At 52.2% G+C, this 56,198-nt stretch carries 54 protein-coding genes, 1 tRNA gene and 7 pseudogenes (2 of these 62 cut by a window edge); 21 read left to right on the forward strand and 41 right to left on the reverse strand.

What is annotated here, in order from left to right; genetic code table 11:
- Positions 1-492, forward strand: the 3' portion of a protein-coding gene (locus tag CWM52_RS06960; protein WP_100683439.1) for an ATP-binding cassette domain-containing protein. The gene continues 321 nt to the left of window position 1, outside the view; only the last 492 of its 813 coding nucleotides appear in the window; its start codon lies beyond the left edge, outside the window; it ends in the stop codon at positions 490-492.
- Between the two features lie 4 nt (positions 493-496).
- A complete protein-coding gene (locus CWM52_RS06965) occupies positions 497-1,744 on the forward strand; it encodes a sugar ABC transporter permease (RefSeq protein ID WP_100683440.1) in 1,248 nt (415 codons plus the stop codon).
- 51 nt (positions 1,745-1,795) lie between these two features.
- On the opposite strand, the gene CWM52_RS06970 is transcribed toward CWM52_RS06965, so the two are convergent.
- From CWM52_RS06970 to trmB, 3 genes are read right to left on the reverse strand one after another with little or no spacing between them, the layout of a single operon-like run.
- Positions 1,796-2,515 carry a DUF2884 domain-containing protein gene (locus CWM52_RS06970; RefSeq protein WP_100683441.1) on the reverse strand — a complete coding sequence of 240 codons (720 nt, stop codon included), beginning with the start codon at positions 2,513-2,515 and terminating at the stop codon, positions 1,796-1,798.
- A 50-nt stretch (positions 2,516-2,565) separates the two neighbouring features.
- Positions 2,566-2,892, reverse strand: a complete 327-nt coding sequence (locus CWM52_RS06975) for a YggL family protein (RefSeq protein WP_100683442.1) — start codon at positions 2,890-2,892, stop codon at positions 2,566-2,568.
- Positions 2,892-3,611 carry a tRNA (guanosine(46)-N7)-methyltransferase TrmB gene (gene trmB / locus CWM52_RS06980; RefSeq protein WP_100683443.1) on the reverse strand — a complete coding sequence of 240 codons (720 nt, stop codon included), beginning with the start codon at positions 3,609-3,611 and terminating at the stop codon, positions 2,892-2,894. Before trmB ends, CWM52_RS06975 begins: the two co-directional genes overlap by 1 nt.
- Before the next feature lie 136 nt (positions 3,612-3,747).
- Here trmB and mutY point away from each other — a divergent pair, with 136 nt between their 5' ends.
- From mutY to CWM52_RS07000, 4 genes are all read left to right on the forward strand, one after another.
- Positions 3,748-4,806: an A/G-specific adenine glycosylase gene (gene mutY / locus CWM52_RS06985; RefSeq protein WP_100683444.1), complete on the forward strand. Its 1,059-nt coding sequence runs from the start codon at positions 3,748-3,750 to the stop codon at positions 4,804-4,806.
- Between the two features lie 27 nt (positions 4,807-4,833).
- Entirely contained in the window at positions 4,834-5,109 is a 276-nt protein-coding gene (locus CWM52_RS06990) for an oxidative damage protection protein (RefSeq protein WP_004867532.1), read from the forward strand.
- A 50-nt stretch (positions 5,110-5,159) separates the two neighbouring features.
- Positions 5,160-6,242 (forward strand): membrane-bound lytic murein transglycosylase MltC, encoded by a 1,083-nt coding sequence (gene mltC, locus CWM52_RS06995; protein WP_100683445.1) that lies wholly within the window; start codon positions 5,160-5,162, stop codon positions 6,240-6,242.
- 240 nt (positions 6,243-6,482) lie between these two features.
- Positions 6,483-7,739, forward strand: a complete 1,257-nt coding sequence (locus CWM52_RS07000) for a nucleoside permease (RefSeq protein WP_100683446.1) — start codon at positions 6,483-6,485, stop codon at positions 7,737-7,739.
- Between the two features lie 89 nt (positions 7,740-7,828).
- On the opposite strand, the gene citG is transcribed toward CWM52_RS07000, so the two are convergent.
- From citG to CWM52_RS07040, 8 genes are read right to left on the reverse strand one after another with little or no spacing between them, the layout of a single operon-like run.
- Complete coding sequence (gene citG / locus CWM52_RS07005; protein ID WP_100683447.1) at positions 7,829-8,632, reverse strand: triphosphoribosyl-dephospho-CoA synthase CitG; 804 nt, start codon at positions 8,630-8,632, stop codon at positions 7,829-7,831.
- Positions 8,610-9,149: a citrate lyase holo-[acyl-carrier protein] synthase gene (gene citX / locus CWM52_RS07010; protein ID WP_100683448.1), complete on the reverse strand. Its 540-nt coding sequence runs from the start codon at positions 9,147-9,149 to the stop codon at positions 8,610-8,612. The genes citG and citX overlap by 23 nt, the downstream gene beginning before the upstream one ends.
- 4 nt (positions 9,150-9,153) lie before the next feature.
- Positions 9,154-10,671, reverse strand: a complete 1,518-nt coding sequence (citF, locus tag CWM52_RS07015; protein ID WP_100683449.1) for a citrate lyase subunit alpha — start codon at positions 10,669-10,671, stop codon at positions 9,154-9,156.
- Between the two features lie 10 nt (positions 10,672-10,681).
- On the reverse strand, positions 10,682-11,557 hold the full coding sequence (gene citE, locus CWM52_RS07020; protein WP_004867558.1) for a citrate (pro-3S)-lyase subunit beta: 876 nt from the start codon (positions 11,555-11,557) through the stop codon (positions 10,682-10,684).
- Positions 11,557-11,847 carry a citrate lyase acyl carrier protein gene (gene citD / locus CWM52_RS07025; protein ID WP_100683450.1) on the reverse strand — a complete coding sequence of 97 codons (291 nt, stop codon included), beginning with the start codon at positions 11,845-11,847 and terminating at the stop codon, positions 11,557-11,559. Before citD ends, citE begins: the two co-directional genes overlap by 1 nt.
- Positions 11,848-11,863: 16 nt before the next feature.
- On the reverse strand, positions 11,864-12,883 hold the full coding sequence (gene citC / locus CWM52_RS07030; RefSeq protein WP_100683451.1) for a [citrate (pro-3S)-lyase] ligase: 1,020 nt from the start codon (positions 12,881-12,883) through the stop codon (positions 11,864-11,866).
- A 13-nt stretch (positions 12,884-12,896) separates the two neighbouring features.
- The gene (locus CWM52_RS07035; protein WP_100683452.1) at positions 12,897-13,760 is read right to left on the reverse strand and encodes a fumarylacetoacetate hydrolase family protein; all 864 of its coding nucleotides are present in this window, start codon (positions 13,758-13,760) and stop codon (positions 12,897-12,899) included.
- A 17-nt stretch (positions 13,761-13,777) separates the two neighbouring features.
- A complete protein-coding gene (locus CWM52_RS07040) occupies positions 13,778-15,139 on the reverse strand; it encodes a 2-hydroxycarboxylate transporter family protein (RefSeq protein WP_100683453.1) in 1,362 nt (453 codons plus the stop codon).
- Between the two features lie 347 nt (positions 15,140-15,486).
- Here CWM52_RS07040 and CWM52_RS07045 point away from each other — a divergent pair, with 347 nt between their 5' ends.
- Together CWM52_RS07045 and CWM52_RS07050 are read left to right on the forward strand one after the other, a co-directional pair.
- Positions 15,487-17,124, forward strand: coding sequence for an ATP-binding protein (locus CWM52_RS07045; RefSeq protein WP_100683454.1), 1,638 nt, complete (start codon positions 15,487-15,489; stop codon positions 17,122-17,124).
- Positions 17,114-17,806: a response regulator gene (locus CWM52_RS07050; RefSeq protein ID WP_100683455.1), complete on the forward strand. Its 693-nt coding sequence runs from the start codon at positions 17,114-17,116 to the stop codon at positions 17,804-17,806. Before CWM52_RS07045 ends, CWM52_RS07050 begins: the two co-directional genes overlap by 11 nt.
- A gap of 43 nt (positions 17,807-17,849) precedes the next feature.
- Here the strand turns inward: CWM52_RS07050 and CWM52_RS07055 are convergent, their stop codons facing one another.
- A complete protein-coding gene (locus CWM52_RS07055; protein ID WP_100683456.1) occupies positions 17,850-20,006 on the reverse strand; it encodes an ornithine decarboxylase in 2,157 nt (718 codons plus the stop codon).
- 436 nt (positions 20,007-20,442) lie between these two features.
- Here CWM52_RS07055 and CWM52_RS07065 point away from each other — a divergent pair, with 436 nt between their 5' ends.
- The 3 genes from CWM52_RS07065 (at position 20,443) to CWM52_RS07075 (ending at position 22,567) form a co-directional block, all read left to right on the forward strand.
- On the forward strand, positions 20,443-21,156 hold the full coding sequence (locus CWM52_RS07065; protein ID WP_100683457.1) for a DUF554 domain-containing protein: 714 nt from the start codon (positions 20,443-20,445) through the stop codon (positions 21,154-21,156).
- 105 nt (positions 21,157-21,261) lie between these two features.
- Positions 21,262-21,337: transfer RNA gene (locus CWM52_RS07070), tRNA-Phe, on the forward strand.
- Between the two features lie 447 nt (positions 21,338-21,784).
- Positions 21,785-22,567 carry a type IV toxin-antitoxin system AbiEi family antitoxin domain-containing protein gene (locus tag CWM52_RS07075; RefSeq protein ID WP_206057683.1) on the forward strand — a complete coding sequence of 261 codons (783 nt, stop codon included), beginning with the start codon at positions 21,785-21,787 and terminating at the stop codon, positions 22,565-22,567.
- Between the two features lie 17 nt (positions 22,568-22,584).
- On the opposite strand, the pseudogene CWM52_RS07080 reads toward CWM52_RS07075, so the two are convergent.
- Positions 22,585-22,788: pseudogene (locus CWM52_RS07080) on the reverse strand (IS30 family transposase); the annotation flags it as partial.
- Between the two features lie 37 nt (positions 22,789-22,825).
- Here CWM52_RS07080 and CWM52_RS07085 point away from each other — a divergent pair.
- Positions 22,826-22,972: pseudogene (locus CWM52_RS07085) on the forward strand (integrase core domain-containing protein); the annotation flags it as partial.
- Here CWM52_RS07085 and CWM52_RS07090 read toward each other — a convergent pair.
- From CWM52_RS07090 to CWM52_RS07135, 10 genes and pseudogenes are all read right to left on the reverse strand, one after another.
- Positions 22,964-23,313, reverse strand: a pseudogene (locus CWM52_RS07090) (integrase core domain-containing protein); the annotation flags it as partial. The pseudogenes CWM52_RS07085 and CWM52_RS07090 overlap by 9 nt on opposite strands.
- Before the next feature lie 162 nt (positions 23,314-23,475).
- Positions 23,476-24,783 carry a cation:proton antiporter gene (locus tag CWM52_RS07095; protein WP_100683459.1) on the reverse strand — a complete coding sequence of 436 codons (1,308 nt, stop codon included), beginning with the start codon at positions 24,781-24,783 and terminating at the stop codon, positions 23,476-23,478.
- A 13-nt stretch (positions 24,784-24,796) separates the two neighbouring features.
- A complete protein-coding gene (locus CWM52_RS07100; protein WP_100683460.1) occupies positions 24,797-26,257 on the reverse strand; it encodes an amidase in 1,461 nt (486 codons plus the stop codon).
- Positions 26,258-26,269: 12 nt separating this feature from the next.
- Positions 26,270-27,970: a tryptophan 7-halogenase gene (locus CWM52_RS07105; protein WP_100683461.1), complete on the reverse strand. Its 1,701-nt coding sequence runs from the start codon at positions 27,968-27,970 to the stop codon at positions 26,270-26,272.
- Positions 27,971-28,019: 49 nt separating this feature from the next.
- Positions 28,020-28,655 (reverse strand): peroxiredoxin-like family protein, encoded by a 636-nt coding sequence (locus CWM52_RS07110; RefSeq protein ID WP_100683462.1) that lies wholly within the window; start codon positions 28,653-28,655, stop codon positions 28,020-28,022.
- 11 nt (positions 28,656-28,666) lie between these two features.
- Positions 28,667-29,434, reverse strand: coding sequence for a DNA alkylation repair protein (locus CWM52_RS26075; protein ID WP_133121730.1), 768 nt, complete (start codon positions 29,432-29,434; stop codon positions 28,667-28,669).
- A complete protein-coding gene (locus CWM52_RS07120; protein WP_100683464.1) occupies positions 29,434-30,978 on the reverse strand; it encodes an FAD-binding oxidoreductase in 1,545 nt (514 codons plus the stop codon). The genes CWM52_RS26075 and CWM52_RS07120 overlap by 1 nt, the downstream gene beginning before the upstream one ends.
- Positions 30,975-31,829: a class I SAM-dependent methyltransferase gene (locus tag CWM52_RS07125; RefSeq protein ID WP_100683465.1), complete on the reverse strand. Its 855-nt coding sequence runs from the start codon at positions 31,827-31,829 to the stop codon at positions 30,975-30,977. The genes CWM52_RS07120 and CWM52_RS07125 overlap by 4 nt, the downstream gene beginning before the upstream one ends.
- A 15-nt stretch (positions 31,830-31,844) precedes the next feature.
- Positions 31,845-32,690, reverse strand: coding sequence for a GNAT family N-acetyltransferase (locus tag CWM52_RS07130; protein ID WP_100683466.1), 846 nt, complete (start codon positions 32,688-32,690; stop codon positions 31,845-31,847).
- A 28-nt stretch (positions 32,691-32,718) separates the two neighbouring features.
- Positions 32,719-33,204 (reverse strand): MarR family winged helix-turn-helix transcriptional regulator, encoded by a 486-nt coding sequence (locus tag CWM52_RS07135; protein WP_131048558.1) that lies wholly within the window; start codon positions 33,202-33,204, stop codon positions 32,719-32,721.
- Between the two features lie 242 nt (positions 33,205-33,446).
- Between CWM52_RS07135 and CWM52_RS27075 the strand changes: the two are divergent.
- Positions 33,447-33,833: pseudogene (locus CWM52_RS27075) on the forward strand (transposase domain-containing protein); the annotation flags it as partial.
- On the opposite strand, the gene CWM52_RS07145 reads toward CWM52_RS27075, so the two are convergent.
- Positions 33,825-34,736 carry a LysR family transcriptional regulator gene (locus tag CWM52_RS07145; protein ID WP_100683468.1) on the reverse strand — a complete coding sequence of 304 codons (912 nt, stop codon included), beginning with the start codon at positions 34,734-34,736 and terminating at the stop codon, positions 33,825-33,827. The pseudogene CWM52_RS27075 and the gene CWM52_RS07145 sit on opposite strands and share 9 nt — an antisense overlap.
- A 100-nt stretch (positions 34,737-34,836) precedes the next feature.
- On the opposite strand from CWM52_RS07145, the gene CWM52_RS07150 reads away from it, so the two are divergent.
- Positions 34,837-35,835, forward strand: coding sequence for an aldo/keto reductase (locus tag CWM52_RS07150; protein ID WP_100683469.1), 999 nt, complete (start codon positions 34,837-34,839; stop codon positions 35,833-35,835).
- A 190-nt stretch (positions 35,836-36,025) separates the two neighbouring features.
- Here CWM52_RS07150 and CWM52_RS07155 read toward each other — a convergent pair whose 3' ends face one another.
- The 5 genes and pseudogenes from CWM52_RS07155 to CWM52_RS07180 all read right to left on the reverse strand — a co-directional run bounded on the left by CWM52_RS07155 (position 36,026) and on the right by CWM52_RS07180 (position 38,289).
- Complete coding sequence (locus CWM52_RS07155) at positions 36,026-36,520, reverse strand: GNAT family N-acetyltransferase (RefSeq protein WP_100683470.1); 495 nt, start codon at positions 36,518-36,520, stop codon at positions 36,026-36,028.
- Entirely contained in the window at positions 36,517-36,810 is a 294-nt protein-coding gene (locus CWM52_RS07160) for a DUF1778 domain-containing protein (protein ID WP_100683471.1), read from the reverse strand. The genes CWM52_RS07155 and CWM52_RS07160 overlap by 4 nt, the downstream gene beginning before the upstream one ends.
- Before the next feature lie 378 nt (positions 36,811-37,188).
- Positions 37,189-37,584, reverse strand: a pseudogene (locus CWM52_RS07165) (aconitase family protein); the annotation flags it as partial.
- A 151-nt stretch (positions 37,585-37,735) separates the two neighbouring features.
- Positions 37,736-38,050, reverse strand: coding sequence for a CcdB family protein (locus CWM52_RS07175; protein WP_100683472.1), 315 nt, complete (start codon positions 38,048-38,050; stop codon positions 37,736-37,738).
- 2 nt (positions 38,051-38,052) lie between these two features.
- Complete coding sequence (locus CWM52_RS07180) at positions 38,053-38,289, reverse strand: type II toxin-antitoxin system CcdA family antitoxin (RefSeq protein ID WP_100683473.1); 237 nt, start codon at positions 38,287-38,289, stop codon at positions 38,053-38,055.
- 179 nt (positions 38,290-38,468) lie between these two features.
- Between CWM52_RS07180 and CWM52_RS07185 the strand changes: the two are divergent.
- Positions 38,469-38,634, forward strand: a pseudogene (locus CWM52_RS07185) (transposase); the annotation flags it as partial.
- A gap of 217 nt (positions 38,635-38,851) precedes the next feature.
- Here CWM52_RS07185 and CWM52_RS07190 read toward each other — a convergent pair.
- Both CWM52_RS07190 and CWM52_RS07195 read right to left on the reverse strand, forming a co-directional pair.
- Positions 38,852-40,009: an MFS transporter gene (locus CWM52_RS07190; protein WP_100683474.1), complete on the reverse strand. Its 1,158-nt coding sequence runs from the start codon at positions 40,007-40,009 to the stop codon at positions 38,852-38,854.
- 46 nt (positions 40,010-40,055) lie between these two features.
- A complete protein-coding gene (locus CWM52_RS07195; protein ID WP_100683475.1) occupies positions 40,056-40,958 on the reverse strand; it encodes a DMT family transporter in 903 nt (300 codons plus the stop codon).
- A gap of 210 nt (positions 40,959-41,168) precedes the next feature.
- On the opposite strand from CWM52_RS07195, the pseudogene CWM52_RS07200 reads away from it, so the two are divergent.
- Positions 41,169-42,288: pseudogene (locus CWM52_RS07200) on the forward strand (iron-containing redox enzyme family protein).
- Here the strand turns inward: CWM52_RS07200 and CWM52_RS07205 are convergent.
- Together CWM52_RS07205 and CWM52_RS07210 are read right to left on the reverse strand one after the other, a co-directional pair.
- Positions 42,264-42,842, reverse strand: coding sequence for a TetR/AcrR family transcriptional regulator (locus CWM52_RS07205; protein ID WP_100683477.1), 579 nt, complete (start codon positions 42,840-42,842; stop codon positions 42,264-42,266). The pseudogene CWM52_RS07200 and the gene CWM52_RS07205 sit on opposite strands and share 25 nt — an antisense overlap.
- A 290-nt stretch (positions 42,843-43,132) precedes the next feature.
- On the reverse strand, positions 43,133-44,023 hold the full coding sequence (locus CWM52_RS07210) for a LysR family transcriptional regulator (RefSeq protein ID WP_100683478.1): 891 nt from the start codon (positions 44,021-44,023) through the stop codon (positions 43,133-43,135).
- A gap of 99 nt (positions 44,024-44,122) precedes the next feature.
- On the opposite strand from CWM52_RS07210, the gene CWM52_RS07215 reads away from it, so the two are divergent.
- On the forward strand, positions 44,123-44,725 hold the full coding sequence (locus tag CWM52_RS07215) for a short chain dehydrogenase (RefSeq protein ID WP_100683479.1): 603 nt from the start codon (positions 44,123-44,125) through the stop codon (positions 44,723-44,725).
- Positions 44,726-44,834: 109 nt separating this feature from the next.
- Here the strand turns inward: CWM52_RS07215 and argE are convergent, their stop codons facing one another.
- The 4 genes from argE to CWM52_RS07235 are packed head-to-tail and all read right to left on the reverse strand — an operon-like array spanning position 44,835 to position 48,379.
- Entirely contained in the window at positions 44,835-45,986 is a 1,152-nt protein-coding gene (argE, locus tag CWM52_RS07220; RefSeq protein ID WP_100683480.1) for an acetylornithine deacetylase, read from the reverse strand.
- A complete protein-coding gene (locus CWM52_RS07225; RefSeq protein WP_100683481.1) occupies positions 45,979-46,653 on the reverse strand; it encodes a DUF1028 domain-containing protein in 675 nt (224 codons plus the stop codon). Before CWM52_RS07225 ends, argE begins: the two co-directional genes overlap by 8 nt.
- 9 nt (positions 46,654-46,662) lie before the next feature.
- Positions 46,663-47,085, reverse strand: coding sequence for a RidA family protein (locus CWM52_RS07230; RefSeq protein ID WP_004867660.1), 423 nt, complete (start codon positions 47,083-47,085; stop codon positions 46,663-46,665).
- A 28-nt stretch (positions 47,086-47,113) separates the two neighbouring features.
- The gene (locus CWM52_RS07235; RefSeq protein WP_100683482.1) at positions 47,114-48,379 is read right to left on the reverse strand and encodes a flavin-containing monooxygenase; all 1,266 of its coding nucleotides are present in this window, start codon (positions 48,377-48,379) and stop codon (positions 47,114-47,116) included.
- Between the two features lie 586 nt (positions 48,380-48,965).
- Between CWM52_RS07235 and CWM52_RS07240 the strand changes: the two genes are divergently transcribed.
- Positions 48,966-49,298, forward strand: a complete 333-nt coding sequence (locus CWM52_RS07240; protein ID WP_100683483.1) for a hypothetical protein — start codon at positions 48,966-48,968, stop codon at positions 49,296-49,298.
- Positions 49,299-49,469: 171 nt separating this feature from the next.
- Positions 49,470-49,658 carry a hypothetical protein gene (locus CWM52_RS07245; RefSeq protein WP_100683484.1) on the forward strand — a complete coding sequence of 63 codons (189 nt, stop codon included), beginning with the start codon at positions 49,470-49,472 and terminating at the stop codon, positions 49,656-49,658.
- Positions 49,659-49,823: 165 nt separating this feature from the next.
- On the opposite strand, the gene CWM52_RS07250 is transcribed toward CWM52_RS07245, so the two are convergent.
- Both CWM52_RS07250 and gss read right to left on the reverse strand, forming a co-directional pair.
- On the reverse strand, positions 49,824-51,005 hold the full coding sequence (locus CWM52_RS07250; RefSeq protein WP_100683485.1) for a PLP-dependent aminotransferase family protein: 1,182 nt from the start codon (positions 51,003-51,005) through the stop codon (positions 49,824-49,826).
- Positions 51,006-51,105: 100 nt separating this feature from the next.
- Positions 51,106-52,977 carry a bifunctional glutathionylspermidine amidase/synthase gene (gss, locus tag CWM52_RS07255; protein WP_100683486.1) on the reverse strand — a complete coding sequence of 624 codons (1,872 nt, stop codon included), beginning with the start codon at positions 52,975-52,977 and terminating at the stop codon, positions 51,106-51,108.
- A 279-nt stretch (positions 52,978-53,256) separates the two neighbouring features.
- On the opposite strand from gss, the gene CWM52_RS07260 reads away from it, so the two are divergent.
- Together CWM52_RS07260 and yghU are read left to right on the forward strand one after the other, a co-directional pair.
- Positions 53,257-53,817 (forward strand): DsbA family protein, encoded by a 561-nt coding sequence (locus tag CWM52_RS07260; RefSeq protein ID WP_100683487.1) that lies wholly within the window; start codon positions 53,257-53,259, stop codon positions 53,815-53,817.
- Positions 53,818-53,933: 116 nt separating this feature from the next.
- Complete coding sequence (yghU, locus tag CWM52_RS07265; protein WP_100683488.1) at positions 53,934-54,800, forward strand: glutathione-dependent disulfide-bond oxidoreductase; 867 nt, start codon at positions 53,934-53,936, stop codon at positions 54,798-54,800.
- Positions 54,801-54,834: 34 nt separating this feature from the next.
- On the opposite strand, the gene CWM52_RS07270 is transcribed toward yghU, so the two are convergent.
- On the reverse strand, positions 54,835-55,122 hold the full coding sequence (locus CWM52_RS07270) for a DUF2623 family protein (protein ID WP_100683489.1): 288 nt from the start codon (positions 55,120-55,122) through the stop codon (positions 54,835-54,837).
- Between the two features lie 215 nt (positions 55,123-55,337).
- Positions 55,338-56,198, reverse strand: partial view of a YghX family hydrolase gene (gene yghX, locus CWM52_RS07275; protein WP_100683549.1) — the 3' portion only. The gene runs 27 nt beyond the window's last position; only the last 861 of its 888 coding nucleotides appear in the window; its start codon lies beyond the right edge, outside the window; its stop codon occupies positions 55,338-55,340.

Here is a 56,198-nt window from a genome sequence, read left to right on the forward strand (position 1 = left end):
GTCGCGAACCTGTTTTTAGGCCACGAGATTTCGCCATTGCAACTGGACGAAGTGGCGATGGAGGTACGGGCATGGACGTTATTGCAGGAGCTGGCGGCCAGAATCCCGTCGGTGCGCGAGCCGATTGCCTCGCTTTCCGGCGGCCAGCGCCAGACGGTGGCAATTGCGCGTTCGCTGCTGATGAACCCGAAAATCATCATGCTTGATGAGCCCACCGCCGCGCTCGGGGTGGCCCAGACGGCGGAAGTACTCAACCTGATTGAGCGCGTTCGCGAGCGCGGCCTCGGCGTCATTATCATCAGCCACAACATGGAAGATGTCCGTGCGGTGGCCGATCGCATCGTGGTGCTGCGGCTCGGACGCAATAAAGGCATCTTTACCCCCGACGCCTCAAACCAGGATCTGGTGGCGGCCATTACCGGTGCAACAGAAAATGCCGTGTCACGTCGCGTCGAACGGAAATCGCAGTCTGGCACTTGCGGAGTGATTTAATTTTATGAACAGCAAGACAGCATCCCGCCCCGCTCTTGATCGCAGCGATGAGCGCGTCCGGCACAACGACGGCCTGTTCGGCGTGGTACGTGCGCAGATCAATCGTATCAAAACCGGCGATCTGGGTACCGCGCCGGTCATCGCCGGGCTGATCGTTATCTCCCTGGTTTTCACCTGGCTCAACCCGGTCTATATCGCGCCCAATAACCTCGTTAACCTGCTTTTTGACTGCGCTACCGTGGGATTTATCTCGCTGGGGATCGTCTGCGTACTGATGCTCGGCGAAATCGATCTTTCGGTGGGTTCAATGAGCGGACTCTCTTCGGCGATCGTTGGCGTACTGTGGGTTAATGCCGGCTGGCCGGTTGCCGCGGCGATTGCCGTGGCGCTGCTGTGCGGTCTCGCCGTCGGGCTGCTTTACGCTCTGCTGTATAATCGCGTCGGCATGCCGAGCTTCGTGGCGACGCTCGCCGGCCTGCTGGCGCTGCTCGGGCTGCAGCTGTATATCCTCGGTCCCAGCGGCAGCATTAACCTGCCCTACGCCTCGCCGCTGGTGCGCTTTGGCCAGCTACTGGTGATGCCAGGCTGGTTCTCTCATCTTATGGCGCTGCTGCCCGGACTGGCGATGCTGATATTTGGCCTCAAAACGCGTACGCGCCGCCTGGCGGCGAACCTGTCGGCGGAAGCCGTCAGCTCGCTGTTATTGCGCGCGATTCTGCTGACGGTGGTTTTTGAAGCCGCCGTGTTCTATCTCAATCTCGGGCGCGGCGTGCCGTGGATTTTCGGCCTGTTCGTCGCCTTCGTGATGCTGCTCAACTATGCGCTCAAGCGGACGAAATGGGGGCGCTCCATGTTTGCCGTTGGCGGCAACCGCGAAGCGGCACGCCGTTCGGGGATCAACGTGCGGGCTATTTACGTCAGCGCCTTTGTGCTCTGTAGCACGTTCGCCACCTTCGGCGGCATTCTGGCCGCTTCCCGGCTGGCCTCGGCAAGCCAACAGGCCGGGACCGGCGACGTGAACCTGAACGCCATTGCGGCGGCGGTTATCGGCGGCACCAGCCTGTTCGGCGGGCGCGGCAGCGCCTGGTCCGCTCTGCTGGGGATCATCGTGATTCAGTCGATTTCGAATGGTTTGACGCTGTTGAATTTGCCGTCATCGCTGCGCTACATCATTACCGGCTGCGTGCTGGCGATTGCGGTGATTATTGACTCGCTGGCCCGCCGTTCCCGCGTATCGCACGGACGCGCCTGAGAGGTGTACGCGGTGTGCCCCGGCGAGAGCCGCGGCACACCGCAAAGAACGTTATTTCAGGGAACTCACCAGCGCCTTGCGGCTGTCTTCAAGGGAGACGACCCGGCTACAAACGTCTTTGCCAAATTTCTGGAAATCCGCTTCCTGATTTTTCCATTCATCCTGAATCGCCGTTTGCAGGCCGCCGAGGCTACCGAGGATCCCCTGCAGCGGATTGCCTCCGCCTTTCAGGACCGCCTTCGCGCCCATCTCGTTGATACTGTCCTGCAGAATGCCGCCCATCGCCTGATTCACCAGCTGCTGGCCGTCGGCGCGCACCTGATCGATCGCTTTGTAATGGAAAGTGAGGCCGTCGCTGCGACGTTCAATAATGCGGTTCATCTGGGTTTTCAGCTGCGCGTCAAGTTTGGTCAGACGACCATGCATACTGCTGCTGGCGCCAACCTGTTCGGTAATGATTTTATCCAGCGCCTGACGCCCTTTTTCGACGCGTGAACGCGCGCCGTCATCAATCCACGGCAGGCTGCTGCGCAAGCCGGCCTGATAGTCCTCGGCCTGCTCGCGCTGGGCCGCAGTCAGAGGATACTGTTTTCCGTTATAGGTCAGATTGCCGTCCGGCTTAATCACCAGATCGCCGTTCTCCCCTTTGACCTGCACCTGATGCGGGCTGAGGATCACGTCGTCACGCGGCGTGACGCTACATTGGTAGTCCGCGTGGGCGGACAGAGCGATAACGGACAGCGCCACCGCCAGCAGCGTTTTGCGCATCATAAAACTCCCTTAAGACAAAACGGGTCGGCAGTTGCCGACCCTTGTCAAACTTAGTCCCACCAGACGTCAAAAAGTTCGCTGGTGCGCACATCGGTCAGCCCGCGTTCTTCCAGCCACTTACGCACGATAGCCTGATGCTCTTCGGTACATTTACCGATTTCCTGCATGCAGATCAGCCCTTCCCAGGAGAGGTAACCGCTGCCATCAAACGCCAGTTTGTTCGGCTCAATCACCTCCTCAATCAGGTCATTGACGGTGCGATCGATATGCTCTTCAGTGCTCCCTTGCGGAAAACGCCATGCGACGGAAAAACCGATTTCCTGAAACTCGTCGATATGCATTTTTTTACGCAGACGACGGCTACGATTCTTTGCCATTATTTCACCCTCTCGAACATTAAGTCCCATACGCCGTGGCCAAGACGATGGCCACGCTGTTCAAATTTGGTTACCGGACGCGATTCCGGACGCGGTACATAATCGTTGCTTTCTGACAGGTTACGATATCCTTCCAGCGATGACATCACTTCCAGCATGTGTTCGGCATACGGCTCCCAGTCGGTCGCCATGTGGAAGACGCCGCCCAGCTTGAGCTTGCTTTTTACCAGCTCGGCAAAAGGCGCCTGTACGATACGGCGTTTATTATGCCGCGCTTTATGCCACGGGTCAGGGAAAAACAGCTGCACCATGTTAAGAGAATTATCCGCAATCATGGAGTGGAGCACCTCGACCGCATCGTGACACATCACGCGCAGGTTGTGTACGCCCTCTTCTTCGGCGGAGGCCAGGCAAGCGCCGACGCCCGGCGAGTGCACTTCGATACCGAGGAAATTCTGCTCAGGCCTGGCTTTCGCCATCGCCACCAGCGAAGCGCCCATGCCGAATCCTATCTCCAGCGTCGTCGGCGCATTGCGGCCAAACAGCGCGGCGAAATCGAGCGGCGCATCGTTGAACTCAACGCCCATCACCGGCCAAATGTTATCCAGCGCATGCTGCTGCCCTTTGGTCAGGCGGCCCTGGCGACGGACGAAGCTACGAATACGGCGCAGCGGGCGGCCGTTTTCATCGAATTCCGGAGATATGACGTCGTTTTTCATAAAAGTTAGGTCTGCTTGTGAGAGTGTGCGGAAAACGGGCATTATCCAAAGTTAACCGACGGATGCAAGGGTTTACAGCCTGTCGCCCTTATGCTGCAATCTGCCACCCTGATATCGCGATTCCGGAGCTGTAGCTTTGACTTTTCTCGCCACGCAATTTTCAGCCCAGGTGCTGGACTGGTACGACAAATACGGGCGTAAAACCCTGCCATGGCAAATGGGTAAAACGCCTTACAAAGTATGGCTCTCCGAGGTGATGTTGCAACAAACGCAGGTCGCCACGGTTATTCCCTATTTTGAACGCTTTATGGCGCGCTTCCCGACGGTTATCGATCTGGCCGAGGCGCCGCTGGATGAAGTGCTGCATCTCTGGACCGGCCTGGGCTATTACGCCCGCGCGCGCAATTTACATAAGGCGGCGCAGCAGGTGGCGAGCCTGCACGGCGGCGAATTCCCGCAAACCTTTGATGAAGTGGCGGCACTGCCCGGCGTCGGGCGTTCCACGGCCGGGGCGATTTTATCCCTCTCCCTTGGCAAGCATTACCCGATTCTCGATGGCAACGTGAAGCGCGTGCTGGCCCGCTGCTATGCGGTCAACGGCTGGCCGGGGAAAAAAGAGGTTGAGAAACGATTATGGCAGATAAGTGAAGAGGTCACGCCGGCAAAAGGGGTCGAGCGCTTTAACCAGGCGATGATGGATCTGGGGGCGATAGTCTGCACCCGTTCAAAACCGAAATGCGAACTTTGTCCGTTAAGTAACGGTTGCATCGCTTACGCAAACCATACATGGGCACAATATCCGGGCAAAAAACCGAAGCAGACCATTCCGGAGCGAACGGGCTATTTCCTGCTGATGCAGCACGGCAACGAGGTGTTGCTTTCCCAGCGTCCACCGGTCGGCTTATGGGGCGGATTATTCTGTTTTCCGCAGTTTGAAGAGGAGGCCGCGCTGCGCGAATGGCTGGCTCAGCGTGGGATAAAGGATGATAATCTGACGCAATTGACCGCGTTCCGCCACACTTTCAGCCATTTCCATCTGGATATTGTGCCGATGTGGCTTAGCATAGATTCATCTGGCGCATGCATGGATGAAGGCAGCGCACTCTGGTATAACTTAGCGCAGCCGCCGTCGGTTGGACTGGCGGCTCCCGTGGAGCGCTTGTTGCAACAGTTGAAGGCCGGGGCTCTTGCATAGCTTTCTGGCGAATAAAGAGGATGACTAATGAGCAGAACGATTTTTTGTACTTTCCTGCAGCGTGAAGCGGATGGCCAGGATTTCCAGCTGTATCCGGGTGAGTTAGGCAAACGCATCTATAACGAGATTTCGAAAGAGGCGTGGGCTCAGTGGCAGCACAAGCAAACCATGTTAATCAACGAGCAAAAGCTCAATATGATGAACGTGGAGCATCGCAAGCTGCTGGAACAGGAGATGATCCAGTTCCTGTTTGAAGGGAAAGATGTGCATATTGAAGGCTACACGCCGCCTGAAAAAAAGTAAGAGTCCTCTGACTCTTAAGCACAACAAACACAACGCACACTCCCGGAATGATGAAAAAATATTTAGCGCTAGCGCTCATTGCGCCTTTGCTCGTTTCGTGTTCCAGCTCAAATAAAAAGGGCGATGGGTATAACGAAGCCTGGGTTAAGGACACCAACGGCTTCGATATCCTGATGGGCCAGTTCGCCCACAATATCGAAAATATTTGGGGTTATAACGAAGTCCTGCTCGCCGGGCCGAAAGACTACGTTAAGTATACCGATCAGTATCAGACCCGTAGCCACATCAACTTTGATGAGGGCACCATCACCGTCGAGACCATCGCCGGTACCGATCCGACCGGGCGCTTACGCCAGACTATTATTAAGACGCTGCTGATGGGCGACGATCCGGGGTCAATCGACCTCTATTCCGATGCCGACGATATCCAGATTTCGAAAGAGCCGTTCCTGTACGGACAGGTGGTGGATAACCACGGCGATCCGATTCGCTGGGAGTGGCGGGCCTCGCGCTATGCCGATTATCTGCTGCAAACGCGGCTGAAAAGCCGCAGCAACGGCCTGCGGATGATCTACAGCATCACCATTAATCTGGTGCCGAACCACCTCGACAAACGCGCGCATAAGTATATCGGCTACGTTCGCCAGTCGGCGCGCAAGTATGGCGTCGATGAGTCGCTGATTCTGGCGATTATGCAGACCGAATCCTCTTTCAACCCGTACGCCGTGAGCCATGCTGACGCGCTGGGCCTGATGCAGGTTGTGCAGCACAGCGCCGGGAAAGATGTCTTCCGCGCGCAGGGGAAATCGGGCCTGCCGAGCCGCAGCTATCTCTTCGATCCGGAGAATAACATTGATACCGGCACCGCCTATCTGGCAATGCTGAATAATGTGTATCTGTCAGGTATTGATAATCCGACCTCGCGCCGCTATGCCGTGATCACCGCGTATAACGGCGGCGCGGGAAGCGTATTGCGGGTGTTCTCCAGCGATAAGATCCAGGCAGCCAATATTATCAACAGCATGACGCCGGGGGATGTCTATTCCACCCTCACCAACCGTCACCCGTCGGCGGAATCGCGCCGCTATCTTTATAAGGTCAATACGGCGCAGAAATCCTATCGCCGGAAATAAGTCTGTCTCCTCGCCCGGCCCTTTCCAGACGTGAAAGGGCCGAGTTTTCCCGCGTTTCCCCCATCTTCTCCATAGGAAAATGTTATTTGCATCACAATCTAATCTGCAAATTAATGGGGATTGCATTTTTTTGCGGAAGGTAACAAAACATCGCGGCGTTAACTGATAGGATTTCATCAAATTGCAACTCCGAATGTAATTATCAAAACACATCCCCCGCTTACTCGTGAGGAAAATAACATGAACCTTAAGCTGCAGCTTAAAATATTGTCGTTTCTGCAGTTCTGCCTGTGGGGTAGCTGGCTGACTACACTTGGCTCCTATATGTTTGTGACGCTCAAGTTCGACGGTGCGTCTATCGGCGCCGTTTACAGCTCGCTCGGCATTGCGGCGGTGCTGATGCCAACGCTGCTGGGTATCGTGGCGGATAAGTGGATCAGCGCGAAGTGGGTTTACGCGCTGTGCCATCTGGTGGGGGCCGGTACGCTGTTTATGGCGGCCCAGGTCACCACGCCGGGGGAGATGTTCTTTGTGATTCTGCTTAACTCGCTGGCCTATATGCCAACGTTGGGCTTAATCAACACGATTTCCTACTACCGCCTGAAATCCGCCGGTCTCGATATTGTGACGGATTTCCCACCGATTCGTATCTGGGGCACCATTGGCTTTATCATGGCGATGTGGGGCGTCAGCTTCGCAGGTTTCGAACTGAGCCACATGCAGCTGTACATCGGCGCGGCGCTCTCCGTAGTCCTCGCGCTGTTCACCCTGACGCTGCCGCACATTCCGGTCTCCAATCAGCAAAAAAACCAGAGCTGGAGCAGCATGCTTGGCCTCGACGCCTTTGCCCTGTTTAAAAACCAGCGGATGGCGATTTTCTTTATTTTCTCCATGCTGTTAGGCGCAGAGCTGCAAATCACCAACATGTTCGGGAATACCTTCCTGCACAGCTTCGATAATAACCCGCTGTTCTCCGGGAGCTTTATCGTTGAGCACGCATCGGTGATGATGTCTATCTCCCAGATCTCCGAAACCCTGTTCATACTGACTATCCCGTTCTTCCTGAGCCGCTATGGCATCAAGAACGTGATGATTATCAGTATTTTCGCCTGGATGCTGCGCTTCGGTCTCTTCGCCTATGGCGATCCGACGCCGTTCGGCACCGTGCTGCTGGTACTGTCGATGATTGTTTACGGCTGCGCCTTCGACTTCTTCAACATCTCCGGTTCGGTGTTCGTCGAGAAAGAGGTGAGACCCGAAATCCGCGCCAGCGCCCAGGGAATGTTCCTGATGATGACCAACGGCTTCGGCTGTATCCTCGGCGGCGTGGTGAGCGGGAAAGTTGTCGAGATGTATACCACCAACGGCATTACCGACTGGCAGCCCGTGTGGCTGATCTTCGCCGCCTACTCGCTGGTTCTGGCCATTGCCTTCATCGCGCTGTTCAAGTACAAGCACGTTCGCGTGCCGAACGGTGCGCAGCCGATTGCGCATTGATCCTTGATGTGTTGTGCCCGGTGGCGGCTACGCCTTACCGGGCCTACAAACTGCAAACCGTAGGCCGGGTAAGCGTTAGCGCCACCCGGCTATTTTATTGCAGAGAGCACCCACCCCACCGACAGCAAATCCGCACTGCCGCCCGGGCTCAGATTGCGTTCAATCAATGCCTTATCCATCTTAAGCAACATCTCGCGATCCCAGCCGTTAGCCAGTAATTCCCGCGCGTAGCCCTGAACGTAGCGCAGCCCTTCAATGCCGCCGCGCGACACCAGATTACTGTCCGGATTCACCGCCATCAGGCGCAGGAGCAAATCATGCAGCTGGCGGCCGTTCCACTGCGGCAAGACGCGACGCACCGTCGCAAAACCGCTTTCCGCTTCACCGCGTGCGCCGGTTAAACCCAGTTGCTGAAACTGACGTTCGCCTGCGGTTGCGGCCGCGCTGCGACCCGCCAGTTCGCACGCCACCAGCCCCTGACACAGCATCCCCACTTCGCTACAGAGGCTTGATGCGGTCACCTCCCGCACTATTCCGGCGGCAAAACAGAGCAGCCCGAGAGAAAATATCCCGCCTTTATGAGTATTCACGCCGCCGGTGGCAGCATACATCGCCTGCTCGCAGGCCATGCCCATCGGGCGCAGCAGGCGCAGCTGCTCGCCTGGCGGTTGGTCTGCGTAGTCACTCCCCAGCTCGGTAAAGCGGGAGAGCCACGGCGTAATCGCGGTAATACTGCGGGCAAACAGCGCGTGGTCCATGTCGTGGTGGGCCCCGTTGTTGAGTCGGTCCACCAGCCCCGGCTTGGGGGTCAGCTCCAGCTCCTGCCACAGGGCCTCTTCCGCCAGACGAGGAACGTCAATGGCACCGCACTTAGTCGCGAGCAAACCAGTCATTGATTATCTTCTCCACGCCTGCCACCACCTGTCCGACCGGATGTTTGCGCGAGCGCGAGCAGACATGCGCCGGCTCATCACACACCAGGCAGCGGCGCATGTGCAGCCCCAGCGACAGGCGGCCAACGTGGCCCTCCTGCGGACAGATCACATCCAGGTCCCACAACCTGCCGAGCGGATGACTCTGCTCCAGCGCCACGCAGTGAGCCTTAATCTCCGGGGCATGGTGCGCCACGGACCACATCGCTTCAGGCCCTGCCGGGAGCCACAGCACCTGGCGCTCCCGCACCGGCCAGCGATTCTCCCATAGCAGCTGGTCGCCCATCTGGAGCGCCACGCCCATCGTATTGCGGTAACGGAGACTATTTTTTACCGTTCCCGGCGTCACCAGGGTCAGCGAAATAATCGGCTGTTGATAACGTCTTAGCCAGTCAGCCTGGCGCGCCGCGCGGCACTCTTTCGCCGCCAGCCACGCCTCAAGGCTGACACCCGCCTCCACGGGTGTCGCGGTTATCATGTTGCTACTCCTTAACCTGACGCACGGTATCGATCACCCGCCCGTCGCGGTAGCGAATGACGCCGACAATTTTGTCGGTGAACTCAATCGGTCTGGGAACCCCGCAGAGCGAGATAGCCCGCGCATACAGTGCGTCGATATCGACGATGTTCATCCCGGCGGCAATCAGGCGCGCGCGGATCTCCGGTCGTGCCGGATTCACCGCAATGCCGTGGTCGGTGACCAGGACATCGATGCTTTCTCCCGGCGTCAGCCGCGTCGTCACCCGCTTCACTACCGTGGGAATGCGGCTACGCAGCAGCGGGGCGACGACAATCGTCAGGTTGGCCGCCGCCGCCACATCACAGTGACCGCCGGACGCCCCGCGCATGACGCCATCGGAACCGGTAATCACGTTAACGTTGAAATCGACGTCGATTTCCAGCGCGCTGAGAATAGCCACGTCCAGCTGGTCGCAGCTCGCCGCCTTGCTGCCCGGGTTGGCATAAACGTTGGTGGAGATCTCCACGTGATTGGGGTTGCGCGCCAGCGAAGCGGCCGCCTGACCGTCGAAGCACTGGGTATCGAGCAGCTTTTCAATCAGCCCCTTCTCATGCAGATCCACCAGACTGCCGGTAATGCCCCCCAGCGCAAAACGGGCTTTCACGCCGCTGCGCTCCATCTTCTCCTCCATAAAGCGGGTGCAGGCGGTGGCCGCCGCGCCGGAACCGGTCTGCATGGAGAAGCCGTTACGGAAATAACCGGCATGCTCAATCACATCCGCCGCATAGCGGGCGATCATCAGTTCACGCGGATTGCTGGTGACGCGCGCCGCGCCGACGCTGATCTTCGCCGGGTCACCCACGCTATCCACCTGCACAATGTAATCCACCTGATCCTGCATCAGGCTGGCGGGCATATTGGGGAACGGCACCAGCTCTTCCGTCAGCAGCACCACTTTATGGGCAAAGTGCGCATCGACCATCGCATAGCCGAGCGAACCACAGCAGGAGCGCCCGTGGGTGCCGTTGGCATTGCCGAATTCATCGCTGCACGGTACCCCGAGAAACGCGACGTCAATGTTCAGCTCACCATCCTGTAATAATTTCACCCGCCCGCCGTGGGAATGGATCTGCACCGGCTCATCCATCACGCCGTGGGAGATAGCCTCCGCCAGTTTCCCGCGCATCCCGGAGGTATAAATGCGGCGAATCACCCCGCTCTGGATATGTTCGATAAGCGCATCGTTACAGGTCATCAGTGAACTGGAAGCCAACGTCAGGCCTTTAAAACCCATTTGCGCCAGCTGCGCCACCACGCTGTTAATCACCCGATCGCCTTCACGGAAAGCATGGTGAAAAGAGATAGTCATTCCATCCTGCAGGCCGCTGCGCGCCACCGCCTCCTCGAGGGATTCACACAGCTTACGACGATGTTTTTCCTCCACGTCGGCCAGCCATGGCGTGGCGCTGAGGGCAGAATCAAACGGTTTTAAATCCCGCAGATGGGGGAAGGTCGCATGGAGAAGTTCTGTCTGGTTCATTGTTTTATCCTTAACGGCGCACGCCGGAGGCGGCCGCGCGTTCCAGCACTCTCTGTGCGTGGTTAATTATCGGGGCGTCGACCATTTTGCCGTTGAGCGAGACCACGCCCAGGCCATTGCGTTCCCCCTCCTGCGCGGCCTCAATCACTAACTGCGCGTGTTCGACCTCCTGCCGGGTTGGCGCATACGCATTGTGCAGCAGGTCAATCTGACGCGGGTTAATCAACGATTTGCCGTTAAAGCCCATCTTGCGGATCAACTCGACTTCGCGCAGGAATCCGGCTTCGTCGTTCACATCTGACCACACCACGTCAAAGGCATCGATACCGGCTGCCCGCGCGGCGTGCAGTACCGCACAGCGGGCGTAGAACAGTTCGGTGCCGTCGCTGCGTTCGGTCTGCATGTCCATCACATAATCAAAGGCCGCCAGCGCAATGCCAATCAGCCGCGGGGAACGGCGGGCAATGGCGACGGCGTTAATGACGCCAACGGCCGACTCAATCGCCGCCATGATGCGGGTGGAACCCACTTCGCGCCCGCAGTCGCGCTCGATACGCACCAGGTGGCTTTCCAGTTCGTCGATATCTTCCGGGGTATCGGTTTTCGGCAATCGGATCACGTCCACGCCAGCCCGTACGGCAGCTTCCAGATCCAGCAAGCCAAACGGCGTGCTAAGCGGGTTAATGCGTACCACGGTTTCGATATCCTGATACATCGGGTGCTGGAGCGCATGCCAGACCAGCAGGCGCGCGCTGTCTTTCTCGCGCAGCGCCACCGCGTCCTCAAGATCGAACATGATCGAATCCGGACGATAGATAAAGGCGGTAGAGAGCATGGCTGCGTTAGCGCCCGGCAGGAATAACATGCTACGACGGAGCCTGTTCATCACAGTGTCCTCCAGTCGATATGCGGCTCATCGGCGGCGCGCAGCACCGCGCTTTGCAGGCGCGCGCGAATGACGCAATCCAGCGCGCCTTTGTCTTCGATGATAATCAATCCCTGCCGCACCGCCATGGCGCGCAGCGTTTCCTCAACCACCTGACGAATCTGTTCGCCAAACTGCTTTATCACTTCACTGTGGATGACAATCTCCAGCTCGCCGTCGGCGGGGGCGATTTTCACCATCAGGTCGCTGGACTCCTGGGTACCGGCCAGCGCCTCCCTTACAATTTTCATGGTCGTTTCCTGATAATTAAGCGACTTCCGCGCTGTAGTGCGCTTCGAGATGCGCGAAAGTGGATTCCGGGACAATGTCCCGAATACGAGAATACTGTTCTGTCTTCAGTAAACGGCGGACTTCCGAGGCCGAAATGGCGCTCCCTGCCACCTTGATGCGCGGCATCTCCACCACGTCGATGCTGCCAGCCAGCCGTTCATGCAGCGTCTGGTTGTACTGACGGGTGATATCGCAAAACGGCTCGGAGCCGATAAAACGATGGGTAATGCCGAGAGCGGGCGCGATGTAGTCGCGAAAGATCAGCACGTCGATTTCGCTCCACGCCTGCTGCACTTTTCCGCTCTCTTTGAGGAAGTAGGCCGGAAAAGTGGCGCGCGAGATGATGTACTGCGAGCCCTCGTGTACGGAGACATTCGCCAGATGCGCCACCCCGGCCCGTACCATCTCCAGACGCGCGGCGAACGGAAAGAAGGAGGCATCTTCACGTACCACAAACAGGTGCAGCCAGTCGCCGCGTGCCGCCGCGTGTTCCACCAGATGGCGGTGGCCAAGCGTGAACGGATTCGCGTTCATGACAATCGCCCCGATATTCTGGCCGGGCCGGCGCAGAGCGCGCAGCGAACGGCAGTAGCGGGCGATGCCCTGCGGCGTGTTCTCCATCAATACCGCGTTATTGCCACTGCGGGCGACAGGCCAGAAGCCGCTGCGGGTAAAGCGCTCCTCGTTACAGGGCCGGGTGCAGAGGAAGAGATGAAAATGGCCACGCGCGAGGGCGACGTTTTCCACTTCCGCCAGCAGCCGCGCGCTGAGATTCACACCGCGCAGCCGCTCATCGACCGCCACGCATTTGATAACGTTGGCGGCCAGCCCCGCGCAGCCCACCAGTTGCCTTGCGCACCAGGCTTCAACAAACAGCGTAATATCGTTGTCCATCCCCAGACCGCTGTCCGTCAGCAGGTAACGAATCTGGCTCAGACGTTCCGGGTGTTGGGCGACTTCCGTGAAACGAAAGTCGATAGCGGGTTGCGAGTCCATCATCACGCCTTACTCAATGTGCCGTCGTCAGCGGGTTGGCTGGCGCTTCCATGATCACATTGCTGAGATGGCCAATATGCTCAATCTCAACCTCAATGCGATCGCCCTCCTGCATAAACAGCGGCGGATTACGCTTTTTACCCACCCCACCCGGCGATCCGGTGATGATCACATCGCCCGGGCTTAAGCGGGTGAAGGTGCTGATGTACTCGATCAGCTCCGCCACCTTGTGGATCATGCTGCTGGTGTTGTCATCCTGCACCATGCGGCCGTTCAGCCAGGTGCGGATCGTCAGTTGATGCGGATCCGGGATCTCATCAGCGGTCGCCATCCACGGGCCGAATGCGCCGGTCTGCCGCCAGTTTTTCCCCGCGGTAAACCAGCTGTGCTGCCAGTCGCGTGCGGAGCCATCCATGTAGCAGCTGTAGCCGGCAACATGGCGCAGCGCCTCCTCGCGGCGGATGTTCTCGCCGCCTTTGCCGATAATCACCGCCAGCTCGCCTTCGTAGTCAAATTCGCGGGAATGGCGCGGTTTCAATACCGGCGCGTTGTGCGCCGTCTGGGAATCGGCAAAGCGGACAAACAGCGTCGGCGCCGGGTTGTGCTGATCGAACTCTTTGCGCTTATCGGCATAGTTCATCCCCACGCAGAGGATCTTTTCCGGCTGTTCAATCACCGGCAGGAAGGTGACGGCCTCCATCGGCACATCCACCGCGTCATGGAGATAACGGGTGGCCTCCGCCAGCCCGTTGCCTTGCAACAGCGCCTTGAGGTCGCTGTTGCGGTCGCCGAGACGGCGACCTAAATCAATGATGCCTTCCGCTTTGACGATGCCGAAGCTGCGGACGCCCTGATAGATAAAGCTTGCGAGTTTCATTGTTGTTTCCTGAAAACTTAAACGAGGAAGTTGCCCAGAATCAGCAGCGAGATTGAGACGTTAATCGCACCGCCGATACGGGTGGCAATCTGGGCGAACGGCATCAGGCTCATACGGTTGCCGGCGGTCAGAATCGCCACATCGCCGGTTCCGCCCTGTCCGCTCTGGCAGCAGGAGACGATGGCGACATCAATCGGGTGCATGCCAATCTTTTTGCCGACGAAGAAACCGGTCGCCACCAGCGCAGAGACGGTGCTGATAATCACCAGCAGGTTACTGACGGTGAAAGCGGCGACCAGTTCGTGCCACGGGGTGATAGCCACGCCGACGGCAAACAGGATGGGATAGGTCACAGAGGTCTGGAAGAATTTGTAGACCACCTGCGAACCTTCAAGAATGCGCGGGGAGACGCCGTTAAACAGCTTCACCAGCACCGCCATAAACAGCATGCCAACCGGTGCAGGCAGACCAATCAGCTTGTGACCCAGCATCCCCAGCATATACAGCAGTACCGCCAGCAGCGCGCCGGAGGCAATGGTGGTGACGTCGACTTTTCCGGAGGAGGCAGGCTGTGCAGCGGTTTCATCGCTATTCGCGCGGTTGGGCATCAGCTGGCCTTCACCGGTCAGGTGCGGATAGCGTTTGCCAAGTTGGTTCAGACAGCCGGAGATGATAATGGCGGTGAGGCCGCCGAGCATCACCATCGGCAGGACGCGTCCCAGCGCCACGCCCTGATCCATATGCAGCAACGTCGCATAGCCTATCGAGAGCGGGATCGCCCCTTCGCCCACGCCGCCCGCCATGATCGGCAGGATGATGAAGAAGAAGATCTGGAACGGTTCAAGGCCGAGCGCCAGCCCCACGCCCATGCCGACGATCATGCCGACAATTTCACCGCACAGCATCGGGAAGAAGATGCGCAGAAAGCCCTGGATCAGCACCGTGCGGTTCATACTCATGATGCTGCCGACAATAATGCAGCAGATGTAGAGGTAGAGAATATTGGTGGATTTGTAGAATTTGGTGGTGGACTCCACCACCACATCCGGCAGCAGGCCATAGTAGACCAGCGCCGAAGGGATGAAGGTCGCGCAAATCGCCGCCGCGCCGAGTTTGCCGACGATCGGCAGGCGTTTACCGAACTCGCCGCAGGCAAAACCAAAAAACGCCAGCGTGGCAACCATCACCACGATATCGCTCGGCAACTTCCCTCCCAGACAATCGATGGCGATAAGCAGCCCGGCAAGAACAAACAGCGGTAAAGGAATGATCCCCACTTTCCAGCTATCCATAATATGCCACCAGCGCTCTTTGAACGAAGGTTTGTGAATATCAATTGGGTCCTGAGTAACAGAGAAAGAATCGTCAGTCGTGCTCATAATTAAGCCCCTTGGTTATTTTGTGCAGGCAGCTTAATGTGCCCAAAGCAGACTTAATGTGAGGAGCAGCATATTAAAACCGAAACTTTAATGGGGGCTATGGTTTTAATGGTTTCTTTTATTTTATGTGATTCACAGTTTATTTATTAGCGTGGTTTTTATGGTTTATTTTCTAAACTGAACAAACGAATAACATTTATTAACGTAAATTTAAGATATGCTCCGACAGCGATATTTTCGGCGTACCGGGCGCTTGTGCAAAGGATCACAAGTTTCCGGCAAAGCAGATGCCAGCCGGAAAAAAGATGATATATTAGCCACTTCCATTGATAGCCTGCGTGATAGCGATGAAAATGTCATTTCAAATAAAGCTGTTCATTTCACTGACGGCCTTTTTCTCAGTACTGTTGGTGCTGTTGGGAGGCTATTATTATATTGATGTTGAAAAGCAGCTGTATATGGAAATGAGTACGCGGGCAAAAATACAAGCAGAAGAAATCGCCATCATCCCTGTATTACGCGAAAATATCGCCAGAAAGGATATTCCTGCAATCACTAATTTTATGCAAAAAATAGCGGCGCGCAGCGACGCCAGTTTTATTGTCGTCGGCGATAACCAGGGCCGTCATTTGTTTCATTCGGCCTTCGCCGACCGGGTCGGCACTCTGCTTGTCGGCGGCGATAACGAGGAGGTGCTGAAGGGCGAAACCACCACCACCATTCGCCAGGGCGGTCTGGGGATTTCGCTGCGCAGCAAAGCACCTGTCTTCAGCGAAGATGGTCAGGTGGTGGGTATTGTTTCCGTGGGCTATCTCACCAGCTACCTTGATACCATCACCGTCAGTAAAGCCGTCAATATCCTGATCGCTGCCATTTTACTGCTCGTGGCCCTGTTTGTGTTCTCGTGGTTTTTCACCCGCAGCATTAAGAAGCAAATTTTCTCGCTGGAGCCGCGTGAAATCGGCCTGCTGGTGCGCCAGCAAAAGGCGATGATGGAGTCTATCTACGAAGGGGTGATCGCTATCGATGACCATTTGCGGATCGAGGTGATCAACCAGGCGGCGCGGAAGCTGCTGGGCCTGAACCAACCCGCCCGACAGCTCCGCGGACAGCCGATCGGCCAGGTGATCGCCCCCGTCCCCTTCTTCTCTCCGCCAACGATGTTGCAACGGGACACGCATGATGAGATCTGTCGGTTCAACGATCTGACGGTGATCGCCAGCCGCGTACGAATCATGCTGGAAAATTCGCTGCAGGGCTGGGTGATTACCTTTCGCGATCGCAATGAGATAGACACCCTCAGCGCCCAGCTCAGCCAGGTGAAACGCTACGTCGACAATCTGCGCATCATGCGCCACGAGCAGCTCAACCGCATGACCACCCTCTCCGGCCTGCTGCATATGGGGCGCTATGAGGAAGCCATCCACTCTATTCAGGCCCAGTCAGAACATGCCCAGGAGCTGCTGGACTTTATCTCGTCGCGCTTTCATTCACCAACGCTGTGCGGTCTGCTGCTAGGCAAGGCCTCCCGCGCCCGCGAAAAAGGGGTGCAACTCAGCTTCGATCCGACCTGCCGGATGGAAAGACCCTTCGGACAACTTGCCGAATCAGAGCTGATTTCAATTATCGGCAACCTGCTGGATAACGCCATTGAGGCGACGCAGCGCGCGCCGCTGCCGCACGAGCCGGTAGAGGTGCTGATCAAGCTGAATGCGCAAGAGCTGATCGTCGAAGTGGCCGATCGGGGGGTCGGCATTACGCCCGACTTGCGCGAGCGGATATTTGAGCGCGGCATCACCACCAAAACCTGCGGCGACCACGGTATCGGGCTGTACCTGATCGACAGCTATGTCAGCCAGGCTGGCGGGGCGATCGAAGTCGCCGACAATATGCCCCGCGGCGCGATTTTTTCACTGTTTATTCCCGCCACGGGAACCGCCTGGCGCCCGGAACGGGAACTGGAAGAGACCGACTATGCAACATGAACTTATCGATGTACTGATCGTGGAAGACGAGCACGCCCTGGCGCTGCTGCATGCGGAGCTGATTGGCAAACATCCGGGACTGCGGCTGGTGGGCATTGCCTCATCCCTGGCCGACGCGCAGACGCAAATTGAGAGTAAGCGACCGCAGCTGGTGCTGCTGGATAACTACCTGCCGGACGGAAAAGGAATCACGCTTATCGATAATGCGATGCTGGCACGTACCCACTGTTCGGTCATTTTTATCACTGCCGCCAGCGATATGGATACCTGTAGCCTGGCTATCCGCAACGGCGCATTCGACTACATCCTCAAGCCGGTATCGTGGAAGCGTCTGAACCAGTCGCTTGAGCGCTTTATGCAGTTTGCTGAACAGCAGCGGGTATGGAAGATTGTCGATCAGCAAAACGTGGATTCCCTGTATCAACTGCAGGCGAAAAACTACCGCCAGGATAGCGGCAGCAAAGGCATCGAGGGGAATACGCTGGCGCGGGTGCAAAATCTCTTTAGCCACCATACGCTGCGCTGCTTTTCGGTGGATGAAGTCGCGAGTGCGACGGGGCTGAGTAAAACCACCGCCCGCCGCTATCTGGAACACTGCGTGGAGAGCGGTTTTCTCAGCGTGGAGATGCAATACGGCAAGATTGGCCATCCGCGCAGAATGTACCGACATAGCGCGGGCTGAGCCGCCGCCCCTCTCCCGACACTTCGCGGGAGAGGGGCCGGTATTAAGAAAGGCGCACAGCCGCCTGGTTCAGGACATAGCCATACAGCCGCTTGATGCCGTCAGAGTCCGTCTCGCTATAGACCCCCTGCAGCTCGGGTGAAAAACCGGGCAGCATGTTGACGCCCTCTTCCAGCGCCAGGAAATAGCGCAGCACCGCGCCGCCCCAGATTTCTCCCGGCACCACGCACAGCACGCCCGGCGGATAGGGCAGCGCCCCTTCAGCGGCAACCCGGCCTTCCGCCTCGTTTAACCGTACCAGCTCAACGTTGCCGCGAATAAACTCGCGGTTGGCATCCTGCGGGTTCATCACCACGCGCGGGAAGCTGTGCTTACGGAACATCTCTTTTTGCAGATCCTTCACGTCGAAGCTGACGTACAGATCATGCATCTCCTGGCACAGCTCGCGGAGGGTGTAATCGCGATAGCGCACCGGATATTTGTTATAGATAGTCGGCAGCACGTCGGCGAGCGGCGTATCGGCTTCGATGTGCTGTTCAAACTGCGCCAGCATCGCCACCAGGCGGGCCATTTTTTCCGTACTCTCGGCCGGCGTGAGCAGGAACAGGATCGAGTTCAGATCGCACTTCTCCGGCACAATGCCATTCTCGCGCAGGTAGTGCGCCAGAATGGTCGCCGGGATGCCAAACCCGGTATATTCGCCGCTTTCGGCATCAATGCCCGGGGTAGTCAGCAGCAATTTACACGGATCGACAAAGTACTGCTCGCTGGCATAACCGTCAAAACCGTGCCAGCGGGCGCCCGGTTCAAAGCTGAAGAAACGCCGCTCGCGGGCAATCGTCTCGGTAGGATAATCCTGCCACGGGCGCCCCGCCACTACCGGCGGGATAAACGGCTGAATCATTTTGCAACTGGCGATGATCGCCTTGCGCGCTTCAATCCCCTGCACCACGCATTCCGCCCACAGTCGGCGGCCGCTCTCTCCTTCGTGGATTTTAGCGTTCACGTCCAGCGCCGCAAACAGCGGGTAAAACGGGCTGGTAGAAGCATGCAGCATAAAGGCGTTATTTAGCCGCTTATGCGGACAGAATCGCGCCTGGCCGCGCAGGTGGTTATCTTTTTTATGGATCTGCGACGTTTGCGAGAACCCCGCCTGCTGCTTATGCACCGACTGGGTAACAAAAATGCCCGGATCGTTTTCATTCAGATCCAACAGCAGCGGCGAGCAGTCGGCCATCATCGGAATAAACTGTTCATAGCCTACCCACGCGGAATCAAACAGAATGTAGTCGCACAGGCCGCCGATTTTATCCACTACCTGACGGGCGTTGTAGACCGTTCCGTCATAGGTGCCCAGTTGAATGACCGCCAGGCGGAACGGCCGCGGCGTATCGGCTTTTTCCGGCGCCACTTCCCGAATCAGATTACGCAGGTAGTGTTCATCAAAACAGTGGTCATCGATGCCGCCGATAAAGCCAAACGGGTTTCGCGACGCTTCGAGATAGACCGGGGTGGCCCCCGCCTGAATCAGCGCGCCATGGTGGTTGGATTTATGGTTGTTGCGGTCGAACAACACCAGGTCGCCGCGCGTCAGCAGCGCATTACACACGACTTTATTCGCCGCCGAGGTGCCGTTGAGGACAAAATAGGTTTTGTCGGCATTAAAGACCCTGGCCGCGAACTTCTGCGCGTGCTTCGCCGAGCCTTCGTGGATCAGCAGGTCCCCAAGTTTCACATCGGCATTACACATATCGGCACGAAAGACGTTCTCGCCAAAGAAGTCAAAAAACTGGCGGCCCGCCGGGTGTTTTTTAAAGAACGCGCCGTGCTGATGCCCCGGGCAGGCAAAGGTGCTGTTGTCCATCTCGACGTACTGCGTCAGGGTATTGAAGAACGGCGGGAGCAGATTCTCTTCATAGTTGCAGGCGGCGGCCTCCAGTTCGAGCCACTCCTGCTCCTTCCCGCCGATCATCGCCGTCACGCCGTCTGGCTTTTCCATGTCGCTATCGGTCAGCAGATAGACCGGCAGGTTAAAGCCACTGCGTTTCAGCAGAGAGAGGATGCCGCTGCGGCTGTCCGCTGCGGTAATGACGACTGCCGCCACATCGGTAAAATCAGTACTGTCCAGCGCCACTACGCGGCGATGGGTAGAGAGATGAGAGACCAGCGCGTGGCTGGCGGCAATGTGCAGTGATTTCATTAGCGCGAATACCCGTTTCCGGAGAGTAAAAGGCTTCAGGCAAAGCGTTAATGCCTTGCCCAACGAAATGTCAGGGTCCGACTGGATTCCAGCTCCGACCGCCAGACATCAGTAAAAGCAGACCGGGTCCGATCTTACTGTTGTCCTGCAGTGAGCCTGCGCTGCCTTCACCGCATGAGGTGCAGGGAATCAGAATGCAGAGTAGCAAGATGAGACGGCTTACGCATCCGCGTACAGCGGCAATGATGATGTACGGAGGGGGAGATCATCGGCGGCCTCATCGCTGAAGAGAAGAAAATTCGCGCAATAATGTCACCTTTGACATACCTGCGCAAGATGAAATCTGTATGCAAATACGATACGTATTTGCAGGCCTTTACCCTGCTTTCGGGTCATAATAATGCCGTTGTCAGGGATAATTTACAGGAGCACTGCTGTGGTGACAGGACCTTTTATTAATGCCGGCGCGGTCCTTTTAGGCGGCGTACTGGGCGCGCTGTTAAGTCAGCGGTTGCCGGAGCGGATTCGGACATCGATGACCTCTATTTTTGGTCTGGCCTCATTGGGGATTGGTATTTTGCTGGTAGTGAAATGCGCCAACCTGCCGGTGATGGTGCTCTCCACGCTGGTCGGCACGTTGTTTGGCGAAGCCTGCAATATGGAAAAAGGCATCAATACCGTGGTCAGCAAGCTGCAGCAGTGGCTCACGCCGACAGGTAAAAAAAAGGCGCAGTTGAATACGTCATTTATTCAGAGCTATGTCGCCATTATTGTTCTGTTCTGCGCCAGCGGTACCGGAATTTTCGGCGCCATGCGCGAAGGGATGACCGGCGATGCCAGCATTCTGATCGCCAAAGCTTTCCTCGACTTTTTCACCGCCACGATTTTCGCCTGCACGCTGGGGTTTGCCGTTTCAGCCATTTGCGTACCAATGCTGCTCATCCAGCTCACGCTGGCGGCCTGCGCGTCGCTGATCATGCCGCTCACCACGCCGATGATGATGGCCGATTTCAGCGCCGTCGGCGGCATGCTGCTGCTGGCGACCGGGCTGCGCATCTGTGGAATTAAGATGTTTGCGGTGGTGAACATGCTGCCGGCCCTGCTTCTGGCAATGCCGATTTCAGCGGCCTGGACGCTTTTTTTCACCTGAAAATGGGTGCTTTTAATTCAAACTGGTGATAGATTGTGCAGTCTGCATCGATTTGAATAAATTTCGTTGACGAAGCGAGGCGAATCGGTTTTAATGCGCCCCGTTGCCCGGATAGCTCAGTCGGTAGAGCAGGGGATTGAAAATCCCCGTGTCCTTGGTTCGATTCCGAGTCCGGGCACCACTATTTAAAGAAACCAGCCTACGGGCTGGTTTTTTGCTTTCTGCAATACGGACTCTCCATCGAACTTCGTTCGATTATTCGCGGCGAGCCGCTCACTGGAATTGCCCCTGCTAAAACGGACACAGCGAATTAACTGCTAAATATTCACGCGGTGATTTCATGTTCGGCCCCTTAATGCGGATACTGGTTATTAAATAGCCGGGTTGCATAGACAGCGCAGCAAAACGAGACTTTTCTTCGGCAATATAACGGCGTCGCTTCTGCTCGCCAGTGGGCACTTCGATTCTTTGCACAAGACACGCCGTAAACATGGGTCTATGGCTGTGTCTTATTGATGAAGTGTCCGGTTTAAATGGGGTGACTACATTAGTCAAAAACCTGTACCTGATGAATATAAGCACTACATTAGTTTAATAACTTATCAAAATGTCCATTAAGAGGCGACATTTGGCAAACTATCTAAACTGGTTGATGCAGAACACCCTCCCCGGTCAGGTGTTGCTTCAGTCATGGCTTACCCGCAACGGCATAAACCGTAAGCTCTCTTACCTCTATGTCCAGAAGGGCTGGCTCAGGCGAATCGCACACGGCGTATACTACCGGACGGGCCGTGAGCCGGACTGGGTAGACGCGGTTTACTGCCTGCAAAGGCAGTGGGGAAAACCGGTTCGCGTGGCGGGACTGACCAGCCTTGCACTACAGGGCCTGGCTCACTATACCGAGCCAGGCAGACAACAAATTTGGCTCGCACTCCCGGCTTACGTCAAACTGCCGGGATGGTTTGTCGCCTTTAAGCAATCCGCGACGTTTGTCACACTGTATACCTCTGGCCTCACCGTCGATATAACACCATTCGCGACACAACTTAAAATCGGTGACCGACTGTTAACGGGCAGTGCCCCGGAACTGGCCGCATATGAGATCGCCTGCAGCGTTCCTTCGTCGATCTCGTTTGAGCATGCCGATGTTCTGTTTCAGGGAATGAATCTTCTCAGACCGCGTAAATTGCAGGCACTGCTCTGCGCCAGTCATTCGGTTAAAACCAACCGGGTGATGCTCTATCTTGCCCGACGCAATGCGCATCCTTATTTTCAGTATTTCAATCAAAGCGTTATAGAAACAGGTACGGGAAAGCGGCAAATCGTTCCCGGGGGCTGGCTGGAGCTGGATTATCAAATCACCGTTCCCCGCGCATTTAAAACGGAAGGAGTCGAAGATGGCTCTGCGTGACAGTTATGCCCGACAGGTCTTTCATCAAGCGAAAGCGCTAACCGGTGCCGCTTTCGCACGTGAGGACGGTAGCCGCCTGTCTGGTGGATAGTGGGCATAATGGAAGAATGATATCTGTCGAACATTCTGGCAATATCATGTAGATAATCACCTTGCTTATATCTGTCCCAGATAATTGCCTTCTGCTCTGGCGTGTAGTTAATCCGAGTTCTTCGTTTCATGGCAACGTCCCCCCTTGATTAAGGATAGCGTTGCATCGACCCATTGAACTCACAGCCAAAAGCGGACAGCCAGATGGCGTTGATAAATCTGGCAGTGGCGTTCAGCTATTACAATGAACATCATCCGCACAGTGCGCTGGGATACCGCTCACCACGGGAATATATACGCAGAAAGTTATCGTAACCATAAGAGAGAAAAAGCGTCTGGATATAAAGGGTCAAATCCAACGGCATCAGAGTATGACATTTTTTCAGCAAGTTCGAAGTAGCATTCCGTCGGAATTTTACGGTTGTGAGCGACATGAGGACGTTTCCAGTTATAGCCATTCTGCCAGCCGCTCCTTCAGTTCATCAGCAGTGAGATCTACGGTAGCGTAAAACTCAGCTTTGCCTGTCTTTTGGGAACATTCGACTTTGCCATTAAGATGAGGAGAAGCTGGTTTATTTAGACGAAACTTGATGCTATATTATTTTCAATTTTCCCTGCACCTTAACGGCAAAGAAATCTCTCCCCTGGTCGGCCTGTCAGTACCTCAAGGCTTGACACAATTACGATAGTCATTATCTCCGGTTAATGCCGGTACTAGACCGGCTTGAATTTCGAAGTGAGTGATTATTATTCAGGTCCAGTTCAATAAAGCCAGATACCTCATTTTTCAGCTTCGCTCCCACCGAGCCTTATTATAGCTAATGCGGCAGGACAGTTTGTGCTGCCTGTGGGCTATTATCCTTATTTCTAAGTAATACCTTGAGAATAGGAGTAATCATAAACGTGCTGGCGACAGCCATAATAACCAGCATTGTAAATATTTTCTGCGGCAATAAACCTAGATCGTAGCCAACATTTAGTACAATTAGTTCCATTAAAGCTCGCGTATTCATGGAAAACCCAATAATAAGTGAATTTTTATGCGTTTCACCGACAAACCGGCTTACCAAATAGGTACCACCAAACTTACCAACGAAAGCAAGAAGACAAATAGTTATACAAAGCATAATATCCGAAGGATCGGACAACAAACTAATATTAGTTTTTAAACCAGTATAAGCAAAAAAGAGTGGAAGAAAAAAGATGTTCACGAAACGACCAATTGTAGCATTCCAGGCATGGACAAAGTCTCTATTCTTATGCAAGCTCAAACCGAAAATAAAGCCACCGATAATGGCATACACGCCCAAGTAACTGGTAACAATAGCACTCATAAGCAGACCTAAAACAATATAAAATATAATAATGGAGTTTATGTATTGAGCATTTTTTAGTGTTTTTTTAATGTATGGTGATAATAATCGGCTACCAATAAAGAAAACTACTATGCTAAAAAGAATTAATAGCGAAATGCTTTGCATAACGATAAGGCCATTAAAGCTTGATGTGACTAAAGCGGTAATTATTCCTAATAGCAACCAACCTATTACGTCATCAATTGCTGCCGCGCTAATAATAATTGCTGCAGTTCGAGTTTCTGAGTAATTAAGCTCCATAAATATTCGACCTAAAATTGGGATCGCAGTAATCGACATGGCGACAGAAAAAAACAGCTTAAAGCCGAGAAGATCTGGCTTCGGAGCGGGAAGTAATTGCCAAAAATAGTTGGCAGTGAAAAGACCAATGACAAATGGGAAAATAATGCCAGCGGCACTGATGAGTATAAATGTAGAACCTTTTCCTTTTAGCTGACGTGAAAAATCAAATTCCATTCCTATTTGGAACATCAGAAAAATCAATCCTATTTGCGACAATCCAATAAACGCAATAGAGGTATCGCTAATAAAAATGATACTAAATACATCAGGAAACAATGAGGCTAAAAAACTAGGGCCAAGCAATATACCTGCAAGTATCTCTCCGGCGACGTTAGTTTGCCATAATAGCTTTCGTGCCAAAAAACTAACTATTTTGGAGAATGTTAATATAATGACGATTTGAATAAGAATAAAAAAAATAATATGCTCCGCATGAGAGCCTAACGACATTGAATTTTCTGCATTCATAATGATTATCCATTTATATCATATTAGGTAGTTTCCAACCACCTAACTTTTTTTCTAAATAACATGCTAGTGATATAGGTAGGTGATCGCACCCATGAGCACCGGCAATTTGAATAGATACAGGGAAGTTATCAGCCGAAAATGACACTGGAATACTTGTAGCGGGTAACTCTAATACATTAAATAAAGCTGTGTACAAAAAATCAAAGGGTGAAATATAACTTCCGTTGTGCTTAATTGCAGTCGTAGGGTAAGTGGGTAATAATAAGACACTTTTGTTATCCAGATAAGTATTTAGTTGTAAGCTAATTCTGTTTTTTATGTAAAGAAATTGAACATATGTTTTTTTATTTAGACTAGCTATTTTCTCCATGAAAAGTAGTAGCAATGTGCTTAACATCATCTTTTTGTTACCTGATATCATGGAATACATTTCAGCCATTAAAGAGTGATCTTTGTTGACGGCTGAATGTAAGGTGATATTTTTTGCGGTTAGCATAATATCAAACCATAGTTCGCAAGCGTCCGCTAGAAAAGGCAGGTGGCAGGGAATGATTTCAGCCCCCTCTTTTTCTAATACAGACGCGACAGAGTACAAATTATGTTTGATGTTAGACGCGACTGATTTCTGCAACGGATGAAGTTTGTCTTCAAGAAGATAGACTTTTATCCCTTTTAACGAATCAAGTTGTTGGTGGCAGTCAAAATTACCATTAATATTTTCATCTATACCGTCAGGTCTGCTGATGATTTTTAATAACGGTAGCAAATCTTCAGCTTTTCTGCACAGTGGCCCCATTGCGAAAAAACGGGCAATAAACTGTGCAGAAGGGTACTGACTGGAATATCTGTCAAGAGGGAAATGCCCGCTCATGGGTACAAATTTACTGGAAGGCTTATGACCAAAAACACCACAGTGCGCAGCCGGAATTCTGACGGAGCCACCGCCATCGGTTCCTAAGGCAAAGGGGACTCCACCTGCGCTTACAATAGCGGCATCCCCCCCGCTACTGCCCCCGGAAGTATGCTCTTGGCTGTAAGGGTTTGAGGTTTTGCCATAAATAACGTTAGCGCATTCGGGCCATAATGCCAGCTCAGAAAGGTTTGTTTGTCCAATGAGAATGGCACCTGCGTTTAACAGTCGTTCTACTGCTGTTGCATGCTTATTAGCAATGTCGGTTCGACGATAATAAGAGCCATAGGTATTGGGCAAACCCTTTACAGCAATACTTTCTTTCACGGTAAAGGGGACGCCAAACAGCGGTTTATCTTGCTTGATGGATGTTACACGGTCGAATTCTTTGGCTTGCACCAAGGCTTTCTCATATTGTGGAGCTATAATCGCATTAATATTAGCATTGACTCGTTGAGTCTGGTTAATATGACTGGAAACAACCTCATATACCGATATTTGCCGTGAAGAAATTAGGCGCGATATTTCTATCGCGCTCATTTGAATGTACTCTTTTATCATAAAGTGGCTCGATTAATCTGTATTCTTATCAAAATTAAGAAACTCGCCATTTTGGCCAAATGGTGTAGCATTAGAGTTATTTGGCTCATGATATTTAACCATCTCGTGAGAAAAAAGACAGACAGATATCATTCTAAAAAGGTCTGATAAGTTATCTCCTAAAGCAGAACACAGAACGGTCAAATGACGTTTATTTAATTGCCAGTGAATACGTCTTATTAATGATGTTCTCAGTGTAATCAGTCTCAAAAAATAACGAGCCAGCAATTTTTTACGTAACTTCTCATCAGCTCGATAGAGTTCAAAAGGAATATTTTTAGAGTAAAGATTAGGCGTACTGGTAAGGTCGATATCATTAACTTGCTCAGACAATATATCCAGGAGTTTTGGAAAGGGATAAGCCGCTTTATGCATCTCAACTGGCTGACGTTTAAACAGATCTGCGAAGACATTGATATGCCGCCCATCAAGGAAACCACCATTTATGAACGTCGGCAGTAACACATTAAAATAGGACATATTGTTCATTAGAAGTGTCCACGACATTTTTACTGGATCATGCATAAATTCGTACCATTTACCCCACGAGTCTTGTAGCGACAAAATAGCCTGAATATGCCTTTCATGGCAATCAATGTAGGTGTCGGTGAGATCACCCTCTCTGTCTTTACTGATTATTGCTGCAACTTGACAAATCATATGAGAGACATAGGAAAGGCCCAGACTATTTATCGGGTCGAACAAGAACGCGGCATCCCCGATAATGAACCAACCATCTTTGGAGTAATATTTTTTTGACTCATACATATAATCACGGTATCCGGTAATGTCGGGTAAATCTCCAGATAATGTATGTATTTCCCCGCTCTGAACCAGTTCTGTGATTATTGGATGATCCTTGCCAACCGCAACTAAAAAGTCATCATAAGTCTTGACAATATCACTACCTAACTCAGGGCGGTAGGTGTAGCCGATGCTCATCATCGTTTCACCGTCAGAGCTTCGCATTGGTATCATCCAGATCCAATAGCCTTTCCCGTAGAAATGATGGGTCACATAGTAGGGATCATAGCAGTGATGCTCATTTTTCAGCATATTTATCTTATCAAATATTGCCCGATCAAATTTCTTCAATCGGAACCAAAAACTACTTCTTTGATAGGCTGGAGCTTTCTCAAGACCGAGCTTTTTCACCAGGAAGCGCCGGGTTCCTGAGCAGTCAATAAACCAATCTGCATTCAGTGTGGTGGTTTCTCCATCAACCGTTTTCACATTGAGGATATGGTACTGCTGTTCTGGAGCCTTTAATGAGACGTCATGGACGGTGCCTTCAATGATTTTAATCTTTCTCCCGGCATTAACCTGACGCAAATCGTTATCGAACGTAAAACGATTTAAATTATAGGCAGGGAGGCGGATAACGCCGGGAGCCTCATGGACAACATAGTCATTATTTTCAGGGTCATTTTTCACTTTAAAATAATATGTTAACCCATATTTGTGATAATGCTTGTCTTCAAGTATTTTTCCCAATCCAAGCCCTTCAAAAAAATGGGTGGACAGTTCAACTGTTGATTCGCCAACAATTGCTCGGCGCTGCTCACTTTTACCTACAATTGTAATTTCCAACTCAGGTAATTTTTTGGAAATGTATAGTGCAGCTAAGTTCCCTACAATTCCATTACCGATGATAACTAGTTTATTCTTACCCATATAAATCCTTTTTATAACAAATCATGTTAATGAGTCGATTTTACAATAGTCAAAGGTTAGCGCTTATATCGCAAATATCGGCTCGCTCCATATAATTTGTGTTCACTGAAGCAAAAAGGACTTTTTTGTCTTTGCCGATAATATAGGTTGCCGGAATTGGCAACTGATAGGTCGCATCATCGTTGAAAGCTTCAAGGTCTGCGCCAAGTTCTTTATAAAGATCACACATATTTTCTTGTAATGAGAAGACTAAACCAAATCGCTTAGCGACTTTATTGCCTTTATCGGACAATATGTTGAACTGCAAGCCATTCTCTTTAGTTGCCGCATTGTTGTACGCCGCTGTTTGCGGTGAAATAGCAATAACTGATGCACTATCTACAATTTTATTGTTTACTGCTTCCTGGTAGTGGTTAAGTTCTGCCATACAAAATGGACACCAGTTACCTCGAAAGAAGCTGAGTACGACGCTGTTTTCTTTTAGTACCTCATAAAGTGAGACTTGCTTACCTTCCGAAGAAGGCAACGTAAAATCAGGTACTGTCTCGCCAACCTTTAGTGCATGAGCTTCTAAATTTTTATTCATCAGCTCGCAAAGTGATTGAGAAAACGCATTCAGGATGTTCTCTGGCAGTTGTTGGGCCATGCCTTGCTGGATATGCTGAAATTTTTCTGCTAGTTTCATATTTCTTATCCTTATTTAGTTTTGCGAATTGAACGCAATGCCCGTTTGACAATGCGCTGTGTTGATTTCGAATTACTTTCCATTAACCATTTTTCACAAACGTCGGAAACCCATTGGGGCTGAGACTTACTGGCATCGTTTAGCCAGTTGGCGACAGAATCCTGAACGTAGATTTCAGGCTCATTTTTCAATGGCTCAAGCAGAGGAAGTGCTATTGCCGGCTGCTCTTTTAATGCAGCTATATGTCGACACCAGACGCCTCGAGGTCGGAGGCATTCCACGGCGAAACGACGAATAAAAGGGTGCGGGTCAACCACCCAGGGAGAAAGAAGTTCTATTGAATAAGCCAGATCTAATTCCAGTTTTCCTCTGGCAGCCATCCAAACCCACTCTCTAACGCCAAAATGAGCATCTTTAGCATGAGGTTGGATTTTTGTAAGCAGCTCTGGTAGTGAAAGTTCTGGTAGTTGCTGAGGTAGAATAAAACAGGCCCATCCTCTGACAGTATCAGCGACGTGCTGCGATAATACGGAATAAACGTTTTGCACTGTATTAGTTGTGCCAAATGTTTCAGCAAGTACCTTTCCTGTCACTCGCATTCTGGGCAGAATGCCTGATGGCTGACTATCGGCAATCGTCGTCATCATTTTATTTAGCAGACTTTGGCTGCATAAGGGGCTTATAACGACTTTAAATAAATATTCCTGATCTATTTTTAAACACTCACTTAAATTTGTCGTAGCCGCAATCCCATTATTTAAACTTTCGATTCGCTCCATTATTCATACCTTCCCGGAGACATAATGTTTTTAGGATCAATTGTATTCTTTATTTGCCGGGCAAAAGTAGTATGGGTAGTATTCCTGGTAAAATGTGTATGCATAAATGCAGAATGCAGTCGGTAAGGTGTAAAACCCAAGCGTTGCCCTGAGCTGAGTAATTCACGATAACAATCAAAGGCGCGTTGCTCATCTGACGTTCCTGGCGAAAAAACAAGCGGTAGCGTGCTATCAAAAACATTTGCTGATAGTGATGTCAACGTAATAGCAGGTTCGATATCATACTTTTTACAGATGGTATAGATGAAGTCAATGTACTTCTCAAAGTCAGCAGATCTCATCGGCACAAGTGGTGAATACCACAGCAAACCACATTTATCGATGGCTGGGTTTAAGTTACCACGTTTCTCCTGGTTGCGATTTTTATAATAAGCGAGACGTAGGGAAATATCAGAAGGTACACCAGAAAACAATCCTAAAACTTCTGGAAGTCCACTCATGCTTTGTTTAAGCTTTCTAAATATGCCAGGAATGAAAAATGAAGTTTTACGTGCAAACTCCGCACTTCCAGACGTTATAAATAGTATTTTTCTACTAACTGGCGCAAGTTCTCTTTTAATTAGAACTCTCGTTGCCTTTGCATGTTGCTTAGTGCCGTAAATAGTGCCAACGATCAACCATTGTGAATTGCAGCCTCGTCTCACGACGTGTTTTGCATCCTGACTGGCATCCTCACTCATGATTGCTATCCGCTCGGCATTCATTACGTTTATTCCACCGATATTCCCTCTCGCTTTCTCTAACACAGTTCGAATAGAAGCTATTGCCTGGGTGAGTTTCTCGTATTTAACGTGAGCTACAACCATCTGTATTAATTGTGGTTTCTTTTCCACAACCAGCGTCATTGATGTTACTATACCCATATTGCTCTGGCTAAATATACCATCCAGATAAGGGCCAATGCCCCATTTTAATAAAGGAGGAATACCGTGCTCGACTAGTGGAGAACGATAAATTTCGCCATTAGGTAAAATTGCTTCTAACCCTGTTACCGCTGCGAAATGATCGGCTATCGGCGTGATGCCATACCCTCTTTCAAGTGCGTTTCCGACAATACTACAGTTAGGGCCAGCTCCAGTTGTCGGCACCATATACTCAAGGCCCCGAGACTGGAAATAGTTATATAAATCCACTTGTGTAACGCCTGGCTCAATAGTCAGTAGGCTAAGATTGTCATCAAGAGCTATCTGCTTTAGCCTATCTAAAAGCACCAGAATACATCCCTTCTGTGAAGGCTGGCTTGTGCCGTAACCCCAATTGTGGCCAGTGCTTACTGGATAAAGTGGAAAATTAATCCTGTTTGCCAGGATAACGAGTTGCTGAACTTGCTCTTTATTATCCGGGCGCACTACCAGGCTTACTTCTTGAGTATTAGATGACGTATCAGCAGTAAAAGGCTCTACTGCTCTACGATCAGATATTATGCAGTGTTCAGGTAGAATAGTCCTAAGTACTATTTCAAGTTGTTCCGACTTTTCTGTCATAGCAGACTCCGTATTCCGCCCATGCGCAGAAAGAGCTTAAGCATGTTAAAATCATTTCTCTGCTGAGTATTAAGCTGTTTTATCATTAATTTTAATTGTCTTGTCTGGTCATAAGTAAGTGTATGCGAAGCGCTTTTTATAACAATGATCATTGGTACAAGCAGCGTAGAGAAGACTTCCGCCTTATCCCCTAAATATCGTTGCGTTAAATATTTGAAATCCTCAAGCTCAAATGCTGCCTTTAACGAGTTTCTATAATCTTCTTTAACGAAATCGTTTGCTACCGTGTTCAAAAAGAAATCAATTGTTTCAGTCCTTTTAGCTTTTCCGAAATCGTATAGATAGAGGCGCTTTTCAGGTTTCAATATCCTGCTAATTTCAATAAAAAGACGAGTAAGTAATTCTTTATTTGGCAGGTGATGTATTGCCATTGATGAAACAACAACATCTATACTCTCATTATCTAACTCTTCAATATTGGTGATATCTTGTTTTATTAGTTTTATATTGTTAATGTTTCTTTTTTTAATATTTTCATGCGCTAGCGCAAGCATCTCTTCAGATAAATCGATACCAATAAATCGACTTTCTGGATTAAGTTGCGCCAGAATACAAAGTAAATTGCAGGGACCACACCCGAGATCGACTATCGTATGGTTTGCTTTGATTAGACCACACATTTGGATTATATGATAATAATACACACCTAAGAGTACCCCCTCTTTCCCTTCATAATCATAGGCAGCAGCACCAAAATGATCTTCCATTAACATTTCAGGTTCTGGTTCTCGTAAAAAATTTGGGCGAAGAAATAGCTCCCTTGCTACACAAGGAAGTAAATTAATAAGCATTGTGTTAATCCTTTATTAGTTGAGTGTAGGGTATAGCCAACCAATAATCTCTCTTTGTTTTTCTGGCAGGTTTTTGATATTAACACTACATTCTTCAAAATATTTCTTAATATGTGACTCTCGCCATACAGGAAGATAACTTAAATCATTGTTGCGATTTTCAATATTACAATGATGATAGGTTTCATCATGTTGATTGAGAAGATACTCTATACTGGTACTGTGGCCATCTTCTCTAAATACATTATTCTTTGCTATAGCTTCTATTGTATCGACAGTATTTAGCCTTAAAGGTATAGACTTCGCATTATTGAGTGTTGAGTATTCCTGAATCATACCTATTTGTTCAAATTTAAATAATTTTTTGTAAACTTCGGCAACTCTTGGATGAACCGCAATAAGTATTGATTCAATATTTCTATGCGAACAGACATATAGAAATATTGCTTTGTATAACAAAAATGTTATTCCATGATGTTGATACTCAGGAGCAATGGCGAACGAGCCTATTTCAGCAAATTTGATATTTTTCTGACGCAAGGATGTAGTTTCAACTAAATGGACATTGTCCATCGGGACCCCGATAGGTGAGTCTTCAATTAACGATATTGTTCCGATTATACGATCTTTTTTTATCGCAATAACTAGTCTGTTATTTGGTAAGATCAGATGGGGTGAGAAGTAAGGCTTCTTCTTGTCACTTGTAACGAGCCCTTTTCTGACATACACCTTATGTATAAGCTGCATTGCTTCAATAAACTCATCTGATGTAGAAGCGAATTTTATTTTTAAGTTCTCTTCAGGATTAACTAATTTTTTGAGTTGTGATGCAAGTTGTTGGCGCTTCCTGTCCTGATACATACTAGCTATCCTTAGGATTTAAAATTATTTATTTACCAGAGGAATTCTGGAACATTTTATCTAGAATTTGAACTAACGCCTCCATTTCCATATCTGTCAAATTTCTTGTTATGTTAGCTATCCATTGGCTATGCTCCATAAATAATTTCTGTATTAACTCTCGCCCTTCCTCGGTCAGTGTGATTTCAAGTTTTCGGCCATCAGAAGGCACACTACTTCTTTTTATCAGGCCATCTTTTTCCAATGATGTGATCAATGACGTAATAGTCGGTTTGGTAACCCCAGTTAGTTTCGCCATCTCTAAAGGTGATAATATTTCATGATCAAATAGTAGTGTTAATATCATAAAACGGCTTTCAGAAAGCTGATAAATTCCTAAGCGTTCGGCACACTCTCTATCGATTCGATCACCTGCGGAAAGCAGGCTAAAGCAAGCTTTTACTGCTGTTAAATCAACTATTCCATGCTTCTTTATTATATTTATTAGCGAGCTATATTTTTTTTCCAGCTTCACATTAATGTTCTCTATTAGCAAACTAGTTAGATACCTAACTACATAAGTTATCTAATGCTTAGATAACATGTCAAGTTAAAATTAGATTATTTTTTACCCGTCACGTCGGATAAGCACAGCCAGTTGCCTGACTGTGTACTCCTAAGAACGGAGCGTGTGACTTTCACCGCACTCCGCTCAAGCCTCTCAAAGGCATTTATTGTTATGTACAGCAATACGAGAGGGTTATGGCCTGACCGCTGCTCCCGCTTGAAATGATGGTCTGGTGCATTGTCGGCATGGCGCTTGAACACAAAGGGCCCCTTCACCAGATGGTTAATCGTCTGGATATTATGCTGCCGGGCAAGCTTTTCTCGCAGTTCATCAGGAGAATACATTCTACGCGTTCTCCCGCCGCTGGTAGTGTTGTTCAAGCTCTTCCAAGCTCAGTGAAGCCATATTTGAATCCTGACCGCGCCGATGTACGACATTCGCCGACCGGCGAGCCGCTCACCTCTTCGGGGCCAGCGCGACAGGCGCGCTGTTCAACGCCTGCGGCGTTAGCCCGAGTCCGGGCACCACTATTCTTATGTTACGCCTTACTGTGCATTACAGTATTTTACCAGTACTTTGAAATAAAATTACTGTAACGCATTTTTATTCATCGACATCACCCATGTTATGAATGTTCGCAATGGCACCGGGATATGCTTACGGCTTGGGTAGTAAATATTGAAATTATCCGCAGGATAATTAAAATCAGACAGTAACCTGATAAGTCTGCATTCTTTAATTTTCTCCATAACAAGATTTTCATAAACAAATGCAATTCCTAACCCGGATTCCGCAGCCTGGATCATTGCCACATCGGAATCAATAACCAGATCACCTTTAACAGAAACTTCCGTGGTATCTCCCTGAGGACTGATAAATTCCCAACGATATAGCTCCCCACCAGGAAAGCAGCGATTAATACACCTGAAATTAACGAGTTCCTTTGGTGAAGAGGGTTCGCCTGCTTCTTTTATGAAATCCGGGCTTGCTACTGGAATAAGAGAGAGTTTTTCTCCAAATGGAATCGCAATCATATCTTTAGGAACATCTTGCGTATAGCGTATACCTGCATCGAAACCTGAGTCTATAATATTGACTTTCCTGTCGGTTGCGAATAGCTCAAGTTTAATATCTGGATATTCATTTTTGAACTTAACGAAGTAGCGTTGAAAGAAGAGATCAAGCACAACTCGTGGCAGGTTTACTCTTACCACGCCTTCCGGTTTTGCCCTGTGATAATTAAGATTATCAATGACGCGCCGGTAATCATTTAAGACTGGAGTAACGTCATTAAGAAACTCATCACCGACAGCAGTCAACGAAAGACTCCGGGTCGAACGATTTAAAAGTCTGACACCCAGTTTTTCCTCAAGGTTATTTATTGCAATCGTTAAAGTGGGTGGTGAAACATTCAACTCTTTTGCTGCTTTACGAAAACTCCCGTGTTTCACAATAAGAATTAGCATTTCAATAAGTTGCAAATCGGGGATGTTTTTCATTGTTAAATTCCATAAAACACTGCATTAGAGATATATTAATTGTTATAAATATAAAATGGAAGTATATATTTAATAACATTTTACACACGAGGAAAATAAGGTGAAAACACGTTATCTAGGAAAGGATAACTTCCAGGTTTCTGCATTAGGTCTTGGATGTATGGGGATGAGCTTTGCCTATGGTGGCGCCGAAGAATCGCAGGCTATTAACACCATCCACACGGCGGTTGATTTGGGTGTCACCTTCCTTGATACCGCAGAAGTTTATGGCCCCTTTGATAACGAAGTGCTGGTCGGGAAAGCCATCAAAGGAATTCGCGATAAGGTACAGATTGCGTCTAAATTTGGTTTCCGCATCCTTCCAGCCGGGCAAGGGCTTGAGCGTATGGCTGGCGTTGACAGTCGTCCCGAACATATTCGCCAAGCGGTAGAAGGCTCACTTAAACGTCTCAATATCGAGGCTATTGATTTACTTTACCAGCACCGTGTTGACCCAACTGTACCCGTTGAAGATGTTGTCGGGACTATGGCTGAACTCATCAAGGAAGGGAAAATTCGCCACATCGGACTTTCTGAGGTTTCTGCCGATACTTTACGCCGGGCCTGCAAAATTCATCCGATCACCGCAGTCCAGACAGAATATTCTCTCTGGACTCGCGAGCCGGAAGAAAGCATTATCAAAGCCTGCCGCGAGTCAGGAGTTGGATTTGTGCCATATAGCCCATTAGGCCGTGGATTTTTGACCGGGAAAATTACGGATCAATCAGGCTTCGCCGATGATGATTTTCGTCGCAATCTTCCTCGCTTCCAGAAAGAAGCTATGCAGAAAAACCAACAATTGCTCAGCCAACTGCAGGATGTCGCGGGTAAATACCGCTGTACCCTGGCACAACTGGCCCTCGCCTGGGTGATGAGCAAGGGGGATGATATTGTTCCCATTCCTGGCGCGCGGAAAATTGAGCATTTGCAGGATAATGCTGGCGCGCTCAGCCTGAACATTTCCAGCGATGATATTAAAACCATTGACTATATATTCACTCCTGACAATGTTCACGGGTTAAGATATAACCAGGGTGATTTCAATTTAATCGACAAATAATATCCCGCAATAAATTCTCCCGCCTTTCTGGCGGGAGATAAAGTTTCATATGAATACAGCCGTATCCCGCGCATCAGGAATGCCTGCAGCTATTTATGCTTTGTCCGTTGGTTCTTTTGGTATTGGTACTGTCAGTATCCCGGCAAACCGGAGCATTCATTTTTCGATATTCACTTGCACAACATCAATTTCAAATGGATAAACTCCCCACCAAATCCCCCAACGTCACCACCAGCATCATCGAGTCAATCGGTGAAGGCTCAAACCCGACACGCAGGTAAAATTCCCGCATTTCATCAGACAGCGCATGAACCAACATCCCTCGGATACCGATAGTATCCGCCACCTGAATCACCCGCAACCCCGCATCACGCACCAACGCCCGACCAATGCCCTGACCATGCAATGATTTATCTACCGCCAGACGTCCCAGCACGACTACCGGGATCGGATCGGGCATATTGCGGCGAAAGCGTCCGGGGGCGGCATTCGTTGCCACTGCACTGGAAGCCAATGAGTAATACGCCAACACTTTTGAATCATCGCAACTAACGAAAGTTCGTGATGCGCCAGTGACCTGATTTTTCATAGCGCGTAGTTTTAGCCAGTTGTCCATAGACTCAACGCCGCAACAGAATGGAGATAGTACATGTTCGGCGTGGAGTGGCTCAGGGGCGGAAATCATTTTTTCTGTTCCCACGGCGCAGGCGTTTGCATGGTTTTACGCAGCGCAGCATTCGGTGAAGGAGCCTGATCCAAACGAGCGAGAAATTCCTGATAAGCATCGGGATCTGCCATGATGATGCGCTGATCGATCAACGCTTCCTCTGCGGCGGCGCGGGCAGCCTCAAGAACAAAATCAGTGCGATTTTTCCCTCTAGCCTTCGCCGCACGGTCGATAAGGTCGCGTTCAGCTGGCTTGATGCGTAAATTCAATGTTTCACGTTTGACAGAAACGCTGTTCGTCACTGGCATGATGTTATCCTCCGACCTACTCTCTGGATATTAATCATACAGCAAGCGTAATGCTAATGTCATTACGCTTTATTAGTGTCACAGGGAACCGAACCGAAGGAACGAACCGAGAATTTTTTATCATCTATGATCCATCACTCTGATCTATCGATGAAAAAACGGGTCAAATCATGGGTCTTGACAACAAGGCCGATTAAAATTCACGATATATTTCAACTTAATAGATAACTGAATGATCCCGAGTCCGGGCACCACTATTTAAAGAACCCGCCCACAAGGCGGGTTTTTGCTTTTGGGCTTCTGGTAGATGTCTGAGTATGCAGGTCAACCTGGCAGCCACCTTCCCTCCCCCCTGGCACTATTTCCACTCCTTTCTGATTACACTACCGTCTGGAAAATCACACCTTCGGCCTTCTCTGTGTACTGGGAAAGCTGGTTGAAGTTCAGATAACGGTAAGTGTCCGCCGCGGTCTCATCCACCTGCGCGACGAAGGTCTGGTACTCTTCCGGCGTCGGCAGTTTGCCGAGCAGGGAAGCGACCGCGGCCAGTTCCGCAGAGGCCAGATAAACGTTAGCGCCGGTCCCTAAACGGTTCGGGAAGTTACGGGTCGAAGTGGACACCACCGTCGCACCGTCCGCCACGCGCGCCTGGTTACCCATACACAGGGAACAGCCAGGGATTTCGATACGCGCACCGCTCTTACCAAACACGCTGTAGTAGCCTTCTTCCGTCAGTTGCGCCGCATCCATACGGGTTGGCGGAGCCACCCACAAAGGAAAAAACCAAAGCCTCGTTAATCAGACCGTTTGACGGTTTCAAAACAGTGATAAGGAACAATGTGTCAGTTCCGTTCGGCGCAAAAAACAGTGAAGCTTTTCTTCTGCGTACGATAGCCGAACTGAAGCAGGTGCCCGGCAATCGCGGCTAAATGCCGTCAATGAGAAAATCAATTGCAGCCTTTACCTGCGAACGGTACTGCGCAGCATCGCAGAACACCGCCCCCAGCGCCTGAACCGGGATACTTGCCAGCTCGTGGGTCATTACCGCGTATTCTCTGCCGTCTGTCAGACTGACGAAGGGAACAAGGCGATCCGGGCGGTGGCCTGCCGGATACCTGTCAACCGGCAGCAGCGGGATCACTATCCGGCGGTTCAGTTGTCCAATAATATCGCTGGTGACATCGAGCAGCAGAGGGTAAACGGTGCTTTTACCAGTATTCGCATATACGGTGAATTGCATGGTTAAAATGTCCTGTATTCATCGCTGAAACAGCCATGCTCATCATGGAAACGATTTAGTGCTTCAATGGCTTCCCTGTTCTCTTCCTGCCATTTTTTCGCTTCATGGTGCCGAAGCTCGGCATCTAACGCGGCTGTCAGGGTCGCACTCAGGTTAATGCCTGCCTCACGCGCCCGGGCCAGTAAGGCGCGTTCCACCGTCATGGTCACGCTCTGTGTGCTGCGTTGTTTCGCTGCCATGGTCCCTCCCCTGCAATGAATACCGTGCAAATTACACGGCCTAATGCACTTATTATAGCACTGAAAACAGACCCGGCGACCATTGCCGCCCTTCACATTTTACAGTCGGTCGTCATACCTGTTCCGTCGTCCACAGCAATTGTCAGTATCCCTGCAAAACGAATCATTCACTTTTAGAGATCTTCCGACATACTAAAGCCCGATTCACCAAACCCCTGATCATTGCCGTTCTGAAGTCCGTCGAAGCCGGACGTACCGTTAAGGATGTCTGCCGTGAAGCCGGTATCTCTGAACAACTGGAAAGCGAAGTCTGGCGGTATGGAAGCCTCTGATATCAAAAAGATGACTCAGAACTGCTTCCCGCGTTATGGCGACTGACGTCTGCATACCAAAACGGTCGATATCATCGACAACCGCTTGTTTCAGCGCTTCATGCGTCGCGAGTCCAGGATACGAGCAAGAGATGAACTCCCCCATTTTCTGCCATCACCGATAGGTGATTTCTTTGCCCTCCCTTTTTACCACTACCAGTTCATTAATATGTGAAGAAAAGACCCTGACTTTATATTTCAGGGACCTCTGTGTTCTCTTTTTTGCCCGTTTTCCATTGTGCGACCTTAAGTGTAGTGACCACCAGCAGAGACAAAATCGCCAGCAATAAAGTGCTTACCCCGAGCGTCCTGCCGAAGCCCATACCGGTATCCGTTAGTTTTACGGCGAAAAAGCTAATGGCTCCGGCGCTCACAGTCTGAATAAACCCGGTAACCGATGCCGCAATACCTGTCTTCGTGCCTTTAATTTGCAGGGCGATAAAATTCGCGGTCGGGTAATAAGCGCCAAGGCTTAAGTTAAAAACCATCGCACCGGCGATGCATAAGAGCAGTGAATGGCTGCCAAGAATAAAAGGGACAACCGACAACGCATTAACAATAAACAATACCCACGGATTAATCATTCGTTCGAACTTCGCCATCTGATTTCCGAGGATAAAAAACAGTACGGATGCTGAGAAAAGCAGAGAATAGTTCAGCGTACTCAGACCAAACTGCTGCATAAAAATAGCCGGAGACAGCGAGATATAGCAAAACAGCGAACTCAGGATAAGTGAGACCAGCAGCGTCCCCTGGATAAACGCCGGGGTGACAAACCCGGAAGATGAGGGGAGCACCACCGCATCATGGCGCGCAAGGGCGCGCGGAGACAACAGCAGGGTCACGACGCTAAACAGGGCCATCACAAGGAACAGGCTGTTCCAGTTCAGATGCCCAAGAATCAAAGCCCCGACCAGCGGCGCAATCAGAGGAACAACCGCACTGGCCGAAGAGATATCGGAAAGCGCGCGCTTGAGGATCAGCGGGGAAAACGTCTCTTTTGCTATCGCTTTGGAAAGCACCGGCCCGGCCCCCGCGCCTACGGCCTGTAACGCTCTGCCAGCCAGTAACGTCATTAAACTTTCGGACATAAAGCAAAGAATGCTTCCGGCGAGGAAAAGTAAAAAACTGGCCGTCAACACCCGTAATTTACCCAGTTTTTCGCCGATGAATCCTGATAATAACTGGCTACCGGCGTATATCACCAGAAAACCGCTAATTGTCAGCTGAATGGTCGAATAATCAGTATTGAAAGCATTTTGTAATATCGGTAATGCCGGCACTATCATATCCGTCGCCAGCGCGGAAACCGCCGCGGCGAGAATAAGATACAAGTACATCCTGAACATCGCTAATTCGTCCTTAAATTATGAGTTTAAATCATTCCATTACTATTTATGCATGCACCGCGGCTTTTTTAGCCAGTGAACAGGTGGCGATCCCAGTCAAAATTAACAGCGTGCTCAGCAAGTGATAAAGATGTGGCTGGGTATGCAAAAAAAGAATACTTAATATGCCGCCAGAAAGCGGAATAATATGGGTATAAATTTCACCACGCGTTGCACCAATGGCGGCGATGCCTTTGTTCCAGAACAGATAGGCCAGCCACGAGGGAAAAATCACCAGGTACGCTAGTCCGCTGAGGAAATAGATATCGTGGTATGCGGCGAATGAGGTCGTCGGGTGTCGCCACAGCCAGAAAGTCACCACCGGAAGAAGAATCAGGGCGCCGAGAAATGAACTGGCGGCAACGAAAGCGTTAGCAGGTATGCGGCGATCCTTATTACGCAACAGCGAACAATACAACGCCCAGCTCAACGCCGATCCCATCGCCCACAGATCGCCATGGCTAAAACTTTTCAGCCCCGCTGATTGCCTCAGGTTACCGTGCAGCAGGAGGACCAGCACGCCAGCGGTGCTAAAGATCACGCCCAACCAGTTACGCGCCGATACCCGATCGTGGAAAATCAGACGATTAATAATAAGCACCATGCAGGGGGTCGCTGACATGTAAATCGCCGCATTCAGCGCGGAGGTCGACTGCAGGCCAATATAGAGGGTTAAAGGGAAACTCACCTGCCCGCACAGCGTTAAAATCAGCAGCGTAGAGGCATTCTGGCGAAGCAGTTGCTGACTTTCGCGAATTTGTCGATGATAGAGCACCAGCAGCAGCAGCGCCGTTAACGCCCATCTTGCTTCCGTCATGAGAATCGGATCCGCACCCTGAACGAGAATATGTCCAACGACATAATTCCCTCCCCAGAACAGGGCCGCCAGCGTGAGTAACAGGTAAGGCATGCTGATTCCTTGCATCACTTCAAACTGTACTAAATAGTAACGTTTTATTTTTAATAACATCAACTATTTTTTAATATCATTGAAACAAAACAAGTTATACCATTAAAATCAATTAATTATAAAAAATACCCGCCAGTTATAAAATAAACTTGCAGCACCATTATCGGTACTATAACGTATATATACCATGCGCTTTACAAGGATAAATTAATGCGCACAGCTGAAAATCCTCTCGTCGGAAACAAACATCATTCCGATAATCCTTCCGACATGGACAAACTGCCGCTGGATGAAATGATTGACCGGCTCATCAACAGTGACGAACTTTCGCTGACGCTGACGGCCACTCCGCAGCTTGCAGAAAAGGTCTGGTATTTGATGGAAAACACCTGCATCAGGGCGTTTACTGCGGGCGATCTACAGGCGAAAAAATCTGCCCTCGGCGCGCTTTTCCAGCTTTACCAGACCTGGCTGGCTGAGCCGCTATCCATGGCCGCCAAAAACCAGTTTCACCCCCTGCTCACCAGGATCCGGAATTACATCGAGTCCGAATGGCTGCGGGCGGAAAAGAAACACATGGTTTGCCATAAACCGGTTCTCAACGCCGGGAATATTGTTGCAGAACTGCGTAAGCTGTGTGAGATGCACCCGGCCTCACATCACCCTCTGTTTGACTTTCTCGCAACATCAGCTTCCGCAACACAAATAGATTATTTCTTCAAAAGCGACAGCGCGCTGAATCTGCTTTTTTTCGATCTGGTCGCCATGGGGCTTGTCGGTTCCCTGCCAGAAACGCGCGCTGAAATTGCCCGGAATCTGTGGGATGAGATAGGCCAGGGAAGTCATGAAATCACGCACGTCAATCTGTATAAGGATTTACTGAAGCGTCGGGATATTGCCTTACCCGATAATCATTTTACCCATCTGTATGACTGGCAAGGACTTGCTGGCTATAACGCGTTCATGCTTGGCGGGGTGAACCGGCAGCATTACTACAAATCGCTTGGCGTGATGGCGATGACAGAATTACTCGATCCTCCCCAGTATCAAAAACTTGTCGCAGGTTGCCTGCGTATTGGGATGACAGAACGCGATGTGCATTATTATGCAGAACACATCACGGTTGATATCGGGCACGCCGACGGATGGCTGAATAACGTTATCGTACCGACAGGTAAAAGACATCCCGCGGCGATGGAGGAAGTGTACTTCGGCGCCGCGCTTCGCCTGCAAACCTGTAACGATTACTACGATCGCCTGCTGGAGACGTTACGCGCACTTGAAATACCTGGCATGGCGCGATGATCAGAGCGTCCCGCCTTCGGAATAAATAAGTGCTTTCGCCGCACTCCAGGCCGTCATTCCCGGGGGGATCTCCCGGCACTCAGATGACTCAGCCTGTTGGGCGGCGATTGCGCCATCGATAAGCATGACCATCATCATCGCCACCCGTTCCGCAGGCTCCGGTTTCAATACACTCACGAGAATGTCGCAAAAAAACTGGTAGAGACGCGATTTAAACGTCGAGCAGGTCACCCGGATAGCCTGGGAAGAAGCGCCATATTCGAAGAGCGCGCGGGTGAACATGCAGCCATGAAAATCTTCGCATTTAAACCAGTCGTTATAGTATTCAAAAACGGCAAACAGCTTCTCCCGCGCCGAGGCTTTATCCGCAACAATATTCTGCAGATCCTGCATAAACTCGAGTTCTTTCAGCTGTAAAATGGCGAGGATGAGCGCTTCTTTATCCGAATAGTAGCGGTAGAACGTCATTTTGGAGATGCCCGCATTCTCCGAAATCCGGTCAATGCTTGGCGACTGATACCCCTCTTTGTTGAACAGAGACATGGAATGGCGGAGAATTTCCGCTTGTTTTGGCTTCATACATCGTTTTCCTGTGAAAGGATCCAATATCAGCTTTATGCTGGAAATATTAAGCGCTCAACATTCAATTGATAGACGACTTCGCACGTCCCCCAACAAACTGCCAGCGCTAAGACCTTATCTCCAAAGATATGCCGTTCCGGGGGAAATCCCCTACCCTTCCATGCTGGCGTCAGAATCTTACCAGGATGAGCGGGAGCTTTCTATACAGGCCAGTTCAAAAACGAAGCCAGCCTGCTGGCGCGCCAGCTTTCGTCCAGGCCCCGAAAGAGCGACCCGATAACCGTCGCTTATAAATAGCGCTTTCCCTCGTTCAGCACATGCTCTACGAAGCGGGTCAGCTTCGGCAGCGGACGAAGATCCTGCCGCCAGAGTAAATGTACCGGACGTGGGTGGGGAGTATAGGCCTCCAGCACGCGCACCAGTTTGCCGCTGGCCAGCGCCTCGCTCAGTAAGACCTCCGGCTGCAGCAATAGCCCGGCTCCGGCTATCGCCGCCATGCGCAGGCCGTAACCATCATTGCAGCGCAAAATCGCATCGCGCTTCCAGCTCACCGCGTCTTGCGCGCCCGGCAATGTCCACTCATTGCGCGCCGTCCATACCGTATGGGACAGACAAAGATGATCGACCAAATCCGCCGGTACGACTGGAGTACCGTGACGAGCCAGGTAAGCGGGCGCGGCGCAAATCACCATCCGATAAGGACAGAGATATTTCGCCACCAGATCGGTGTGGTGAATATCGCCAATACGAATCGCCAGATCAAAGCCCTCATCGACGAGATCGATCATCCGGTTAGTCAGATCCAGTTCGATGCGAACATCCGGCCACGCCTGTAAAAAAGAAGCGGTCAGCGGCGCAATCACGCAGGCGCCAAAAGAGGTCGGCGCGCTGATACGTAGCGTTCCGGCCGGCGCCAGTCGCAATCGTTCGACCGAGCTTTCGGCAATAGCGACCTGTTCAAGTACCCGTTTGGCCTCTTCATAATAGACTCGCCCGGCATCGGTCAGGCTCTGGCGCCGGGTGTTGCGCTCAAGCAGGCGGGTGCCAAGCTCTCGCTCCGTCAGGGCGATATATTTACCGACCATGACCGCCGACATCTCCAGTCGCGATGCCGCGTCGGTAAAACTGCCGCACTCCACCGCGGTAATAAACGTCTCCATTGCGCGTAGCTTATCCATATTACAAACCCTTGGTTAGTAATCATCTAACTTTTAGCCAGTTTATCCGATAACTGTTTCATTAAAGAATAGAGGCTCACAACCGATCAGGAGTCAGTCATGAAAATTGTCGTTATTGGTGCCAGCGGTACCGTCGGGCGCGCCGTCGCCGAAGAACTGAACCGTCAACATGACGTCATTCGCGTCGGTCGCACTCAGGGCGACCTTCAGGTAGATATCACCTCTCAGCCGAGCGTCGACGCTCTCTTTGCAAAAGTCGGCCGGGTCGATGCGATTGTCTCGGCCACCGGCAATCTGTTCTTTGGCCCCCTTTCGTCCATGACGGACCGCGATTTCAACCAGGGCCTGCAGGACAAGCTGCTGGGGCAAGTGCGCCTGGCGCTTACCGGGCAGCATTATCTCAATGATGGCGGTTCGATTACGCTTATCAGCGGCATCGTGGCCCATGAGCCGATTGCCCAGGGCGTCAACGCCACGACGGTGAATGCCGGGCTGGAGGGCTTTGTCCGCGCCGCCGCCTGCGAACTGCCGCGTGGCATCCGCATCAACCTGATAAGCCCTGGCGTATTGACGGAGTCGCTCGCCGCTTATGACGGTTTCTTCCCCGGTTTCTCCAGCGTCCCCGCCGCCGCCGTTGCCCAGGCCTATCGCCGCAGCGTGGAAGGCATACAGAGCGGACGGGTGTACACCGTCGGCTATTGACCGCGAAGAGTGCGGGCAGTATCTGCCCGCTCAGACATTGCCTGCTCCCCCCGCGAAATAGCAGGGAAAGAGGCTTGCGACAAGGCGCCCGACCCCGGGCGCAAAAGATTCAGGAGACCGCCATCCAGTGGCGCAGATTATCCAGCATCGCCAGACAGCATTCCAACTGAGTCAGGGCAATAAATTCATCCGGCTTGTGTCCCTGCGCCATACTTCCCGGTCCGCAAATCAGCGTTGCCACGCCCGCTTCGTCAAACAGCCCGCCTTCAGTGCCGAAGGCGACGGTGGAGAAGGTATCATTGCCCGCCCATTGCGCCAGCCAGCCAGCAAAGGCCGACTGCGGATCGCTCAGCAGGCCGGGATACTGACTGAGCGGCTGAAAACGGATTGTGGCCTCCGCCGCCACCGTGCGCATCGCCGGCACCAGTTCATCTTCGGCATACGCCTGCAGTCCGCTGAGCGTCTCGTCGAGCGACAGGTCCGGCAAATGGCGGATTTCAAAATCGAACTGGCAGCGCTCAGGCACAATATTGAGCGCCGCGCCGCCCGTAATCAGCCCCACCTGCACGGTACTGTACGGCGGGTCGAAGCGCGCGTCCTGTCTGAGCGCCAGCTTTTCACCCAGCACGCCTAAGCGGGTAATCAGCTTCGCCGCATACTCAATAGCGTTCACGCCATCGGGGGCATAGGCCGAATGGCAGGCCTTACCGTGAATATGGCAGCGCATGGCTAATTTGCCTTTATGACCGTAGACCGGGCGCATCTCCGTCGGCTCACCGATAATGCACAGGGCGGGCTTATCCTTCGAGGCCTTAAGATGATTCGCCAGACTGCGGACGCCGAGGCATCCCACCTCCTCATCATAGGAAAAGGCCAGATGCAGAGGCATACTTAACGGTTGTGCGAGGAAGGCGGGAACAGAGGCCAGCACACAGGCGATAAAGCCCTTCATGTCGGTGCTGCCGCGCCCATAGCACAGACCATCGCGCAGGGTGAGCGCAAAAGGAGGGACCGTCCAGCGCTGGCCGTCAACCGGGACCACATCGGTATGACCGGAGAGCATCACGCCCCCCGCGCCCGGCGGCCCCAGGCGGGCATAAAGATTGGCTTTTTTGCCGTCATCATCGTAGAACAGCCGGGATGCAATGCCAAAACCGCGAAGAAAGCGGTTGATGTAATCGATCATCTCGAGATTGGATTCGCGACTGGTGGTATCAAAAGCCAGCAGCGTTGCCAGTATCGACTGCACCTCATTATTCATCGCCCGGAACTCCGTAACTGGGGGCCTCCCGCGGGTCGAGCGCGCGCGTGATATAGGCCTGCATCTGCGGCTCATAGGCCTGCCAGAGCGCGGCCAGTTCGCCAATGGGATCGTCCTCGCTCCAGTCAATGCGCAAATCCACCAGCGGCCACGAATAGTCATCCACGACCTTCACCGCCGCAGAGTGAACCGGGCCGGCCTCACCGCCGCAGGCCAGACCGGCCTGCAGCGCGGCCAGTAGCCGCAGCGCCATTTCACCTTCGCTGTGCTGGAAACCGGCCACCATCGCCTCAATGACCGCCGTGCTGGCCAGCATATTGCCAGCGGCGATGCAGTTCTCGCCTTCGGCGACATGATAGATACCGAGGGTTTTATCGCCGCTGAAGGCGGCGGTTTGTCCGTTGGCGTCGATGGCGATAATCTGCCGGTAGCGGCTGAAATCATCCTCCGCCAGCGCCCTGCGCAACGCGATGTCCGGCGCTAAACCCTGTTCCAGCTGCGCCAGCGCCAGCTGGCCCAGCGCCGGTAACGTGATGTTCTGACTGGATACCGCCCCCACTCCGGCCTGTAGCCAGGGACAGCGGGCGCCGACGGCAATGCTGGAGGAGCTGAGCGCAATACCAAACTGCCCGCTTTCCGGGCAATATGCTGCGATAGAAAAGGTCATCCTCGCCCCTTACTTCACGAAATCATCGGGAATAACGGCAATCACGTCGATCTCCATCAGCCATTGCGGCTGCGCCAGCGCTGAAATCACCAGCCCCGTGGAGATCGGGAAAACCCCCTTCAGCCATTTACCCACTTCCTGATACACCGGCTCACGATAACGCGGGTCAATGATATAGGTGGTGGTTTTCACGATGTGCGACAGGTCGCTTCCGGCCTCCTCCAGCAGCTGTTTGACGTTTTTCATCGCCTGCTCGGCCTGAGCCTGCGGGTCGCCCAAACCGACCAGGTTACCGGCAAAATCCGTTCCCACCTGACCGCGCACGTAGACGGTATTCCCGGCGCGAACCGCCTGGCATAAATCGTTATCCAGGCTCTGGTTGGGGTAGGTCTCTTTGGTATTAAACATGCGAATACGGGTATGTGTTGGCATCTTTTTTATCCTGTTTAATGGCGCGTGTTTAGCGCCGATCGGCAGCCTGGTACTGGCTGTACTTACGCTGGGTGGCAATATGGTCGGCAATGTGTTTCGCGTCATGCCAGACGCCCCAGATGAAGGTCGATCCCCGGCGCGACAGCCACGGCAATCCGAGGAAATAGACCCCAGGTTCGCTGGAGACGCCGCGTTGATGCTGCGGACGATGTTGCTCATTAAAAGCCTTCACGTTGAGCCAGCTGTAATCCACGGCGTAGCCGGTCGCCCAGATAATGGTGGTAATCCCCGCCTGCACGAGGTTCAGGGAGAGGAGCGGTGAAGTCATGCACGGCGGGTCAGGTAAAAACTCGCGGGCGGAAGGTTCTTCCGGCAGATCCAGGCCATTGGCCGCAATGTAGGCATCTGCGGCATCCAGCAGCGCCAGGTAGTTCTCATCCCCGCGGCGGATGTTGTCGCACAGATCCGGCTGGAAGGTCGCCGTCCCGGATTCAAAGGCTTTCGTCAGCCCGACCAGGGTGATGCCACGGTGCGCCAGCTCGCGGAAGTCCACGGTGTGCCCGCCATGGGCGCCGCTGACGGCGATAGTGACATGTTCTTTGCCCGGCGCGCTGGCGGGGGCATCCCACATGCCCAGCACCCCCAGCCACCAGCAAAAATCCCGGTTGCGGTATGCGCGCGGGGGACGATCGTGCGCGCCGACGGATAAATAGACCTTGCGGCCAGCGCGCTGAAGTTCGTCAGCAATCTGCACGCCGGAAGAGCCCGCGCCGACAACCAGCACCGCGCCCTCAGGAAGCTGCTGCGGATTGTAGTATCGGGCGGAGTGAATTTGATGAATGCCGCTCTCTTTCGGCGCAATCGCGGGAATGACCGGTTTTTGAAACGGTCCGGTCGCGGCAACAATACGCTGGGCTTCAATGATGCCCTCCGTGGTCTCGATGGTAAAACCCGGGCGTCCGCTGTTGCGCACTGCGCTTTTGACTTCAACGCCGGTACGCACCGGCAGATTGAAGGCCCTGACGTAATCTTCAAAGTATGCCGCGACATCGTCTTTAGGAATGAAACTGTCGGGATTGCCCCCCTTAAACTCCATCCCCGGAAAACGGTCGTGCCACGCCGGACCATTCGCCACCAGCGAGTCCCAACGGCCGGTTCGCCAGGCCTCAGCGATGCGGTTTTTCTCGATAACCAGATGTGAGATCCCCAGCGCCGTCAGATGCTCACTCATGGCAATACCGGCCTGACCTCCGCCAACAATCAACGTATCAATGTTCGTGTCTTCTACGGTCATAAATGTGTCCTTCGAATGGCGTTCAATCGCCAGGAATAAACCACTGCACAGGACCGAGGTTAATAAAGCGTAACAAGCAGGTAAATTATTATAAATTTAGAACCTGAGAATAAAATAGTGATGCAGAGTGCAGCACATTGAATCTACAAGGTAAAAAAATATTTCGCCGCAAACCGGGTAAAAATATAATGAGTCAAAGGGCGAATTATTCAAGAAAAATAAATAGCAAGTTCTTCGGCATATAAAAAATATCGCCAGAGAATCGTTTTTTCCTATGCAAACAATGCGCTTGTGGCGAGCCAGACGGCCCCCCCACCTGGCACGACAGCACGGAGTGTTGCGGCGATTCGGAATTGCCTGCGAAGCCGATACTTTCCGTTATTTTCGCTATCGTTAATGAAGCACCGTTAACATCACTTTACGTCATCGATAAAATTCAGTATTAAAAGCCAGTACCGGCGTTGATATATCCCATAAGCAGCCCAACGATCGACTGTTGTTTATTTTTTAGCGATGCCTGCGGGATGACATGCTGTTTGCGCAGCAGGTACACTATCCCCTCTGTTTCCTCTTCCTGACCCCATCGATGCTGAAGAAATTACCTTTTGTTATTCCGCTGCTGGCGCTGATCGCGCTGCTTGTCTGGTGGCGCACGCCGCACTATTGCGCAGAAGATGAGGCTTACTACCGCTCGGTGTTTTGCGTCATCGACCACCAGGATAGCCGGGCGTTTCTCCGTGATATGGAAAACATTGTCGAAGGCGGCAATTCCGATTATGCGCTGCACAAAAACCACTATATCCCGGCACTTGGCGAGCGAATGCGCCAGACCTGGCTACAGTTAAGTCAGGAAGAGCAGGACAGCATCCGTGAGGATCAGTCGCGCTGCCGCCAGTTGATGAGCGCAAAGCAGCGTTAACGTCTCTTTTGTATTCGCGGGCCAGGCGGCAATGGGCGACGCCCTGTCCCGCCCTCGTATTCCCACTCAAATAGTAAGGAAAAGCGTTCTTGCCCGCGACGATAAAAAAGAGTTGATCTGTCATGCACAAGCTCTTACTTTGCTAACCAGTTTTTCACATGAGATAAGACGATGCCGACAATAACAGTCAGTAGTATGCAAGAAGCAAAAGAGTTAATTCACTGCGGGAAATACAGGGAAATCGTGCTGAATTTTGATATTGATGCTGATGATTTCTTCACCCTCGCCACCACCCAGTCCGCGACTAAAGTCACGATGATCAACAGAAACAATCACTCACCGGTAAAAAAAGAAAAATAATAAAAAACCTCTGAGGTATTCTTTATGTGGCTATTTATTGGCACACTCGGCACGGCGTTTCTCTCCTCACTGATGCTGATTTGGCTCGATGACCGCATCGCCGAAAGCGACTAAACCAGATTAACACTCCGTGCCGCCCGGCGGCGCGGAGTGATTTATAGACAGCTACAGCGATTTCGCCAGACGTTCAACGGCCGTCATCAGCCCTTCTTCCGGGACCGTCGAGTAGGACAGACGCAGCGTACGGGTATCCGGATTATCGTGATAAAACGCTTCGCCGGGGACAAACACCACGCCGTTTGCCAGCGTTGTCTTCATCCACGCCATCGTATCGAACGAATAGCGGAAGCGAGCCCACAGGAACATCCCACCTTTAGGTCGGCTGAAGGCAATGTGCTCCCCGAGACGCGACTCCAGCGCATCCGCCAGCGCCACACACTTCTTACGATAATCCTCACGGATCAGCGCGATCTGGTTATCCAGGCGATTCATCGCCAGATACTCCGCCGTGATCACCTGCGACAGCATATTGGTATGCAGATCCGCCGCCTGCTTAACGATCACCGTCTGCTGCGCCAGCCAGTCCGGCATCACAATCCAGCCGATACGCATCCCCGGAGCGAGAATTTTGGAGAAAGTGGAGGTGTAGACCACCTGATCTTCGCAGCCCAGCTCAACCGCGTGCTGATACAGCGGACGGCGGACTTCATCGGTAAAGCTGATTTCGCCATAGGGATCATCTTCGATAATGACAAAATCATGCTGTTTCGCCAGCGCCACCAGGCGGCGACGGCGATCTTCGCTCAGGGTTTTTCCACCGGGATTGCCGAAGGTGGGCACCAGATAAACGGCTTTGACGCGGGTCGTTTCCAGCAGGTCGGCCAGCTGTTCAACCAGCATCCCGTTATCGTCGGTATCGACGCTGAGAATATTGGCCTGCGCCAGCTGGAATACCTGCAGCGCCGCCAGGTAGGTCGGGCGCTCAACCACAATCGCATCGCCCGGATCGAGCAGCGTGCGGGCCACAATATCCAGCGATTGCTGAGAGCCGGAGGTGATATAGACATGGCTGGCCTGGCAGTCAACGCCGCGCGCCTGACACAGTTCACTTACGGCCTGACGCAACGGCGGATAGCCTTCGGTCAAACCATACTGAAATGCATCGTTAAAGCGCCCGCTCATCACCTGCTGCACAGCCAGATTCAGGCCTTCGGTATCAAACAACTCCGGAGCCGGAATCCCGCCGCCCAGGGAGATAACGCCGGGCAGTTTACTGTGCTTAAGAAGTTCGCGGACGGCGGAGGGCTTGAGTTCACCCGCGCGGGCGGCGAGTCGCCTGTCGTGCATATTATTTTCCTTTTCTGTCTTGTTGTTTTCTTTGTGACTTAGCGTGTTTGCAGGATTTGTTGCCCGGACAGGTCGTTTACGGCGCTGTCCGGGCTGCCGGCTACCGGCCGTCGCTGTCTTTCAGCACAATTAACGGTTCGATATCACTCTCTTTTTTGACCACCAGCGAATCATCGCCGCGCAGACAAGTACCGCCGTAGTTACCGCCGACGGTAAACGTACACACCTGAATGTATTTACCATCCACCTTCGGCAGGCACCAGAGCTGCTGGTAAATATTTTTACGATCGACAAACTGCCCGCTGGTTTTATCCAGCACTTCATCTTGCGGACCAATCAAATCGATGTTGTTGCCGCAGCGGCCAGAGATAGGCTTCACCGCATAGCCGGTTTTCGCCAGCTCATCGTTGATCACAAAATCGGTATCCAGCAGATAGCGGTGGTTGGGGAACAGCGACCACAGTACCGGCAGAATGGCCTTGTTACCGGGGATCACCGTCCACAGCGGTTCGAAAACCAGCACTTCCGGGCGCAGCAGCACATCGATCAACCGCACGGCGTTTTGCGGATGCCCGGTACGGATCGGCACGGCGGCGTACTCATCGGCGCTGACTTCGCGCACCTGTTCGATGGCGGTTTCCCAGGCCCAGGTTTTCCAGACGCAGTTCACCAGACGCCCGTCGCCGTCGATCAGCTGCCCGGCGGCGTCCCAGTGCAGCTCATCAAGGCCAAAGAGGATCTTACTTTCGAACCCCGCCTGCGTGAGCGAGCGCTGGATAAACAGCGCGTGGTAGTTCTCCTCCAGATCCTTGTCCTGCATGATATGCACGAAAGGACGGGCGTGACTGTGTTTCCAGGCGCCCGCCAGCTCATCAAGCAGATTTTCCGCCGGGTTGTGTCCACTGCCGTAATAGCCCTGTTTCAGCCACTGTTCGAGGATCAGCCCGCCTTCGGTATGACAAGAAGCGGAGTCGGCGTTGTATTCATAGACCTTCAGCCCGCGCTCATCCATACAGAAATCCATGCGGCCGGTGATCATATGATGACGGCGTCGCTGCCATGAGAGACGCAGGCGCGGCCAGAGAATTTTGGGGATATCAAACAGCGCCAGCAGATTGTCATCTTTCATCACCTTATCGGTGGCGTGCAGGTACATCAAATGCAGCTCGTTGGTCGCTTTGATAAGCTCCTGCTCGGCGCTTTCGGTAATGGTGAAGTACTGATAGGGATCCTGATTGATGAAGTGACCATTGGCGGCCACGTAGGCTTTCTGCAGCGAATCTTTCTCGTTCAGCCAGTTACCGCGGAACTGGCCTTTATTCGGCAGTCTCGCTCCCTGAATCGCCATCGCTTCGCCCGGCAGCACCGGCTGCGGCAGACTGTGCTCGGTATCGGCGGTCTGAATCATCCAGCCTAATATTTCGGTATCGGCAAAGGTGTCTTTGATGGTGTAGAAACCATCTTTCACTTCCAGCGTTAATTCGCGAGTCCACTGCTGGCCCTGCGGCAGCGGCGCGTGAATCACGTTTTGCTCGGCGATGCGGACCTTATTGCCGACCAGCTGCGTAATCACCGCGACATGGCCGGTATGCTTAAACTCGCCGCCCTTCTGCCAAATCAGCAGCGAACCGGCTATCGGCGGACGGCGGGCGCCGTTTGCAAAAGCCTGTAGCGGCAAAATATTGTCATTAACCACTTCACGCAGAAAACGCAGGGAGAAGATTTCATAGGCCATGCCGACATCGGTAAAGACAAAACCGTAGGTGAGGAACAAAAAACGGCGCGCAAATTCAACGCACTGCCATTTGTGCCCCATATACTCATTGTCGATGTAACTGCGGAACGTGGCGTCATCCGGATAGTCGCGCGGATTTAAGCTGCTGTAATTCGATGAATAAATTGCTACGCCCCCCGGCGCGTAGCCTAACAATGTACCAAAAGGGGCATCACTACTTGTCGATCCTTTGCTCATTAGCCTGACCTCAAATTAATGCAGCCCGGGCAGTTGGCGGAACAAAACTCCCTCTTCTTATCCTGCCGCAGGCACTTACCAGACAGAGGTGCAATGATGATACCACTCATTGGATTCAGCGATCGTGCCCCGCGGGAAAATAACCCGGCGCCTTTGGGTAAAAGTGATATCGTTAGTTGTAATATCTCCCCGTAATACTTCAGGTTGCATTGCCGCTGACAACCGCCTGGATGATGCAGGGAACCATAACGAAGAATGAGACAACGTCAGGAGTTGATTATGAGCGCACAACCGCATCTGCAGGCTCAACCGCTGGTCTGGGGCCACGGCCCACGTACTTTTGAGGTATTCCTTGAGCCAACCTGCCCGTTTTCCGTCCGGGCGTTCAATAAGCTTGACGATCTGCTGGACGAAGTCGGCGCGGATAATGTGACTATCAAGATTCGCCTGCAGTCGCAGCCGTGGCATCTTTTCTCCGGCGTCATCGTGCGCTGCGTTCTTGCCGCCTCGACGCTACCGCACGGCAGAGAGCAGGCGCACAGAGTGTTAAAAGCGGTCGCCGACCATCGCGAAGAGTTTGAATTTACCGATCATTGCAGCGGGCCGAATATGGAGACCACGCCGCAGCAGATTATCCAGCGCATTGAGCACTACAGCCAGGTTCTGCTCTCTACGGCCTTTGCCCGCCCTGAGCTGCAGGCTGAGATTAAATGGCATTGCAAATACGCGCGACAGAACGGTATTCATGTCTCGCCGACCTTTATGGTCAACGGCCTGGTGCAGCCGGACCTCGGCAGCGGCGACGATATCAGCGTATGGGCCGCGCGGATTATGGCCTGAGTCCTCCTCGCCCCGGTTGCGCGACGCTGACCGGGGCCAATAAGCCTCACACTGTTAAACCTGCCTGGAATCTCCTGCTACACTCCCTCAACGGCTCACTAAAAAGGCAGGTCCTCATGTCAGAGAATAACTACCAACCCCCTAAAGTGTGGGAGTGGAAGCAAAACAACGGCGGCGCGTTCGCCAACATCAACCGTCCCGTCTCCGGCGCCACCCATGAAAAAACGCTACCGGTTGGCTCACATCCGCTGCAGCTTTACTCCCTGGGCACGCCCAACGGCCAGAAGGTGACCATCCTGCTGGAAGAGCTGCTGGCGCTTGGCGTGAGCGGCGCGGAATACGATGCCTGGCTGATTCGCATTGGCGAAGGCGATCAGTTCTCCAGCGGTTTTGTTGAGGTGAACCCCAACTCAAAAATTCCCGCGCTGAGCGACCACTCGACCACTCCACCGACGCGTGTATTTGAGTCCGGCAGCATTCTGCTTTACCTCGCTGAAAAATTTGGTTTCTTCCTGCCTAAAGATCCCGCAGGGCGGACCGAGACCCTGAACTGGCTGTTCTGGTTACAGGGCGCCGCCCCGTTCCTCGGCGGCGGTTTTGGTCACTTCTTTAACTATGCGCCGGTGAAAATCGAGTACGCGATCGACCGCTTCACGATGGAAGCCAAACGTCAGCTCGACGTGCTGGATAAACAGCTCGCCCGCAACCGCTATGTTTCCGGGGAAGAGTACACTATCGCCGATATGGCCATCTGGCCGTGGTACGGCAATGTCGTGCTGGGTGGAGTGTATAATGCCGCGGAATTCCTGGACGCCGGCAGCTATAAAAACGTCCTGCGCTGGGCGCAGGACATTGGCAATCGTCCGGCAGTCAAACGCGGACGAATCGTCAACCGGACCAACGGCCCGCTTAACGAGCAGCTGCACGAACGCCACAGCGCCAGCGACTTTGATACCCTGACCGAAGACAAGCGCCAGGCATAACCTCTCACCTACCGGGGGCTTCGGCCTTCGGTAGTTAACTTTCCAGCCGGTATCCCGCCATAAAGTAACGCATCGCGATACAGGAATGTCCTTCCCTGAAGAAATCCATGACCATGTTTCTGTCCAGGCCATAGCGGCGGGTGAGGATCCCGGCCTCCCAGGCGCTAAGCTGGCGATCGCCGGTTTTTTCAAACATGCGCTGAGAATAACCGAGGACAAAGCCACGTTTATAATCCGCGCAAAAACCGGCTGCGTTGCTGGCGCTTTCAGCCTGAGACGCCTTCAGCCCCGCCATTAAACCTTTGCCGAAATGGTTATCCATCGCTGTCTCCTTCCCATTAGGCTATTTTATTTGCCATTTTGGCCCTGGGCAGTGCTCACCATCCTCACGTACTGCGTGTACGCTCCGGTGGTTCCGCGCTGTCCGCGGCCAAACTGGCTGCAACAATCTACGCCTACTGGGATAGGCTCTTAGTCGTTATATACAAAATTATATATCGATTTTTTGAGCGAGTGCCAGCGCTATTTCCGCCCTTCTTAGCCGAGATATTTGGCAAACCACGCCAGCGTTCGCTGCCAGGCAAGCTCGGCGGCAGCCCGGTCGTAGCGCGGCGTGGAGTCGTTGTGAAAACCGTGATTCACCTGAGGATAGATATAGGCTTCGAACACTTTATGCTGCGCCTTCAGCGCCTGTTCATAAGCGGGCCAGCCATCGGTGATGGGTTTATCCAGCTCCGCATAGTGCAGTAGCAGCGGGGCATGGATTTTCCCGACCTCCGCGATCGGCGGCTGGCGGCCATAAAACGGCACCGCGCAGGCCAGCTCCGGGATCGCCACGGCGGCGGCATTGCAAACCCCGCCGCCGTAACAAAACCCGGTTATCCCCACTTTTCCGCTCGCCTGCGGATGCTTTTCCATAAAGGCGACGGCGGCAAAAAAGTCGTTCATCAGCTTCAGCGGATCGACTTTCTGCTGAAGCTCGCGCCCTTCGTCATCATTGCCGGGATAGCCGCCCACCGAACTCAGGCCATCCGGTGCCAGCGCGATGTAACCGGCTTTGGCCACCCGGCGGGCGACATCTTCGATATAGGGATTCAGTCCGCGATTCTCATGCACGACGATCACCGACGCCGGTTTTACGCTGGATTTCGTCGGCACCACCAGATAACCACGCACCTCGGCGTGACCCTCGGGCGAAGGATAGCGAATATACTGCGCATGGATATCCGGGTCGGTAAACGAGATCTGCCCGGCAAGCGCGTAGTTCGGTTTCAGCAGGTTAAACAACGCCAGGGCGGTCATGCCGCCGACGGCGTACTTTCCGGCCAGTTGCAAAAATTCCCTCTTGCTGATTTTGCCGTGCGCGTAATAGTCGTAATACTCCAGCAGATCTTGCGG

Origin of the sequence: Raoultella sp. T31 (assembly GCF_002806725.1) — a bacterium.
GTDB lineage: Bacteria > Pseudomonadota > Gammaproteobacteria > Enterobacterales > Enterobacteriaceae > Klebsiella > Klebsiella electrica.

Excerpts from the sequence above, each read along its gene's own strand:
- CWM52_RS06965 (WP_100683440.1), top strand. The coding sequence starts at position 497 with ATGAACAGCAAGACAGCATCCCGCCCCGCTCTTGATCGCAGCGATGAG.
- CWM52_RS06970 (WP_100683441.1), bottom strand. The coding sequence starts at position 2,515 with ATGATGCGCAAAACGCTGCTGGCGGTGGCGCTGTCCGTTATCGCTCTG.
- CWM52_RS06975 (WP_100683442.1), bottom strand. The coding sequence starts at position 2,892 with ATGGCAAAGAATCGTAGCCGTCGTCTGCGTAAAAAAATGCATATCGAC.
- trmB (WP_100683443.1), bottom strand. The coding sequence starts at position 3,611 with ATGAAAAACGACGTCATATCTCCGGAATTCGATGAAAACGGCCGCCCG.
- CWM52_RS06990 (WP_004867532.1), top strand. The coding sequence starts at position 4,834 with ATGAGCAGAACGATTTTTTGTACTTTCCTGCAGCGTGAAGCGGATGGC.
- mltC (WP_100683445.1), top strand. The coding sequence starts at position 5,160 with ATGAAAAAATATTTAGCGCTAGCGCTCATTGCGCCTTTGCTCGTTTCG.
- CWM52_RS07000 (WP_100683446.1), top strand. The coding sequence starts at position 6,483 with ATGAACCTTAAGCTGCAGCTTAAAATATTGTCGTTTCTGCAGTTCTGC.
- citG (WP_100683447.1), bottom strand. The coding sequence starts at position 8,632 with ATGACTGGTTTGCTCGCGACTAAGTGCGGTGCCATTGACGTTCCTCGT.
- citX (WP_100683448.1), bottom strand. The coding sequence starts at position 9,149 with ATGATAACCGCGACACCCGTGGAGGCGGGTGTCAGCCTTGAGGCGTGG.
- citF (WP_100683449.1), bottom strand. The coding sequence starts at position 10,671 with ATGAACCAGACAGAACTTCTCCATGCGACCTTCCCCCATCTGCGGGAT.
- citE (WP_004867558.1), bottom strand. The coding sequence starts at position 11,557 with ATGAACAGGCTCCGTCGTAGCATGTTATTCCTGCCGGGCGCTAACGCA.
- citD (WP_100683450.1), bottom strand. The coding sequence starts at position 11,847 with ATGAAAATTGTAAGGGAGGCGCTGGCCGGTACCCAGGAGTCCAGCGAC.
- citC (WP_100683451.1), bottom strand. The coding sequence starts at position 12,883 with ATGGACTCGCAACCCGCTATCGACTTTCGTTTCACGGAAGTCGCCCAA.
- CWM52_RS07035 (WP_100683452.1), bottom strand. The coding sequence starts at position 13,760 with ATGAAACTCGCAAGCTTTATCTATCAGGGCGTCCGCAGCTTCGGCATC.
- CWM52_RS07040 (WP_100683453.1), bottom strand. The coding sequence starts at position 15,139 with ATGAGCACGACTGACGATTCTTTCTCTGTTACTCAGGACCCAATTGAT.
- CWM52_RS07045 (WP_100683454.1), top strand. The coding sequence starts at position 15,487 with ATGAAAATGTCATTTCAAATAAAGCTGTTCATTTCACTGACGGCCTTT.
- CWM52_RS07050 (WP_100683455.1), top strand. The coding sequence starts at position 17,114 with ATGCAACATGAACTTATCGATGTACTGATCGTGGAAGACGAGCACGCC.
- CWM52_RS07055 (WP_100683456.1), bottom strand. The coding sequence starts at position 20,006 with ATGAAATCACTGCACATTGCCGCCAGCCACGCGCTGGTCTCTCATCTC.
- CWM52_RS07095 (WP_100683459.1), bottom strand. The coding sequence starts at position 24,783 with ATGAATGCAGAAAATTCAATGTCGTTAGGCTCTCATGCGGAGCATATT.
- CWM52_RS07100 (WP_100683460.1), bottom strand. The coding sequence starts at position 26,257 with ATGATAAAAGAGTACATTCAAATGAGCGCGATAGAAATATCGCGCCTA.
- CWM52_RS07105 (WP_100683461.1), bottom strand. The coding sequence starts at position 27,970 with ATGGGTAAGAATAAACTAGTTATCATCGGTAATGGAATTGTAGGGAAC.
- CWM52_RS07110 (WP_100683462.1), bottom strand. The coding sequence starts at position 28,655 with ATGAAACTAGCAGAAAAATTTCAGCATATCCAGCAAGGCATGGCCCAA.
- CWM52_RS26075 (WP_133121730.1), bottom strand. The coding sequence starts at position 29,434 with ATGGAGCGAATCGAAAGTTTAAATAATGGGATTGCGGCTACGACAAAT.
- CWM52_RS07120 (WP_100683464.1), bottom strand. The coding sequence starts at position 30,978 with ATGACAGAAAAGTCGGAACAACTTGAAATAGTACTTAGGACTATTCTA.
- CWM52_RS07125 (WP_100683465.1), bottom strand. The coding sequence starts at position 31,829 with ATGCTTATTAATTTACTTCCTTGTGTAGCAAGGGAGCTATTTCTTCGC.
- CWM52_RS07130 (WP_100683466.1), bottom strand. The coding sequence starts at position 32,690 with ATGTATCAGGACAGGAAGCGCCAACAACTTGCATCACAACTCAAAAAA.
- CWM52_RS07145 (WP_100683468.1), bottom strand. The coding sequence starts at position 34,736 with ATGAAAAACATCCCCGATTTGCAACTTATTGAAATGCTAATTCTTATT.
- CWM52_RS07155 (WP_100683470.1), bottom strand. The coding sequence starts at position 36,520 with ATGATTTCCGCCCCTGAGCCACTCCACGCCGAACATGTACTATCTCCA.
- CWM52_RS07160 (WP_100683471.1), bottom strand. The coding sequence starts at position 36,810 with ATGCCAGTGACGAACAGCGTTTCTGTCAAACGTGAAACATTGAATTTA.
- CWM52_RS07175 (WP_100683472.1), bottom strand. The coding sequence starts at position 38,050 with ATGCAATTCACCGTATATGCGAATACTGGTAAAAGCACCGTTTACCCT.
- CWM52_RS07180 (WP_100683473.1), bottom strand. The coding sequence starts at position 38,289 with ATGGCAGCGAAACAACGCAGCACACAGAGCGTGACCATGACGGTGGAA.
- CWM52_RS07190 (WP_100683474.1), bottom strand. The coding sequence starts at position 40,009 with ATGTTCAGGATGTACTTGTATCTTATTCTCGCCGCGGCGGTTTCCGCG.
- CWM52_RS07195 (WP_100683475.1), bottom strand. The coding sequence starts at position 40,958 with ATGCCTTACCTGTTACTCACGCTGGCGGCCCTGTTCTGGGGAGGGAAT.
- CWM52_RS07205 (WP_100683477.1), bottom strand. The coding sequence starts at position 42,842 with ATGAAGCCAAAACAAGCGGAAATTCTCCGCCATTCCATGTCTCTGTTC.
- CWM52_RS07210 (WP_100683478.1), bottom strand. The coding sequence starts at position 44,023 with ATGGATAAGCTACGCGCAATGGAGACGTTTATTACCGCGGTGGAGTGC.
- CWM52_RS07215 (WP_100683479.1), top strand. The coding sequence starts at position 44,123 with ATGAAAATTGTCGTTATTGGTGCCAGCGGTACCGTCGGGCGCGCCGTC.
- argE (WP_100683480.1), bottom strand. The coding sequence starts at position 45,986 with ATGAATAATGAGGTGCAGTCGATACTGGCAACGCTGCTGGCTTTTGAT.
- CWM52_RS07225 (WP_100683481.1), bottom strand. The coding sequence starts at position 46,653 with ATGACCTTTTCTATCGCAGCATATTGCCCGGAAAGCGGGCAGTTTGGT.
- CWM52_RS07230 (WP_004867660.1), bottom strand. The coding sequence starts at position 47,085 with ATGCCAACACATACCCGTATTCGCATGTTTAATACCAAAGAGACCTAC.
- CWM52_RS07235 (WP_100683482.1), bottom strand. The coding sequence starts at position 48,379 with ATGACCGTAGAAGACACGAACATTGATACGTTGATTGTTGGCGGAGGT.
- CWM52_RS07240 (WP_100683483.1), top strand. The coding sequence starts at position 48,966 with ATGCTGAAGAAATTACCTTTTGTTATTCCGCTGCTGGCGCTGATCGCG.
- CWM52_RS07245 (WP_100683484.1), top strand. The coding sequence starts at position 49,470 with ATGCCGACAATAACAGTCAGTAGTATGCAAGAAGCAAAAGAGTTAATT.
- CWM52_RS07250 (WP_100683485.1), bottom strand. The coding sequence starts at position 51,005 with ATGCACGACAGGCGACTCGCCGCCCGCGCGGGTGAACTCAAGCCCTCC.
- gss (WP_100683486.1), bottom strand. The coding sequence starts at position 52,977 with ATGAGCAAAGGATCGACAAGTAGTGATGCCCCTTTTGGTACATTGTTA.
- CWM52_RS07260 (WP_100683487.1), top strand. The coding sequence starts at position 53,257 with ATGAGCGCACAACCGCATCTGCAGGCTCAACCGCTGGTCTGGGGCCAC.
- yghU (WP_100683488.1), top strand. The coding sequence starts at position 53,934 with ATGTCAGAGAATAACTACCAACCCCCTAAAGTGTGGGAGTGGAAGCAA.
- CWM52_RS07270 (WP_100683489.1), bottom strand. The coding sequence starts at position 55,122 with ATGGATAACCATTTCGGCAAAGGTTTAATGGCGGGGCTGAAGGCGTCT.